The sequence below is a fragment of the Paenibacillus sp. O199 genome (assembly GCF_001636635.1).
Lineage (GTDB): Bacteria > Bacillota > Bacilli > Paenibacillales > Paenibacillaceae > Paenibacillus > Paenibacillus marchantiae.
Window position 1 is genome coordinate 304,798 of record NZ_LGRP01000005.1, and the last position, 57,671, is coordinate 362,468.

Below are 57,671 nucleotides of genomic sequence, written 5' to 3' on the forward strand. Positions count from 1 at the left end.
CCAAATCAAACTCCGAGCCATTAGTGTGGCTCTGTATCTATGGGGTCGCGCTTCGCTTGGGCGACTCTCCCCACTAAATGCATGGCTGGCCTTTTTTCTCGGGCCAGCTCTTGGTGCACCGTGGACGCTTCGGGGGTGGAAGGGCCTTGTCGCTCTCTTGTCCTCCGATTTCTTTTTCCCACCGCTCTTGGCGGTTGAAATCGGATGCCAAAGTCGCTCCTTCGGCTCCTTCCTCCCCCTTCGCTGCTTGTGCACCTTGAAAGCAACAGCTTCGCTCTAACCGCGCTCGCTGAATCAAATCCAAACTCCGAGCCATCGGTGTGGCTCTGTATCTATGGGGTCGCCCGCTTCGCTCAGGCGACTCTCCCCACTAAATGCATGGCTGGCCGTATTTTCTCGGCCAGCTCCAATTCCAAACTTCGAGCCATATCTACGGCTCTCTATTTCTCCGCTGCGCTAATCTGCTTACCCCAGACGGCAATGCCGTGGTCGTTCAGGCCGGTAACTACAAGCGCAGACTGGCTTCGCTCCCAGTCCCAGGATGGGAGCAGCTTCAGCTCTTCTGTGGAAGCTCCGCCCCACGGGCTTTCTTTCCACTCCAACGTCAGTGTTTGTTTGCCGTCAAACGTCCATTTGCCTGAACCGTTTTCGCTTTTCAATTTGCCGTTGGCTTGCAAGGTGTAAGGTACTGCCTGCACCTGTCCGTCCACCGACGGGTCAACAGCTAGGCCTTCCCACTCCCCGGCGATCATCGACTTCGGAATGTCCTGTGCGTACTCACCTGCATAACGTTCCGGTGACACAACAGGCCAGCCGTCCTTGGTCCACAGCATTTTACGTACATGCAGATACGGCCAGTTTTTATCGGTCTCACCTCTCGCATGATGCACGATATAATAATCGTCTCCATCCTTAAGGACGGAGTTATGTCCAGGTGCAACCCAGCCCTCACCTTCGGTGAAGCGATAGCCACCCAGAATTTTGGTTCCGACTTCGTATTGAGGCAGATGCTCTGTATCCAGCATGTTCATGCCATTTACATCCGTGTAGGGGCCTGTAATCGAATCAGCACGGGCTACACGCACGTTATAATCTTCGAATAAAGAATCATACGAGACGAATAAATAATACTTTTTGAACTCCGGGTTATACACAATATATGGCCCCTCCACCGCACCTTCTTCCGTAGCACGATCACGGGCGGCAATGCGTGTACCATACCCCTCTTCCTTGAACTTTCCGGTTTCCGGATCGAGAGGTGCAATGTATATCCCGTCAAAAAAGGAACCGTAGACCATCCACGAATTGCCTTCGGCATCCAATACCGGATTGGCATCGATGGCATTTAACTTATCCTTTTCGTTCTCGGATGTTTTAACAACCAACCCTTCATCTGTCCAAGGACCCTCTGGGGACGAGGATGTCTGAAAACCAATAGCCGAACGCGTACTACCAAAAGATGAAGCCGAATAATACATCCGGTAGGTGTCACCAACCTGAATCACATCCGGTGCCCACAGATTTACTGCCCCAGTCCAATCGAGGGCTTCCTTCGGAATACCCGGCAAAGCCTGACCTACCCATGACCAGTTGATCAGATCATCCGATTTGCGTACCATGACGCCGGGTTTCGCTTCTCCTGCTACACGAACATCGGTCGAATAAACGTAATATCCCTGATCTGTTTTGATAATGGCCGGATCATGCGCATTGTTCACCGTCCAACGGGATTCGTCGTCCAGAATGGAGGTGTCATACAATTGGGTATCTTGGGGAGCCTCAGGAAAGACCGGCGGGGACACCGCTTCCCCTGCTCCTTCTCCAGAACAGCCTGTAGCCCCAACCAACAACAGCAGCAACATCGAAGCAACAACTCCTTTTCCTGAATTCATCCACCCGCGGAATGTTCTCCGCAGATTCATCCTTTCACTCCAGAGATTGCTACCGATTCAATAATCTGTTTCTGGAAGATCAGGAAGATGATCAATACCGGCAACAGCGCAACAATGGACGCTGCCATAATTAGCGGGTAATCCGTCTGGATCGCATATGTGGCATTGAAGTTTGCTATAACGAGCTGCAAGGTCTGTTTTTCAGGTGAATTCAGATAAATAATTGGTGCTAGATAATCGTTCCAGATGCCCATGAACCAGAGAATCAGTTGAGCTGCAATCGCCGGTTTAATGAGCGGAAACGTAATGCTCGAGTACAGTCGGAAATAGGAGCTGCCATCAATTTTCGCTGCTTCAATAATGGCATCAGGCACACTAAGCAGGTATTGACGAAGGAAGAAGATCATGACGACGTTACCAAATAATCCTGGAACAATAAGCGGCAGCAGTGTGTCCACCCAGCCCAGCTTCGAGAACATGATGAATTGCGGAATCATGACTGTCGGATACGGAATCATCATCGATGCGAGCAAAGCTAGAAACAGTTTGTTTTTATGCGGAAATCTCAATTTGGCAAAAGCAAAGGCAGCGATACTTGACGTAAAGGTCCCGACAACGGTAACACTGACCGCCACGATCAAGCTGTTTTTGACCCCGCTGAGTAACGGACCTGCTTCCCAAATTTCCTTATACTTTCCGAATTGGAACACTTCAGGTATCCACACGGGCGGAAGCGCGAACACATCCTGCTTCTCCTTCACTGAAGTGGACAACATCCAGATCAGTGGTGCAATCATCGCAATAGCACCAAGCGCCAAAACGATAAAAATGATAGAGTTTGTTAATTTCCTCTTTTGACTGTAAGACATCTCCGGTTCACTCCTTTCCTAGACCATTAATCCCCATCATAGGCTGATTTTTCGTTCATTTTGAATTGCACCAAGGTAATGACAAAAATGAAAATACCAAGAATCATGGCCATCGCAGAGGCATAACCCATTTGCAGGTTGCTGAATGCTTTCTGCCAGATGTAGAAGACAATGGATGCGGATGAATATTCAGGACCACCCGTCGGGGTCATAATGTTCATTTCGGTGAAGATTTGGGAACCACCAATAATGTTTGTAACAACGAGGAAAAAGGTAACCGGCTTCACCATGGGCCAGGTGATGTTGCGGAAGATCTGGAACCCGTTTGCTCCATCCAACTCAGCCGCTTCGTAATATGTACGTGATACACTTTGCAGTGCAGCCAGATACAATAACATCGTATAACCTAGACCTTTCCACACCGTCATAATAATCAGGGCCGGTTTAACTGTGTCTTTGTTTGCGAGCCAGTTAGGGCCTTCAATACCGAATAGATCCAGGAATTGGTTCACTAATCCGTAATCCCCGTTGTACGCCCAGTTCCACATGATGGACACCGCTGCGAGGGAAGAAATGACCGGAATATAATAGATTACACGGAACGTCGTTGTGCCGGGGATTTTACGATTCAGACCCATCGCCAGCAGCAATGCGAGCAACAAACCAATCGGGATACCCAGCATCAGATAAAAGGTGTTGAACATCGCTTTGTAAAACAAATCATCCGTGAGCAAATCCTTAAAATTGGCTAAACCAATAAAGTTCATCTGTCCCAAGCCATCCCAATCCGTAAACGAACCGTACAAGGAATAAAGGAAAGGGAACAGAACAAAGATCAGCAAACCAAGAACCGGAGGCAAAATAAACAAATATCCGTACAGCCTCTCTTTGCGATACAAACTAGATTTTGTAATCACTGCGCTCACCCCTGTTTCTAATATCAGCATGTTGCATGAATCGATGGATGCCTGCTTGATCAATTCATGCAACATGCCCGTATGGAATCCAAAAATGATGCCAGCAGCGTTAATAGCAGGCTGCTGGCACCGGCTTTTTTTGAAAACGGAATCTACTACTCATCCATTTGGCGTAGGCTGATTCTCTCTAGAACCTATGTTTCAATCTTTCCAGCCACATTTTTTCAGCATTTTATAAAATGCTTATTTCTGAGATTTCTTCTCTTGTTCTACTGCTTTGTCTAACAGCTTTTGCATTTTCGGCTGCTGCTGTTTCACATAGTCTGCGGCTGTAATTTTGCCATCCAATACCGGCTGAATGTCAGTGAAGAACAGGTCATACCATTCCGCATTGTACGTGTAGTTCCCTGGAAGAGAACGGCCATAATCTTCTACGATATCAATGAATTCCTGTTTATTGGCTGGTTTCGTTGAAGTATCTTTGGCCCATTCGTCAGCCATGTCGAGAAGATTCGGAATTTGCACTTTGGCATCAACCAACTGCTGCATGCCTTCTTTGGAAGCTGTGAGATAATTCACCAACTCTGCGGCTTCTTCTGGATGTTTCGTTTTGGCCGATACACCGATACCCAGTGAACCGATCCACGTTGCGGATTTACCCGTAGAGCCCGCAGGGAAAGGCAGCAAATCATATTCGAAAGGCAGTTTCTCGAATGTACTCATATCCCACGGACCTACTGGGAAGAAAGCCATTTCTCCTTTCATCCAGCGTTGGTACGTATCCAATGTTTGCGCTTCCTCAATAGAAGGCGTGATTTTGTATTTATTTTGCATGTCCGCAAAGAATTGCAGTGCTTCCGCGAATTTCGGATCATCAATGGTTACCTTTGTTTTGCTATCATCCAACCAGTCTGCACCATTGCTCCATACGAAGGACTGCAGCGCCCATTGTACGTTGAAGCCTGTACCAAATACGTCCGGTTTACCGTCTCCATTCGTATCCTTAGTCGCTTGTTGGTTGACCTTGATGAATTCTTCCCATGTGTAAGGCTTGTCCTTATCAGGGAATGGGATGCCCTCTTTTTCAAATAATGTCTTGTTATAACCGAGTGCAAACGGACCCAGATCTTTCGGCATTCCGTAGATATCGCCCTGACCTGCCATTTTGCCATCATAGCGATACAAGTCCAAACCATATTTCCAGATGTTATTCAGATCTACATCCGCATTATTTTCAACGTAAGGTGTCAGATTCATCAACACATTGCTGTTCACATAGGCTTTAATATCGCCAGGGTTAAAATAGAACACGTCCGGCAAACTGTTGCCTGTAATGGCAGCTCTCAATTTGGTTGCGTATTGATCCGCAGCTGTAACGATAATTTTAACTTTGACACCTGGATGCTCTTCTTCGAATTTCTTAACAACGGCTTGATATGCCTTCTGTTCATCCGTGCCGCCCCGGAACATAAATGTCAATTCCTTGTCCCCGCTTGAACCGCTGCTTCCTCCGCAACCCGCAAACACGAGTGCACTTACCAGCATTAGAAGCATAAGTGTGACTAAACTCTTTTTCTTTACCATCTGAACCCCTCCTGATCTGGATTTGTAACCGTATTCAATTAGGTGAAATAAGATTTCTGTTGTTAAATTTATCAAATCCAGATCACTTTAGTCAATACTTTATTAAAACATTTTATATTTATTTAAAACAAATCAGTACGTTGGCCATCCGCTGGAATCCCACAGCAAGTCGTTGATTAGTAATTTCGGATTGCCGTTATCGTCAGCATCGTAAGCGTGGCGCGCAATCACATTACCGTTATACACATCCTGACCGCCCGGTCCTTTCCACTTGGCATTCCCCGAATCCAATATGGTTCCGCCGCCATTCAACATGTTCACACCGTTTTTGTCCACATACGGACCTGTAATACTCGTTGAACGTCCATAGACCATTTTGTACGTGCTATTCACGCCCTGGCAGCAGGAATCAATCGAGGCAAACAAGTAATAATAACCATTACGGTATACAATACTTGGTGCTTCGATGGCCCCGCCATTATTCGGACGCGCCGCAATGGAGGAGATGCTTCCAGTCGGTTTCATCGTGGTTTTGTCGAGCTTCACAATCTTCAGACCGCTCCAGAAAGAACCGAAAGCAAGCCACGGGTTGCCTGAAGCATCGATGACCAGATTCGGATCAATAGCGTTATAATCGTTGGCGGTTGTGGTTTGAAGCACAAACCCCTCATCCTTCCACTGGCCTGCTCCAATGCTGGTTGCAGACGCAAGCCCGATCGCCGATCTGTTGGAGCCAAAGGTAGAGATAGAGTAATAAAGCCACACTTTTCCGTTATACTGCTCAACGTCAGGTGCCCATACATCCAGACCACTCTGTCCCGGAACGGCAGAGGCCCACCAGGATGGCTTGCTCAGAAAAATCTGCGGAACGCGGTACCATGAGGACCCGTTATCCGATTTCAGTACCTGAATGCCAGCACCGGTTGAAAAGGTATACCATGAGCTGCCTTCTTTGATGATGGATGGATCGTGGACGGCAATATCGCCGGTCAGATTCCAAAATGCCGCGAATGCCCTGGACTGGCCCGCCAATAGCAAAACAAGTACAAGCAGTGCAGGTAATGCCCAACGTTTCTTCCTGAATCCTGTCATTCCTTTGAACTTTTCCAAACCGAATTCCACCTCTCCTGATCAAATAGTTAATTTGGTTCATGAAGTATTAAATCAATTTAGGTATACTAGGATTATAAAAGCGGTTACATTACATTTCAATGGTATATTTCAAATATATATGAAATGATTTAAGTTATTTTCTAAAGTAAATATTCAACATTTTATGAATAATACGCTCATTTATGCTATGTATACAAGGGATTCGGCTTTCTTTTCTCGCCCTTCCCTTCCATCCGGTAATCATTTATAATTATCTAAAACAAACCATATAAATGTGCAGAAGCCTGGATTAGAAGGGCTTTGTTCAGAACGTGGAAAGGAAAACCACCTATGATTTATATTAAAGATCTGATGTCTGGCGTTAATATTTTCAAGGCACTCAGTTCGGAAATCCGAATCCAGATTATTGAGTTGCTTGCCAAGAACCAGAGTCTTAACCTCAATGATCTCGCAACCAAACTGGGGCTCAGCAATGGCGCCATTACAATGCATATTAAGAAATTGGAAGAAAGCGGCCTGATTGAGATCAATACTGCGGTTGGCAAACATGGAATTCAGAAGATTTGTTATCTCAATGAGGAAAAACTAATGGTAGACCTGCGTTCACAGGAGATTTTTAACCGATACGAGGTTGAAATTCAGGTAGGTCATTATAGCGATTATCAGGCAGCTCCTACATGTGGTCTCGCCACCCGAGACAGCATCGTCGGTGAGTTCGATGATCCGCGTTACTTTGCTGATCCGCTCCGTATTGATGCGGAGATGATTTGGCTGGCCGAAGGTTATCTGGAATATCGCATACCCAACTACCTTAAGCCTAACCAGACGTTCAGCGAAATCCAGTTGTCCATGGAATTGGGTTCAGAAGCACCAGGTTTTTGCGATAACTACCCTTCGGATATTTATTTCTACGTCAACGGCATCGAGATTGGCTGTTGGACGAGTCCAGGAGATTTTGGCAATACCCGAGGTACGTTCAATCCAGACTGGTGGCCACCGCATCTGAATCAATACGGGATGCTGAAGCTGATCCGCATCACCCAAGAGGGCAGCTATATTGATGGATGCCGCATCTCCGATGTTACTCTGGACCAGATTGGCCTGGATTACAAAAGCGATATCCACTTTCGAATCGCTGTAACGGACGGACCAGTGAACAAACGGGGATTGACGATCTTCGGTAAAAATTTCGGCAATTACGGCCAGAACCTGCTTGCGCGTGTACTCTATAATGTGCAAGAGGAATAGATCAACGAATAGACATTGTCATCATAAAACAAAGCATTAAAACAGCCGTCAGTTGAGAAACTGACGGCTATATTCATTTCTTTCACCCAATCTCGCCAAGATGTTCTTCAGGAAGGGTGCTTACCTTGAGGTAAGTACATGTACTAAAAGTGCGTACTTACATCTCGGCAATACTCCCTTTATACTCAAGAAACATTATAGCTTAGGGAGGAAGAATTCATTTTGAAAACACTTGTCATCGTAGCACATCCCAACCTGGAAACGTCGGTCATTAACAAACGATGGATAGAAGAACTCCAACAATATCCGGAAAAATATACGATACATGAACTATATAAAGTTTACCCTGATGGACGTATTGATGTGCAGCAAGAACAGCAGCTTATTGAAGCTCATGACCATCTGGTCCTGCAATTTCCGTTCTATTGGTTTAGCAGCCCACCTCTCCTTAAACAATGGCTGGATGAAGTTTTTACGTATGGCTGGGCTTATGGCTCCAAGGGCGACAAATTGCAGCAACGCAAAGTCGCCTTGGCCGTATCTGCCGGAATCAAAGAGGCAGATTACACGGAAGAGGGCAAATATCGCTATACCCTTGGACAACTATTATCTCCTTTTGAGACGACCTTCTATTACTGCGATGCCGATTACCGACCATTCTTTGCCTTCTATGGTGCAGAACACGAGCCTGCGGCAAATGAATTGGAACAAAACGCACAAAACTATTTACGTTTCATGGATAACCTATAATACTCACTCCAAGCAGATCAAAAAAGCAGTATCTCCGATTCAGGAAGATACTGCTTTTTTGATTTTTTAATCTCACAACCTGATCGTTAGCCTTGCATTAACCCCGGGGCAGACACCATATTGGCTTCTCCCCAATCACACATCATATCTAACAGTGGCATTATTGATTGTCCTCGTTCCGACAATGAATATTCAACTTTGGGTGGAATTTGGGGATATTCTTTGCGTAGAATCAGATCATGTTCCTCCAGCTCCTTAAGCATGACGCTCAATGTTTTGTGGGAAATGGTACCAATGCTTCGCTTCAATTCATTATGTCGCATCACCTTGTTTTCAGACAGCCAATACAGAATAACCATTTTATATTTACCGTTTACCAGGGACAGCGTATATCCAAAGCCGGTATCTTTTAGCGCCACGCCAGTTGGAACACAGGTTTCTCTCATACTCACCCCTCCTTCTTTCGTTCATCACACCACTGCGGATTATTATAGAGATTGCCTGTACGTTTTGGGAGACATGCCATACGCCTTTGTGAACTGCCGGGTAAAATAATTGCTATCGTTAAACCCGCATTCATTAGAAAATTGGCTTTAAACTAATTCAAATAGGCGTTACTCAACAATTCGCCCTCCATAGTTCATGTTGGGATGAATGTCTATATCATGCTACTCCATGGCCGAAAAATCAAGGTTTGCTGATCCTTGGATCGATATAATTCCTCATGTACTGAAGCAAATGAACCTCTCATAAAAAAAGCCCTTCCATAGCTTTACACCTGTTATTCTCACCGAGTTCCTCTTCTTTCATGTGACTTTCTTCCTGTTTGCTCTGAAACTTAGAAAAGATTCATTGATTTATTAGAGAAGTTCTCCTAATATTTTTAGTAGGAACACCCAGCGGCTCGGCATCATGGTAATACTTCACTGTCTTTATGAGAGCGCTATCGCTGCAGCTCTAAAGAAAAACGGGAGGTTGCAGATATGAAATGGAATCACTTCAAGTCCAAGCTTCTGCTTAAGTACACACTATCCTATATCTCCATTTTCCTTATACCTCTTGTTATTTTAACTATTATTATTTATCACAATGCTGTGGACACGCTCCGTTCAGAGATTGAACAGACCAATGTCAATCAGTTGACCCAAGCAAAAACGGTCATTGATGACCGCATGAAGGAATTACAGGACATCGCATTTCGTATCGCCTATGATGAGCAGCTAACCCGTTATTGGACTCACCATCCCTACTATAGCCGGGAATCAATTGCTGCCTTGGTCAAATACAAAGCCACCAGTTCCATTATCGATGAGCTATTCCTGTTCTTCCGCGGAGATGATAGCATCTACTCGTCTCAGGGCTCTGAGAACCTGGATGTATTCACGGGCCGCTACAAATTTAATACATGGAACAAAACGGACATGATCCGGGATTTGAATAACGTTCAGTTCCCCACGATACGACCAGCCGAACAAGTCGTTCAAGGAACCAAAGTACCCAATTCCATGCTGGCCTACCTTGTACCGATTGCACCTAACAATACGCCCGCCCACGGGACTGTCATGTACCTGATTCACGAGTCCAATCTGACGGGATTGATTGATTCCATTCTCAGCGACTACCATGGTATGACTTATATTTTCGATAATTATGGGCAGGTGTTGGCCGCCAATTATAAGGGGGAGACCATTACCGAACAGGAAGTCAAAGCTCTGTTTGAACTTGAGCCGGGAACACACAGCCTCTCCTTAAATCAAGAACCGCATTCGGTTGTATCCGTCAAATCAGACGCGGGCTGGACTTATGTAACCGCTATGCCAAGCAATCAATTTTTTAGCCGAATTGTCCATATTCGTACCTTTGTTGTTCTTGTTTTCTCCTTCATGGTGGTGATGGGCACCTTCCTCGCCATTTTGTTGGCCCGAAGACAATACCATCCGATATCAGACTTGATGGAGTTCATTCGTTTAAAAAATAATCCTGAACCTTCCACAACCAGCAACGAGTTGGAATGGATCAAGAAAACGCTGCATGATTACAGCCAGCGTGTGGACCTTCAGGAGCCCTACGCTCGTAATCATATTCTGCTTATGCTACTGAAGCATGGTCATACCGGAGAGCTCCCTTCTGAGTTTACGGATAATCTCGGCATACGCTTTAACCGATCCCATTATTTTGTTATGACCTTGGGATTGGAAATGCACGATCTTCCCCGCGGAGATTATCCCGAACAGCGTACTGTTATGCAGCTGATCAACGATATGGAACTGCCGGAGTTGTCTGCTTTTGCTTACGGCGTGGAGCTTCCACAGCCAGACCAAGTAGCCCTCATCGTCGGATTTGATGCCGAAGTCGGGCATGAATCCAGCTTGAATGCTCGTATGGAGTCTATTGTTGAATCACTACAATCGATGGTGGCAGAGCACGTCGGAGTTGCTCCCGCGATCGGGATCGGTAACAGCTATAGTTCTCCATTGCAGCTGAACCAATCCTATATCGAGGCATCAACTGCGCTGGAAGCATCCATGCTGCACGGACAGGGCAGCAGTACCTTCTTCAACGCCCTTTCCGGCTCTAGTGAACAGGATTCTTCCTTCTGGGTACCTAAGGATGTGCTGCTGAAACTAGTTCAGAGCTTGAAACAGGGCAGTTACGATGTGGCGGTACAGATGGTATCAACTGCGTTGAATACCCTGAAATCCGAAATGCCGTCTGTACCATTGCTGCGCTGCATCTGCTTCGATATTCTGAATACGATGCTCAAAACGGCCTCGGAACTTGGCATTCATCACGTGGTTAATCAACTTCCAAGGATCACTTCCTACGACTCGTTAGAGGATTTGGAGAAAAAACTGACAGGACTTGCTGCCGAGATCTGTGCTCATGTCGAGGCGAAGAGCGAGACGGAAGAAAGCTCCCTGATGGATGAAATCGTTGCTTATATTGATGCCAATTACTCCGATTATGACCTCAGCCTGGGTACGATTTCATCGAAATTCACGATCTCTTCATCGTATTTCAGCCGTTCCTTCAAAGAGAAGATCGGCATGAACTTTACCCAATATATCTGGCAGAAACGGATGGATGAGGTTATCCGACTGCTGCTGCATACGACCGACCCGTTAAAAGATATTATCACTCGCGTCGGTTATCTGGACACACCGAACTTCATCCGTAAATTCAAGAAAGAGACGGGTTATACCCCAGGGCAGTACCGCAAAATGCACCGTCCCAATGACTCCTCCGATTCCCCGGAAGATGACGACGAAGAATGTCTTGGATAATGGATGGATTCGTAAAATAAATAGAAACCTCCCAGAACCTTTTGGTTCGGGGAGGTTTTTGTATGTTTTTGGCTCATATAGGCAAGCCGATCCTTGCAACCAACTCTCTTCTTCTATTTCCCTACCGGAACATCTTGAAGCCCTTGATGTATTGCACCCAGCAGACGATGGGTCGGATCACAGCCGTATTCCCAGAACATAATGCCGGCCAGGCCCTGATCCTTCACGTAATCGCATTTGCACTGAATCGATTCTTCATCATCATAAGATATTAGGCTCGACCCATTAAAGAGAAACGGTGCACAGGCTTCCTCATCCCAATAACGGACGTAACCATTCTTGTTGATGTACTTCGCTTCCAGTTCGGCAAATGCCGGACCATAGCCGCCTGTGCTACCAGCCATTTGGTGAAGACCGTGGTTTCGGTTAGGAACCTCAGTCCAGATCCGTGAGTAGAACGCAGCGCCGATAACGATCTTCTCCTTCGGAACGCCGGCACGGATGAACAGGTTCACGGAAGCATCAGTACTAATTCGGAACAGATCTCCGGTTGGCGTATACAGATTCGTATGATGTCCGGTCAGAACCTGAAAACCGCCGCGCATATCATAGGTCATCAACTGCACAAAGTCCAGGTACTGCTGCACCTCAGCCATCTCTGTACCGTCGACGTAGTATTGATCAGCCCCTGCCGCAATGGTGAGCAGATAATGACGGCCATCCTCGGAGCCCTTGGCATCCAGTGTTTCCCGGATCGTCTTGAGAAGTAAGGTGAAATTCCTTTTGTCATCACGACTGGATGCGATACCGGCTTCACCGTAAGAAGGATACTCCCAGTCCAAATCGATCCCGTCAAAAGGGTACTCCTCCAGCACCCTAACCGCTGATGCGGCCATGCTGTCCCTCCCCGCTTGGGTTGAGGCGGCTTCAGAGAAACCACCAGCGCTCCATCCGCCAACGGACAGCAGCACCGTTAGATTCGGATGCTTCCGCTTAATATTACGGATAACCTCTCCGTTTTTTAAATGCTCGGTGGTGATTTCATCATTCTTGACATGTCCAAAGGCTACATTCAGATGGGTCAACTTCAACAGATCCTCATCCGTCATGTCGGGAAGAACAGAATCGACGACATAACCAGCAGCAATATATTTCGTCATCCTCTTCACTCCGATCCATTCAATGATTGAAATATCGCAGCAGCAATCTGCAGAGCTTCCTTGCCTGTACCGATCTTGTACCCAGAGGCCGAGTATCGGATTTGATCCTGATTATCCAGCACGAACAGATGCGGATAGCCCGCTTCGTGAGCGGCTGGTTTCGAGATGAAACCAGACAAGGACGCATAGCTGGAATCCCGGACAAAAATCGTACGTATCGGCAGCTTCGGATAAGCCCCAGAGTCAAAGGAGGCGTTCCATTCTGTATCTCCGATTACCAGCACGATTGGCACGCCTAGCTTATCCAACGGCTCAGCCAGCTCACACAGCTCACGAATCAGATGTTTGGTCGGTTCACGTTCTGGTTCAATCCAAGCAGCAATGGCCCCCTCAGCTCCCAAAAGATCCTTCAGTACCACCTCTGAACCATCCAGACGAGTCAGCTCATTGCCGGTTGCCAGTTTGCCCAGCACAGGGATGTCTACCACCGTCTCGCGATAAGTCAGTGCTACCTCTGTGGTGTCTCCGGCGCGAACGGTGCAGTAGATGAAGCGGACTCTTACCGTTCCATCTTTCAGACGGATACCGGTCGTTAAGCGATAAGCTCCCGGTTCAACCTCAAATGGATCGCTATAAACATCGGTGTGACCATATGGATAAATCAGCGTTTTGTACACACCATCCTCCAGACGGGCCAACGAGAAATTCTCCGCATAGGATGCTGACGGCGCATCCTCCCGAGCCTCAGAATCCTTGAGAAGTTGCAGCATTCCCCAGCTTGAGCTCTCCTGATTTCGAGAAGAAGTTAGACTTAACACCGCATCCTCCCAGCCTTTGTCACTAAGATACTGCGGTTTCTGCTCGCTCGGATGCAATCGGGCCGGAATGCCCAAACTGCGGCACACAGCGACAAATAGTATATCGAGCGACAGTGGATCTCCCTTCATCAGGCTGTACGTACCTACAGGGTTTCCCTTGCCTTTCAGGTTAGGGAGATCCTCATAATACGAATAGCTCTGTTCCAGATTGAATACAAGCTTTGAAGGATCTTCCCTGAACGCCGCTGCTTCTTCCTCGGAATAAGCATTCTGGAATACGGATCGATAAGGCACCATCATTTCATAGGAGACTCTTGGGCACAGGATGTACTTCACAAACGTCTCTTCTGCCCATTGTCCACGCTGCGAGAGTGAACCTATAAGATGATCGTCCAGTGTCGGCCGAAAAGTGTCGATCAAATCTTTTTCGTTCATCGACTCCAGCAACTGTAGTGGCCACTCGCCAAATTCACCGGAACGCCCCTCTAGGAAAGCAGCGATTTCGCGGCTGTTGCCCCGTGCCTTCTGTAGAATATCCCGTACGCGCTCCGGAGGCAGTCCAGTTGTATGAGCCAATGCAAATGCATCTTCCTCACTCAGGAATGTATCCTCATATCCACTCCGAATCTTCGTACCTTCTTCCAGGCGGCGGTTGTGATTCAGGATCTTCTCTTCTGGTAACGAAGCCACTACTTCTCCCTCCCCTTCCGGAGGAGGAACCATATCAAAATCCAAGATCCCTGATGGCTGCTCTAACGAATTCAACACGAGCTCAACATGAGCGCTGTCCTGAGCTTTGAATAGAATTTCACCCCACTTGCCACCACTAACCGCACGAATCACTAGGTCGCCATGACCTGTCTTAAAGGAAGCTTCTCCTTGTGCGTCCGTCTTGATTTCGGCGATCGGATAAAATTCAGCACTATTGTATACCTCAAAGCGGACACTCGCTTCAGACACGGGCGCACCCTGCTCATTTATCACCTTCACGCAGATGGTATGCGCTGGCGCATAGTTCTCCAGTAAATTGATCTCCGTATATCCCTTCTCGGAGAGTGTTATATCCTCCGGTCCCGGATAGTCGGCAAATATTCTCGTATTAATCAGCATGGCCCTGCGGGCTGGTGGACTGAACCATCCTTGATTCAATCCGGCTTCCGGTTCGCATGCCCCAATGTAATACCATTGGCCGTCCGCCCAGGCTTCTACCCAAGCATGATTGCTGTCACAGTGAGCCCAGCGTGGTGTGTAGACCTGACGGGCAGGTATGCCGATGCTACGAAGAGCGGCTACCGCCAGCGTGGATTCTTCTCCACAGCGGCCGCGGGCATTTCGAATCATCGTCAGTGGCGATATCGTTCGCAGATCACTGCCAATATAAGTCGCTTTTTCATGACACCAGTAATTGGTCTCCAAAATGGCATCCGCCATGGATAACTTCGCTGTCCGGTCGGCCAACTCGTCAAAGATAATGCCACGGAAATCTTCAATATTCTCTGTATTGATTCGATAGGGAAGCACAAAATGCAGAAACAGATGATCTGGTACACGCTCCCCCCAAGGCACACGCTTGCGAATGTCCAGTGCCCGACGCACATGACTGAGGAACAGTTCCCCATCATAATCAGCCAGGTCGTTCACTGGCATGTAGGCATACACATATTTCAAAGCCCATGCCTCTTCTTCAGTTAATGGCTGCTGAAACACATGAAACAGTTTATCTTTGCGGGTATCTGCAAAGTTTAACTTCTCCTGGAACTTCTGCTCGATCCGCTCCAAGGACTGTGCATCCATTGAGAACACCAAGGTTTGGCTGGTCATCGCTAGCTCACTCCTTCCACAGCTTTCCGTCTTCCCGAATACAGATTAAGGTAGTGCCATCCGAGGAAGGCGTACTAATCTGGAATAGGCTACGGGTCGTTTCAATTACAGGTTGGCAAATCAACGATTCCTCACCCATAAGTAACTTCACATCTTGTGTAAATTCACCATGGGCTTCAAAATAATTGCGTTCACGGTAATAGAGTCTGCGAAGCTCCCATTTAATTCGTTCATCTTCTGGCAGCTCAAAGGGCTGATCCGTTCCGTCATCCGAAAATACGACATATCCCCATAGCTCCGGATAATGCATGTTGATAATACCCATGGGCGACCAGACCCAGTTGTCCTCCGGATAAGGTTTGCCTGTATCCGGATTCAGCACTTTGCGGTACTCACCATCCTGCACCTCAGTCTGCCATTCCACCCGTGAGAAGTTGACACGCCAGAACTCACCCGGTGCTGGCGGACGGTTACCTTCGGCACATTCCTTTAGGCTGGTCCAGGGAATCGCGACCTCGACGCTCCATTTTCGGTTATCGGCGCCAGGTGTGTTCAGCTCCCCATCGATATGTACGGCTGTCTTAAGACCGCTGATATCCCAACCGTTGACCGGAGGTCCACCATCCCGATATGGCTTCACCAATAACAGGTCCCATACTGTATTCAGCGCATTGATCTCGAACTCATAATATTGATGGGTATCCCCGTCGGGATCGATAAAAATCTCAAAATCATTGTCATAGAAAATAACAGAATCCCGCTCGGTCAACGTAGCCCATATCTGATCTTCAATAAGTTCGGCAGCAAAGTAGAAATAGTCGTCATCCCACAGCATTTTTACCCGAGTCTGTTTTCCGGGTTTCGGACGAAGATCCCCTTCGATATCAACGAAATCCTCCGTCCAATCGGCCGCACCCCAGAATGCCTTATCTACGCGTCCGTCCAGTATCAGCGGTTCCTGCGCACGCTTGCATATATAATGTTTGGGAGCATACTCAATCTTCGGCTCAGGTACTCCACTTTGGTTCATATCGCTCTCTCTCCGCTTCATGAGGGAGGGCATGCATCTATAGGTGCATGCCCTCCCGTAATGTTAGTTATGAGTAACAACGGCTCCTGAACCGCCGTACATTTCCAGTTCCTCGTCGAATTCGAGCTTAAGAACCGTCACCTGCTCATGTGTGTCCTCCGGGGTCATTTTGATCCACGTTGTGCCCGGGATATTGAACCAAGGCACGCCCCCATGAATCTCATGGTTAAGTTCTTTGCCCGAATGCAGCACAGTAATCTTCTTGATCTTATTGCATAGTCCCTTGATGCATACATTCTCTTTTGGATCGTCATAAACAAACAGATACAATGCCTTTCTATCCTCGGATACGGTGCTTCCCCCCAGATAATAGCGAGGCATAATACCTTCACCCGTTCCAAAGACGGCCTCTTCATGGGTTCGGATCCATTCTCCCAGCCCAAGCAGAATATCCTCCTGCCTCTTATCAATGGTGCCATCCTCGCGCGGACCGATATCCAGCAGCATATTGCCCCCCATTGAAATACAATCACAGAACATCCGAATGATCTGATTTAACGATTTGTATTTATGGTCTGTTGGCACATAGCCCCATGATGTGTTGATGGTGGTGCAGAACTCCCACGGTCCCTCTGGTCTTGTAATCGGAATGCCTTGCTCTGGCGTCTTATAATCCCCATAACCTTGAAGGCGGGAGTTGATGATGACATCCGGGTTAAAAGATTGCAGGTAATGCTTGAACTCCGGCAGATTCCACTGCTCGGCGCTTCGTTCCCAGTCCCCATCGAACCACAGCAGATCCACCTTTCCGTAATTCGTCATGATCTCTTGCAGCTGTTGGTTATTAAACTCAAGGAATTTCTCCCATTTCTCCTGATCCTGAACACCATCTACAGGACTTGAATGCCGATTGACATTGCTGAGATCCTCTGGTACCTTTCCACCTTCAAACACGCTAGGATAATCCGGGTGCGACCAATCAATCAGCGAAAAGTACATCCCTAGATGTATGCCTTTCTCCCGAATTGCTTCCGCATATTCCCTCACGAGATCCCGATTCGCTGGTGTCTGCTTAACGACATTGAGGTCACTATACTGCGTATCCCACAGAGCAACACCATCATGATGCTTCGTTGTCAGCACGGCGTATCGGGCTCCGGATTTCTCAATCAAGTCTGCCCACTTCTCCGCATTAAACTTCGATGCCGTAAAGCCGTCCAGCTGCTTCATGTACTCTTCGTAAGAGATCCTTCCATTATAGAAGGACCACGATTCCGAAACCCCGTCCACAGCATAGATGCCATAGTGGATGAATATTCCCAGCTTGGCCTCTTCAAACCATTTCTGCATCCTTGTTCACACCTCTTTCTGGAGTCCTTGTTCTTATTGGCCTGTGTTCCAGCGATCGTAGGCCCCTTGATACAGTTCAACGATACGGTCGCTGCCCATTTTTTTGATCTGCGCAATATACTTATCCCAGTTCTCAAGCGGCTCTTGGCCTGTTACGAACTTCGCTTCCATCTGCTTGACGTACGTATCCAGATCAGATAATAAAGCGGTCGCTTCGCTTTGCTCTTCATTTGTTAAATAAACGTTAGGGAATGGTGATTTTCCGATAGGCACCAACTTCTCTTGATTCTGCTGGTCAAGCCATTCATCAAATTCGGTGCGAAGACCTTTCGCTATATCCGGATCATTAATACCCGGTGTCAAAATGCCATAGTTCGGCGTGATTTTACCGCGATATTCCTCACGATCCCCGCCGCCAGGAACAGGCAGCCACTCTTTTACGAGATTTTCCTTGTCTTTGAATTTCCACAGCAGACCTTCAGGACCTTGATTGAACAGGGTCGCCCCATCATAGCTGTACATATAATCGATCCAACGCATAGTTGCCTCAGGGGACGGGTTGCTGCTAGTAATAGCAAAGGTACCACGTGCCGATATGCCTGGGTGTTTACCGTATACAGGTGAGTCTGCGATCTCACTCTTCACCGGTGTCATCAGCGGATGTTTTGTGTTAGGCTCGCCGCCGAGTGTGAAGTATGGATGGTAGTCATTGAACAGCGCAAGCTTGTTGCTTTCGCCTTTTGCTTTTTTCTGATCGCCGGTTTGGGAGAAGGTCTCATGATCCAGCAAATCTTCTTTCCACAAGCGGTTCATGAACGTCAGATAACCTTTGTAGCCTTCTTCTTGGTAAGGATAGTGAACTTTTCCGTCCTTATCCGCATAGATTCCTTCGTTGTACATTCCCCAGAATCCGAAGAAGTACATACGGAGATCATCCAGTTTTACAGAAGTAAGCGGAATTTCATCTTGTTGTCCGTTGCCGTTAGGGTCTTCTTCCTTAACACGCTTCAGGTACGTATATAATTCTTCCGTAGTCTTAGGTTCCTCTACATTAAGTGCTTTTAGGAATTCCCCGTTATACCACATCGGGCCTCTGTACCATACGGCAGCCGTATCAATAAATGGCAGTGCATACATATGTCCGTCAGGCGTTGTAAATGATTTGCGAACATCCGGGTTTTCGTCGAGAATCTTCTTAATATTGGGGGCGTAGCCCTCATCAATGTATTTTTCCAGTGGGATCAGAATGCCTTGAGTTCCATAAGTAACCTGCTCAGCTGGCTTGAGATCCGCAGCATAGAACATATCCGGTAAATCGCCGCTTGCGAATACCAGGTTCTTCTTTGTTTCAAAGCTGTCGATCGGCGAAAGCTGGTACTCCAGCTTGATGCCTGACAATTTCTCCATCTCTTGCAGGACTGGCATCGTGTTCCAGTCGGCAACGCCCGCATCCTGGGACATGACCTTTAACGTAAGTGGTTTGTCCACAATCGGGAATCCTTCTTTTTTGACCCCTTCGACATTTGAAGTCGCAGAACCTCCATCTTCATTGGAACCACAAGCTGCAAGCAATGCTGCGGATAGGGTAAGGCAGAGTACAATGGATGAAGCCTTGCGAAGCTTTTTCATGACGACAACTCCCCTTTTTTTAGTGTGGATTATGGTTTAAGATCATCCCTTGACGGAACCGATCATAACACCCTGTACAAAGTAACGCTGAAGGAATGGATAAATCGCAATCACAGGTAAGGTTGAAACAATAATGACGGCATATTTGACCAACGCAGCAATTTCCGCTTTGGAATTCATCGCCGTTGCTGAAGAGGTATCGATAGCTCCACCGCCCTGTGCTGCCATCTCCTGAAGTACCAGGATTTGGCGAAGAAAGAGCTGCAGCGGATACTTCGAGGAATCATTTAAATAGATCATGGCACTGAAATAGCTGTTCCAGTGTCCGACTCCGTAGAAGAGCGCCATCACGGCAATGATCGGCATGGAGAGCGGAAGCACAATCCGGATGAACAACCGGGTGTTGGTACACCCGTCGATATGGGCCGCCTCCTGCAGCTCCTTGGGAATGGTCGATTGGAAAAACGTACGGCATACGATAATATTCCAGATAGATGCAGCTCCTGGCAGAATAAGCGCCCACATGCTGTTCACCATACCAAGATCCTTAATCAGCAGGTAGCTCGGGACAAGCCCTCCACTGAAAAACATCGTTACCATAAACATCGCCATGAAGAATCCACGTCCCACAAAATCAGAGCGACTGAGCGCGTAGGCTGCCGGAAGAGTGACCATCAGGTTGACGAGTGTACCTACGACGGTATAGATGATCGTATTTTTGTACCCAATCCAGATGTTGGTGTTCTCAAATACGCGAGCATACCCTTCAAACGTAATTCCTTTGGGTAGCAGCCACATCTCACCGGAGCTTACAAATTTGGGATCGCTGATTGAGGCGCTAATGATGTATAACAGCGGGTAAAGCACAATGACGAGCGCTATCGTCAGATAGATGTAGTTGCACCATAAGAACACTTTATCGCTTCTGCTTTCCTTAACCGCGGTTGACATGTGTTTTCCCCTCCTTTTACCACAAACTGTTTTCACTGGTGCGACGTGCAATTTGGTTCACCGTAATCAGCAGAATCGCATTAACTACCGAGTTGAACAATCCTACAGCTGTGGAGAAACTGTACTGTGCATCGACCAGACCGGACCGATAGACAAATGTCGAGATAACATCGGATGAACCCATGTTCAACGGATTTTGCAGCAGCAAGATTTTCTCGAATCCGACGCCCAAAATACTGCCCATATTCAGAATTAACAAAATGGTGATCGTAGGGATGATCGCTGGAATGTTAATATGCAGAATCCGTTTGAACCGACTCGCACCATCCACCACGGCAGCTTCATGCAGTTGAGGGTCCACACCCGAGAGAGCTGCGAGGTATATAATGGTACCCCAGCCTGCACTCTGCCAGACACCTGAGAGTACGTACACCGTCTTGAACCACGCAGGGTCCGTCAGAAATTGAGGGGCCTGAAATCCAAGAGCCTCCACCAAATTGACAATCATGCCTGACGAAGGTGACAAGAAGGTAATGATCATACCCGACATGACTACGACCGAAATAAAATGTGGTGCATACGTGACCGTCTGTACGGTACGTTTGAAGAAGGAGTCCTTTACTTCATTGAAGGCTAACGCCAGAATGATCGGCAGCGGAAAACCTATAGCAAGCTCATACAAGCTGATACTGAGGGTATTCCATAACAAATCCCAGAAATAATACGAATTAAAGAACCGGATAAAATGATCGAAACCAACCCACGGGCTTCCCGTAACACCAAGCGTCGGGATAAAGTTTTTGAATGCGATTTGTATGCCGTACATCGGCCCGTAATGAAAAATCAGAAAGTATAGAAATGCTGGCGCGATAAACAGATACAACTCCCAGTTTCGAATCATCCTTCTCCATAATTTATTTTTCTTGCGGTTCGGAATCGTGTACACCGATAGGTTTTGCGACAAGGCGGACTTCCCTTCTGGCTGCATCAGTTGTTTCCTCCTTTTCTAAATGAAAATCCGTCCGTTTTGTAAGAAGAGCGAAACACTCCTGTTCAAATGTAAGGAATGAGTCCCGGACCACATTTCTATCATGCGAGGCCCTTGTTTCCCTCGCAAATTGGTAACGCTTACATACTGAGTTTATGGATCATTTCCGAATTCGTAAATATGCTATTTCGATCTTCACTCTTAAAAACACGGAAAGTACTGTTAAAACAGGGGTTTACGCTTTTGGTTCCAGCTTGTCATTGTCATTTTGGAGACATAAAACATGTGGAATTTGACCCATTTCCCTCTTGAAGTTGTCGTTTGGAGTAGCTTCACATGAACTTGAGAGATGTCCGATCTGAATGAAAGTTGAGAAACAGACCTTAAAGTCAAAACCCACATATGTTTAGGAAAGAGCTATTCCATGTGTGTAGGTCGAATTCTGGATTCACATCGGTCATACAGGTCGCAAGGTCTTAGCATGCATAGCGCATTACCATCTTGAATGTAATAGAAGTTCCTCTTCATTGCTACTGTGTTTCGACCTCCTCCTCATGCATTTGACCTTCTAATGTCTTTCGGTCTGCTCTTGTAATGGGTGAGGCGCACCTTTTCTCTCTTGATGCTTAGGAAAAGTAAAAAGGATAGATTTAATTCAACCACATAAATGTAATATTATCTATCACACATTTACCACCTGCATCAAGCTCCCTTATGGCTTGGCTTTATTCTATGAGTTTCTTCCCTTCTCCGTAAATATGTCGTTTTCACCCTTGGCTACAAGGCACATAAACGTAGATAAACACTGGGTATATCCAGTCATATATGTTGAATTTGCACATGACATGGAGATCTTGAATGAATGATAATTTCCGGATCAGGCCAGAAAAATAGCCGCTCCGTTAACACGAAGCGGCTTTATCGCTTATATAGATATTGATTTACATTTTATAAACGACACCTTCAATGTTATTTAACATCACATTAATTACCTTAATTCCACTTTTTGAATTACTTGCGAGTTACAAAATGTAACATATATAAATAGAATCAATACTTTTCAGTCGGACTAATCAAGATTCGGACTGGAAGACAGCCGCTCTCCCTACGCAAGCTTTTTCATATCGATCGTCGGTTTCAGAAAAAATAAAAAAAAAGCGCGCTCCGATCTCAGATCGGAGCACGCTGGCAAGGCTTGATTATTTTCCAGAAGGCTGTGCTTCTGCAGTGTATCCTGTTGGTATGTCTGTCTCTGCGGTTACATCGGTAATAACCATTGGATACATCATGTCCGGGTCAGGTTGGATAATCGTATACAGCACGATGGCACGTCCATCCTTCTCCAGTTTCACATCTTCAATCTTCAACCCATAACCAGGATGAGGCATTTGCGCGGTCAGTTTGACTTTTACAGTCTTGTCATCCACTTTGGTTGATGTCACGGTAGGCACAATCCCCTGTTGGCCTTCGCCTGGATTCGTTGGAGTCGGTTCTGTCGATCCGCCATTGCCGTGCTTATCTACAAATTCAAGTGCATTGAAGATCATGCTTGCAGCCTCCATACGGGTAAGCGACTGATCTGGACGGAAGTTTCCGTCCTTATCCAGTTCAATGATGTCCATGTTCAGCAGGTTCTGGACCGCAGATTTGGCGTCCTTACCGATTTTATTTTCGTCCTTAATATCATTATACAGCATGATCACCGGATATTCTCCGGTTGTGTTAATCCCTTCAAGGAGCAAAATGGCAAACTGCTCACGCGTCATTTTGGCCTGTGGATTCAACTCCACCGGAATGGACAGACCATTCTGTGTTGCAGCCTGAACCGCATCGGCGTACCAGGTCGTTGGACTAATTTTATTTTGTGCCGAAGCGGCAGCGTATTCATTTTTCAGACCAAAAGCGTTCACAATCAGTTGAACACCCTGTGGCTCGGACAATGCGAGATCCGGACGAAATAGATCCGCCGTTACTCCATTAACAACACCCTTGGAATGTAACGAGTCCACAATCGTTTTTTGTCCTTCATCTTTTACATCCGAAAATGCAAGTACCGATGCACCTCCTGCCGTCAAAGACACGCAGAGCGCAAGCGTTGCAGCCAATCCTTTTTTATGTTTCATTTCTTGGCACCTCCATATTTAGTAAACCCAATTTTTGACCTCTTCAATCCTACAGACGGCAGCCCCCCCTGAAATGTTTCAGTAAAATCGACATCTGGTGAATAAATGATGGAAATACTGCATATATCCCTTACCCTACGGGCGCCGATCTGCTTTCTTTCCATTATGCTTGCTTGCTTCGTTGACATCCTTACCGTTTAGCGCAAAAATAAGAATAGAGAATTCTAGCGAATAACGGATAAACTGCAAACCGGATCGCATAAAGTAAGAGGGCACGACGCGCTATTATCAGGTGTCGGCCCTTTTCTTGACTCCGATTCCAAACCGACTTTCACCCTGAACAAAGGAGAACAAATCTTATGTCCAAGAAAGGATTACTACGAGGCTATGTCATTGCCAACTGGCCCGTATATCTGTTCGCTGTACTACTGATTATTGCCTCCAATGTGGGTCAGGCGTCCTTACCCCGAATTCTGGGCAGTTTCACGGATCAACTCATGCAGAACACACTTCAGATGAATACGGTCATCCGGTACAGTCTTTCGCTTTTGGCTATTGCCATCGCTTATAATCTGTTATTCGGTACCGGACAATTCATGATCATGAAGCTTGGACGCCGCTTCGAATTCATGACACGCGAGCGCATTTTCGGCAAGTTTTCCGAACTTAGCGAGTACTATTTTTCCAAACAGGGAAATGGGAAACTGCTCAGTTACGTCATGAATGATGTTACCTCTGTACGTGAAGCCATCTCCAACGGCGTCACCATGATGACCAATGCAACATTTCTATTATTATCTTGCATCGTGATGATGCTGCTCAGCGGAATCCCGATGAAACTTATTCTGATCAGTATTGTGCCTTTGCTGGCCATTCCCTTTCTGGTCGTTTTTTTCGGTCCGCGAATTCGCAAGCGCTCTCGTGATGTGCAGGATGCCCTTGCAACGATGACGGAATCCGCAGAGGAACAGCTTGGTGGTATTCGTGTAACCAAAACATTTGCCATTGAAGACAGCGCCCGTGAACGATTTGGGTTCACAGTAGATGCAATCAAAAGCAAGCAGCTGCGGCTTGTTCGTCTGTCCTCTCTATTTCAGGCCTTGCTACCGCTACTGGGTGCCATTTCATTGGTTGTCTCCCTGCTTGTCGGCGGAATTTTGACGATGCAGAATTCCATTACACTCGGAAGTTTTGTCGCATTGACGTTATATTTGCGGATCATCATGGGACCGCTTCAACAAATCGGTAATGTGATCAATACTATGCAGCGTTCTGGAGCATCACTTGAGCGGGTAAATGATCTGTTGACGGAAGTGCCTGACGTGCGCGAGCTTCCCAATGCGACAAGTCTCCAAGCCGTGAACGACATTACGATTGAGAATCTATCTTTCTCCTATCCCGGCAGTTCATCCGCTGCGCTCAAAAACATCAGTCTGAATATCCAGGCAGGACGAACCGTGGGTATTGTGGGTAAAACAGGTTCTGGTAAAAGTACCTTTGTGAAGCTATTGCTGCGTACATATGAGCCGCCTGAAGGCACAATCCGCATTAACGGCACCGACATCCGGCAGCTGTCGCTGGAAAGTCTGCGATCCCGTATTGCCTACGTACCGCAGGATGGATTCCTGTTCAGTACAACCATTCGGGACAACATCGCTTTTAGTGACCGCGAGGTTCCGCTGGACACCGTAGAGCACAGTGCACGACAAGCGATGATATACGAGAACATTATCCGGTTCCCTGATCGGTTCGATACCCTGCTGGGCGAACGTGGACTCACGTTGTCTGGCGGTCAGCGTCAGCGTACCAGTCTGGCGAGGGGGTTGATCAAAAAAGCGCAGGTGCTCATTCTAGATGACAGTATGAGTGCTGTGGATGCCGTCACCGAAAGTGGCATTCTACGCAGCCTGCGTGAGATTGGTAAAGGAAAAACAACGCTGATTATCTCCCACCGGATCAGTGCAGTCCGTCATGCCGACGAAATTATCGTTCTGGATGAAGGTCGAATCGCTGAACAGGGAACACATGCAGGGCTGATGGCCGCAAAAGGGTTATATGCTGCAACCTATCGTTTGCAGGAGGAGGGATTACATCATGACTGACCGTAACGCTGAAGTTCGTTCAGATGCGGGAGCCCAAGCACAACCGTCAGGCCATGGGTCCGGTTCCGACGCAGGCGCAGACCAGAATAAGCGGACTTCCTTCAAAGCGATGATGTCCTACGCCCACCCCCATAAATGGGCCTTTGCAGGTATCTTTTTCTGTTCGCTGCTGGGTATTTCCGCCGATCTGCTTCAGCCTTATCTGGTGAAGATCGCGATCGATGATCATCTGGCAATTGGTCAGACTAGTGTAGGCTTTCTTGTCCAGCTGGCAGCCATCTTTTTGGGGCTGGCTGTAATCAGCTTTATTTTTACCTATGTACAAAACAACCTGCTGCAACATGTCGGTCAGAACATCGTCTCTCGCATTCGTAAGGACCTGTTCAAGCATATCTCCAAAATGTCGATGTCTTTCTTCGATCGCTTCCATATCGGCAGTCTGGTGACGAATGTATCCAGTGATACGGAAACGATCAGCAGTTTCTTCACTCAAGTACTGCTAAGTCTCATCCGGGATGGCATGATGCTGGTGCTAATTATCGTCTTTATGTTCCAGCTCGATCCGGTACTCGCAGGGTACTCTCTCATCGTGCTGCCTGTGATCGCCATCGTTGCTGTATTATTTCGGAGCCAACTACGCAGGGCTTATCAGAATGCCCGAACTCGTCTCTCCCGTTTGATTGCATTCACGGCAGAGAACCTGTCCGGCATGTTTTTGATCCAGGCGTTCCATCAGGAAGAAGAGCAGAAGAAAAGATTCACGGAACAGAACCAACTTCACCTGAAGGCCAATATCACACAAGCCCGTTCGAATGTCATATTCAACCGGACGTTTGATATCCTTGGCAATGCGGCGCTCGTTATGATGGTCTGGCTTGGAGGACGTGCCGTGCTGGGTGAATCATTGCAGGTGGGTGTGCTCTATGCGTTTATCAGTTACATCCGCCAGTTCTTCCAGCCGATTAACCAGATCACCATGCAGTGGAACACATTCCAATCAACCACCGTATCCATGGATCGGATCTGGAACATTCTGAGTACCCGTCCGGAAGTCGCTGACCCCAAACCCGGGACTGCCTCCACACTTGAACCACGGAGTGTGATGGGACAGATTGATTTTAATAATGTATCGTTCGGTTATCGGGCAGATCGCCCCCTGATTCAGCATATGAATCTGCATCTCTATCCAGGTGAAATGGTGGGCATTGTAGGCACTACAGGAGCTGGCAAAAGTACGTTGATCTCCCTGCTCAATCGCTTTTACGATGTGAATCAGGGCAGCATTGAAATTGATGGCATAGACATTCGCCATTTCCCGCAGGCCAATCTTCATCGGATCGTTGGTCTGATCCAGCAGGAACCATTCCTTTTCTCGGGCTCCATCATTGACAATGTACGAATGTTCCGCGAGGATATTACTAGAGAGCAGGCTATTCAGGCCTGCCGATTCGTCGGAGCACATGCCATGATTTCACGTTTGCCACAAGGGTATGATACACGTCTTTCCGAACGCGGAAGCGGTCTGTCCGCCGGAGAACGTCAACTGATATCGTTTGCCCGAATCGTGGTCTTTCAGCCCCGTGTGCTTATCCTGGATGAAGCAACCGCGAATCTGGATTCGCATACCGAACAATTGGTACAACAGGCGCTGGAATCCGTCTCTCAGGGAAGAACAACAATTGTTATTGCGCATCGTCTCTCTACGGTCATGCATGCAGATCGGATTCTCGTTATGGAGAATGGTGAAATTGTCGAAGAAGGCTCACATCAGAAGTTGATTGATGCTGAAGGGGTATATGCTGATCTTTACACCCATGCTCGTGAAGCCGGTAATGATTCAGCTATTTCTGGATAGCTCATCGAACCAAATGGGGTTAAATAAACGTTGAACGTGCCGCTCTGCGATGCAGGCGGCATGTTTGATATATTTTCTGGGAAATGATGTTAAGGAGGCGTATTTATGAAACCTGAATTATATAAACTATCAGAGTCGAAGCTGGAGCATCGACAGATTGGCTATCGCCGTTTCACGGCTGTATGGAAAGGAGCAATATGTCTTCTGTTCTTGCTATTATGTGTCACCCTGTTATGGATCATCTATGAAGATCACGCTGAACAACTGGAGACATTATATTATTCCATCGCAGCCATTCTTGGCATGTGGTTTATCGGGCCCGTATTTTTTATGTTTCTGTCCCGGGCAATCGCAAGTTCCCCTGTGTTATTATCCTGGAATGATGAAGGGCTTCGTATCCTTAAACGGACCATTCCCTGGAATGAGATTCGTAAAATTGAGATTGGCTCTCCCGCCTTCAACAAATGGATATTGTCTGCTTCCCCCATGATTGCCCTGTATTTGAAAGACGGCACCCGGCGTCATATCCAGACCGATCATTTGCTAACCAAAAAAGAGCTCAGTCGAGCAGTTGGTCTTCTGCAGGAGACGCTGCGTGAGAAACAGCAACAGGACATCTGAAATTCAGCTCACATCATTCCGACTTTTCTATACCAACAGACAGGTTCATTCTATAATTTCCATACGGCAAAATGGCTTCCAGCAAACTGCCAAGCTGCTCCATTGTTCCTGTGCGTACGATCATCAAATAGCAGCCCTCTCCGCTGACACGGTGAACCTCCACGATGTCTTCACGTGCAGCCATAAATTCACGGAAGGCGGCATGTCGGTCGCCGGAATTCAGAAAAATAGGCTTTTCAGTATGCGTATATCTGTATCATCAATCGTCTCATTCATCTATTTTGCAATCCTTTCAACTTGAAATTAAAGTGGCCTGTTTTCTTTCAGTGTGTTATTTACGCCCATAAACGGGTTGTATAACATATAGGATAATAACATTAATTCCCGAAGGAGTGCAGGTTCAATGAAAATTCAATTGATTCGTAATGCTACATTATGGTTGGAATATGGGGGTCTGAATATACTGGTTGATCCCATGTTGATGGATAAAGAAGTGATGCCCGCTTTCCCGAACACGCCCAATGAATTACGCAATCCTAGAGTCTCTTTACCCGAGACGGAAACGGATTATGTGAATCCCGATCTGGTGATCGTTACGCATACCCACCCCGATCACTGGGATGAAGCAGCAGCGAAGCAGCTACGCAAGGATGTACCTCTGCTATGCCAACCAGGAGATGAGGCCGTGTTCACTGGAGCCGGATTTACCAACGTTACCGCCGTGGATGAGAAACATGAGTATCATTCTGTACGTTTTGTCCGCACCTCAGGACAACACGGAACTGGAGAAATCGGCGAACGTATGGGCAAAGTGTCTGGTTTTGTATTGGAAGCTGACGAAGAACCTGTCTCCTATATCGCCGGGGATACCATCTGGTGTGAAGAACCCGCCGAAGCCATTCGTCAATATCGACCTGAGGTAATTGTGGTGAATGCTGGCGGTGCCCGCTTCCTGCAAGGAGATCCGATAACGATGGACGGGCCTGACGTAGCTGCCGTGAAACACCATGCGCCGGATGCTCATGTCATCGCTGTGCATATGGATGCCATTAACCATTGCATGATGTCCCGCGTGGACCTCGCCAGTTATCTGGCATCCGAACAATTGGATGGACAGGTGCTCATTCCACGCGACGGCGAGAGCTTTGTATTCGGACCGGATACTGAGTTGAAATAAAGTTCATTGATACGGTGAGTGACTTTTAACAAACGGAGTATACTCTAGTAATTCTCTCCATGGAACACGAAAAAAGCTGGATGCGATTCGTTCGCATCCAGCTTTTATTTGCGTTTATAGTTGAGGAAAACAGCGATCCGAAGATAGTTGTGCCATCGGAGTGCTCTGTATCTCTGTGAAAGCCAGAATAATTCCCTCGTCTCATTTCACCTATTATTGAACTTTCAATCGGATTACATTCCACGATGCTTTGGCCAGGCTTGCCGTGATCAGTGTATCTGACACTTCTGCATCACCACGATTATGCGGAGCAACGCGATTCGACTGTGCTGCGGTATTGGCTGCTTTTAGATCATCACTTTCCAGCACAATATGCTCAATCAAGCGGCACTTCCCAAAGCTGCGCAGATCCACTTCAAGCGGCAGTGATTCTTCCAGATGACGGTTTACGGCAAAAACAGTCACTTCACCCTGCTCTTCGTTATACACCGCAATGCCCTCCAGATAAGGAACATCCGTAATTTGTTTGGTGTCATACTTCGGAGACTGGATCAACGGTACAAGTGCAGTTCCACGTCCAAACACGGAAGCATGCATGAACGGATAGAAGATCGTCTGTCTCCATGCAGCACCACCATTATCCGTCATGATTGGAGCTATAACGTTGACGAGCTGCGCCAGACATGCCATTTTAACTCGGTCCGCATGTTTCAGCATGCTGATCAGCATACATCCCACAAGCAGTGCATCTTCATGGTTGTATACGTCCTCCAACTGTGGCGGAGCAATCTGCCACGGGTCCAGCTTCTTGTCACTTTCATTGGAGTGGTACCAGACATTCCATTCATCAAAGGACAGGAACATCGTCTTCTTGCTGCGCTTCTTCGCTTTGATATAATCACAGGTCGCTTTTACCGTCTCAATAAAACGATCCATCTCAAGGGAACGCGCAAGGAATGTTGGCGTATCCTGTTCAGCATTACCGTAATACTGGTGGAGCGACAGATATTCAACATGATCATACGTATGATCCAGCACCGTTGCTTCCCATTCCGGAAAGGATGGCATACCCAGGGATGAACTTCCGCAAGCGACCAGCTCAATCGTTGGATCTGTCCACTTCATCACTTTTGCCGCTTCAAGTGCAATCCGTCCATACTCTTCTGCTGTTTTGTGACCAATCTGCCACGGACCGTCCATTTCATTGCCAAGACACCAGGTTTTGATGGCATGAGGCTCTTTGTATCCATGTTTAATACGCAAATCACTATAGTAGGAACCTTCAGGATGATTGCTGTACTCCACGATGTTGCGGGCTGCGTCTACACCCCTTGTTCCCAAGTTGACGGCCATCATCACTTCCGAATTCGCCTGTTTGGACCAATCCACAAATTCGTTGAACCCGAATTCATTGGTCTCGATAGTTCTCCAGGCTAGTTCAAGTCTGCGTTTGCGTTCAGACACAGGCCCAACCGAATCCTCCCAATTGTAACCGGATACAAAATTACCGCCAGGATACCGCACAATCGGAACCTGTAGCTCCTTAACCATCTCGAGCACATCTCCACGGAATCCCGCTTCATTCGCTGTAGGATGACCCGGCTCATATATTCCACCGTATACGGCACGTCCCAGATGTTCAATAAACGAACCGTATAAACGTTTATCAACTACGCCAATTGTGAAATCCTTGTCTACCGTCATTTTTGCTTTTTCCATCGTGAAGTTCAGCTCCCTAAGATTAATATAAAAATTAATTGATAATCTATGGATCAACGTTCATATTTATATTAAAATCGATTATGGCACCAATTTCAACCTGAATTTTGCAAAATGTTATTCTTTTGACTGGATTTATGTTTAACTTAATTCTATAAATCAAAAATGGAGGAACAGATGTGATCAGAGCAAATACCGATGCAGAATGGCTGCCCCTATACGAGGCACTCGCGAGTGAAGTCCGTCTGCAGATTATCAGGCTTGTCGCGGAGACCCCAATGAACGTGAAGGACATTGCCGCATCCCTCGGCCTGAGCAGCGCAATTGTAACCATGCATGTTCGCAAGCTACAGGATGTGGGCATTATTCAGTCCAAAATGATTCGCAAGGATGGCGGCACGCACAAAATGAACAGCCTGGCAGTCGACTGGATTGGCATCTCTATGCCACAGGAAACGGGCACCATCCGCAAGCTTCATGAAGTGGCAATCCCTGTCGGGCATTACACCCATTTTGATGTGTATCCAACTTGTGGTCTGGCTACATCCAATCAGGTCATTGGACAGTATGATGATCCACGCTATTTTCTAGATCCCGAACGCATGCATGCCCATATTCTCTGGTTTGGACGCGGATTCGTGGAATACAAAATTCCAAACTATATCTTGTCAGGTCAACAGATCAGTGCCATTGAATTGTCACTTGAGATAGGTTCAGAAGCTCCTTCGGTCAACCCAAACTGGCCTTCGGATATTACCTTCATGCTCAACGGAATTCGACTCGGTGAATGGACAAGTCCTGGAGATTCCGGAAATGGAAGAGGCGTGTTCACCCCGGAATGGTGGAGCGACAGTGTCAATCAATACGGCATGCTCAAGGTGCTGCGGATCACCCATGAGGGCACATTTATTGATGGACAGCATATGTCCGAAATTACGCTTGCGGATATCCCCGTGGAACGCAATCAGTGGACATTGCGTCTCTCCGTGGAGGAAGATGCGCAGCATGTGGGTGGGCTAACATTGTATGGTCAAGGATTCGGCAACTACGATCAGGATATTCTGTTTCGTCTGTACTACCAGGACTAATAAACAACAAAAAGAACCTTCCATCCCCCGTATAGAGCAGAGATGGAAGGTTCTATATATGGTCATTATTTAATAAGTATGCTGGAACTTAAAGTGCACTTCCACCAAACAAGAAACGGTACTCCCAATGTTTTCCGGAGATATCACTAATCGTTACACCGCCGCCAGCGTTGGAATAGGTGTGCAGTATTTTGCCGTCACCCAGATAAATTCCCGTGTGGGTAATCGTAGCAGTAGATTTGTTCACACTAGAATACGATGAAGCCGAGCTGCCTTTGTAGGACATAAAGTACATCAGGTCACCACGCTTCAGATTTTTCCAATTCGTCTGAACGGTACCATTGGCTTTCACATAAGCACCTTGTTTACGCGAATCGGATGGAAGCTTGATTCCGAGCGCATCAATAAATGCCTGGCGGACAAAGCTTGAACAATCGAACGTAGCCGTACTGTTACGACTTGCGCCAAACTCATAAGGCGTCCCCCAATATTTCATACCGGCAGCAATCACTTTCTCCACCGAAGCACTGCCTGTAACTGAACCAGACCCACTAGTACTGCCACTTCCTGTTGTCGTGTTGCCTTTCACAGCTTGTGTATATTTTGAAGAAGAAGATATGTATCCTGTCCGGTTACCGGAGTCCGTAACTTTATACCAGCCTGATCCGGATTTTTGCACTACCGTGACAGTCTCTCCTTTTGGCACCAAACGAACAATGCTTGCGGAAGAAGATGGCGATGTACGCAAATTAACTCCCCAGATGACTTTAACTTTTGAATTATCAACTGCCGCTGCTGATGCAGGTGTCGTTAATGCTCCTGTTGTCAGACTTCCCATCAGCATCGTTGCTGTTACACTTGCAGTAATGATCTTGCTTTTCCAGTTCATGATGTCGTGTTCCCCCTGATGTTACAGAATTTTAACCTGGCCTCATTCGCCGGGCTTGCCCCATTGTAAAACGGGCTGTCCATAACGATCATCAGTCCAAAGTCCTGTATTCGATCAGGCAGGCTTGAGCACTAAGAATCAGGGAAACCTCTCACACCAGTTGGCTAAAACTGCCGCAAATCTCTTCTTTTTCAAAGGTTAAATTATTGTAACTATTTGCTACGCTTCGTTTTACGCAGAAAAGAGGCCTAAACCGCGCATCACTTAGGACATGCGTCATATGACCTATATTTTAATATTTAAATTCTATATTTGGTAAACATTACTATGGTTCATTTCCCGATTATGAGCACCTGTAATCCTAAAATCATCTTACAAAAAGCCGGAGATCTCTCCCCGGCTGTACTCTGTCTCAATATGAATCGACTATGGCTCAATACCCCAAGCGTTGACTCCACTAATATAAGCGGTCACTTTGTTCCAGGCGCTAAAGGCCGTTTTGGAAGCATCAAAAGAATAGTCGTTGGTCTGATCAAAATTCGTCCAGTTGTTCTTCGAGAAGCGCCCCTGGATAATTCCCGTCTCTGCTCCGGCAGCCAGACTGCCTGCCCCGGATTTAAATCCAATCTCCAGATACGTATCCGCTGCCCCTTTAGCCGGATCTACCGTCACAAAGTGAGCTTCAACGTTGGCGCTGCCAATCTGAGCGTAATCACACCAGAAACTCAGATCGGATGCACTATCCTTCGTAAAGTAATACCGCACCTTCACCTGGCTCAGATCCACTGCTGTCGTGCCTGTGTTCTTGATATTGAACTGCGGGGTCACCGCATTGCCTGACGTCCCTGAACCACCATTGCGGTATTGTACTTCAAGTGCACCTGTTGTTACAGGAGGCGCTGTTGGTGTCACCGTCACTACGTTGGACAAGGTCTGCCCGCTTGCATTTACTGCCACCACTCGGTAATTGTATGCGGTACCGTTCACTGCCGTGGCATCCGTGTAAGTCAGCGCCGTCAGACCTGTAGCCAGATCGGCGTAGGTTCCACCTGCAACCGAGCGTTGTACCTTGTAACTTGCAGCTCCGGTCGATGCGGTCCATGTCAGCACAGCCTGATTATTGCCTGCCGTTCCCGTAAGGGTTAACACTCCCGGTATAGAGGTTCCCGCTTGCGGTGTTGCAGAGGCCTGAGCAGAAGGTGCAGATTCACCCGCCGTATTCACTGCGGTCACCACATAATAGTACGTTTTTCCATTGGTCAGTGCTGTATCTGTGAAGGTCGAACCGGTAACACCCGTTGCTACGGAAGTATACGGGCCACCGCTCACCTCTGCACGTTTTACCGTGTAAGAAGCGGCACCAGTGGATGCGGTCCAGTTCAGAGCAACCTGCTCACTGCCTGCTGCAGCTGTCAGACCCGCCGGAGCTGCTGGCACTTGGACCACTGGGCCTCCTGTGTTACCAAGGAGACGATCATATTCGCCATACGCGGTAGCCATATCCACCTGTGACCAGAAACGGTGATACGTAAAGGTTGGTGCGCCATTTTCCCATTTTTTCGTTGTTGGATTATAAGACGTTTTGTACAGATTATCCAGATAAGCCCATGCCGGATCTTGCTTGATGGCTGGACGCAGGTCAGAGTAACCAATGTATACGCCATTACCACCTTTGGCCGGGTCAGAAGGTACGCCGGCTGTACCCGGTATCGTGTTCCCCTGCCCGAAGGTTCCCGTCCAGTTTGCCGGAATATAGATCTCTTTGGCAAAGAAGCGGAAGTAGTCTTTACGGACTTCTTCAGTCACGATCCCCACACCATCATTGTAATCCCACGCCGTATTCAATAGTTTCTCAGCCATATCTTTGGCTTCCTGGCCTTTGGCACTGAGTACGCCGCCTTCGGCTTGAGTCCCCGCAGCAAAGAACGTCAGGGCTTTGATATAGCTCCCCAGTACGCCTGTATCCTGAGCAGGATCTTTGGTTACCACATGGAAATTCGGATTTTGCGTAAAGGCACTGAACCCATTCCATTTATCCGGTTGCCCCTGCCATTCCTGGCTGCCTGGAATCCAGAATTCGCCCGGTGCAGGTGTAGTAGCAACCTGTGCATTGGTACCTCCAAGTATCCGTTGACCTGCCGCATTCAGATAATATCCTTGTGCATCCGTCACCGGACGCTCATCGACGAATACATAATCCTTGGCCCAGTCGACCCACTTGGTAATGACTTTTTTGGCCATCTGGAAGTTCTCAGAACTGAGGTCCCCGCTCTCAGCAAGAATGTAATACATCTCAGCTACACGCTCCAGCGACCAAGCCTGGAAACCAAACCACGTGTTGGAGTCGGGGTCCCGATATACAGGAGCTTCCTGATAAGCCATGTCATAGAACGTACTGGTTCCAGCAGGATAAGCTTTGTAGGAGCCATCAAAACTGTTCGTCGCTCCACCTCCAATTGCCCCTTCGTGAGACTGTAACCAGGTGTAGAACTCCAATTGGCGCTTCAGCGATGCATTCCAATCTGCCTTGGCAGTTGTCGATTTTGGAATCAGGCCACCTGCCGGATCAGACAAGGCATACGCTGCCACCGGATTCTGGTAAGCCTGGTGCGTATGACTGGCTCCAATCCGCCAAGCCCAGTTCCCACCCTCGCCAAGACCGCCGCCCCATGAGGTATACCATGCCATCAGATACATATTAGAGTCTTTGCCTGTACCGGCAGTTGGTGTGCCGTTCTTGGCACTTCCGATCTTCTGGAAGTACTTGTCGTGCATCCCATAGCGCAGATAGTCGCCCATCTTCTTCGCTTTGTCCAGATACGTTGTATTGGTGTAGCCCATCTCCTTCGCCCAATACAGTACCTGCACCGCACGTGCGTCAGCATCCGTTGCGTTGGTATAACGCCACTGGGCAGCCGGTGTCTGAGTCTCCTTGGTAAACAGGCTCATGAAACCTTCGCCCGTTTTGCCAAACGTTTTATTGTCCTGGGATGGGTGTGGAATGGCTTCCCATACAGACTCCTGCTCTCCACGCTGGAATGTATTCACGTAAGCCGCTGTATGATTCGGATTCAGCAGGTTACCATACCCGTACCAGTTATCCACATCCAGCAGCCAGTGCATCAGGTACGTCTGATTGTTGCCGTAGGAAGATTTCAGCTCGGCATCAAGTGGGTCTTTTCCGGCCGCATATTGACCGTTAATGGCAGAAGGATATTGATCCGGAAATGGTTTTTCCGCTGCATAGGTGGCCGGGCTGTTCGGATTGTAATAACTCATCGTAGGCTGCTCTTCCTTGCCGTCACCTTCATTGACAGGGATGATGTATTTCTCCATGCTGTCCCAAGCCGCTTCCAGTTTGGACCAATCTCCCGTATAGTGACCATACATCGTTTCCAGCCAGAGCCAGTAACTGTATGCCTCGGATGTCGTCATGTGCCCATAATCCGGTGCCTCGCTCATCAGCGTTTCAATGGAATGATAGGGAATGCCCTCTGGAGAAAAATAACCGTTCGCCGGATCTTTCAGCTGATCATACAATTGCAAAAATCGAGCTTCATTTATTCCGTCCGCCTGAGCATCAATGTTCTGCTCTTCGGCATAAACCGTTTGGGGACCTGCCCACAAACCGGTGTACCCGGACAGCATAACGGTCCCTGCTAGCATGGCAGACAAACTTTTTTTCGCAGCTGATTTCAACATGTATATACCTCCCTGGAATGGTGAAATTCAATTTGAATTACCGTGGGTCTGCCCATGCTGTTGAACTCCCTGTTAGGTTATGGCTCAATGCCCCAGACTTTCTCACCTCCCTGAAACCCAGTTACTTGATTCCATGCGGTAAAAGCAGTCTTGGTTGCATCATAGGAATAGTCGTTGCTCTGATCGAAATTGCTCCAATTGTTCTTGGAAAAGCGCCCCTGAATCACACCCGTCTCCGCTCCAGCAGCCAGGCTGCCAGCCCCGGATTTGAAGCTGATCTCCAGATACGTATCCGCTGTGCCCGTTGTCGGAGTCAGCGTGACAAATTTGCCTTCAATATTAGCCGTGCCGATCTGAGCATAATCACACCAGAAGGTCAGATCCCCTGCACCGTCCTTGGTAAAATAATACCGGAGCTTCACGGTACTCAGATCAATCGCCTGAGTGCCTGTGTTTTTTAGATTAAACTGCGGAGTCACTGCATTGCCGGAAGTACCTGACCCTCCATTACGATATTGCACCTCAAGCGTGCCCGTCGTTACCGGAGGCGCACTCGGTGTCACCGTCACGATATTGGACAACGTCTGTCCGCTCGCATTCACGGCGGCGATTCGATAACTGTACGCCGTTCCATTTACCGCTGTTGCATCGATATAATTCAATACTGCCAATCCAGTTGCCACATCGGCATATGCGCCGCCCACAACGGAGCGCTGTACCTTATAAGTCACTGCTCCCGTTGCTGCCGTCCAGGTCAGAATCGACTGGGCGTTGCCAGCCGTACCGCTTAACGTCAGTTCGCCAGGCAACGATGTTCCAGCTTGCGGCGTGGCAGAGGCTTGTGCAGACCCGGGCGATTCTCCGGCTGAATTAACAGCCGTCACCACATAATAATAGGTCTTTCCGTTCGTAAGCCCCGTATTCGTGTATGTCAATCCATGTACATCTGTCGCTACAGAAGTATATGGACCCCCATTCACCTCGGCACGCTTCACGGTGTACGATTCTGCCCCAGGTGATGCTACCCAGTTCAGGATGACCTGAGCATTCCCTGATATAGCCTGCACGCCAGAAGGTGCAACAGGAGTGACAACCGGTGTAACACCAGGTTCCTGACCGTATATCCGTATTCCCGCATCGTAGACTGGTAGATATACGCTCTTCGCCACATTACCTGTGCCCAAGCCCTGGAATGAATGATCATTATTCGCATTCCAGGCGCCTTGCGGGCCGGTAATGCGGAACTGGACCTCTTTGCGATAATGTCCTTCCCCGCCTGGATATATCTTGGTTCCAGTAAAGTCCGCCGTAACAGCATAGATTCGTTTCGCTGCATCAACCACAATCGGTTGGGATACGGTAGCACCCTCGGCGTATGCGGTTGTAACCTTGACATCAGATACGGTATATCCTGCAGCGTAAACTTCACTTAGATCCAGAAAATAGCGAAAAGATAACTTATCCCCCATCCGCGCAGGCCAGCCGGAACGATTATTTAGTTGAGCCTTGATTTCCGCGTAATTGGGACCGGATGCCTTCACGGCAGCTTCGACAAAGAACTCATCTGTCTTCACTTCCGGAGCCGGAAAATTCGCGATGGGCTGATCATTCTGGCCGAATAACAGATTCATCTTGGCTAACGCGCCTGTAAAGCCTGCATTGTAATCGGTTGCCACCTCATTGCTGACATAGTCGCCAATGGAATCGGTATAGGCATCCGTTGCATCCGGTCCACCAACCATCGCTCCGTACAACGTGTGACGGTGCTCTGAAGGTGTATTTTCATTGTTCGTCCATGAACTGTGAGAGGTCCGGTGATGAGGATGCTTAGGCGGATTCTGACCATAACCGACCACATAACTGCTCTGGCGTGGATTATCCCCCAGAATGTAGTTCATTTGAGAGACGGCAAAGTCCTGATACCTTGCTTTCTTCACTGGATCACTGACCCAGTCGGAGTATACAAAAGCAATAAAAGATGCATTTGCTGCATATCGGAGCGATCCCCATGTATCAAGCCAGGCAAGCCCACCCGGTGTATACTTGATTCTTTGTCCATTCGTGCCTACAGACCAATAATCCAGATTGCGCTCCGTGGATTGAATGAACCGCGTCGCTTCTGGCATGTTCAAACTCGACGTAATGCGGGCCAGCAGAATCTGGGCTCCGTAGTGTTTGTCATCCCAGCCTTGGGTCCAAGTATAGGCCCAGTTCCCGTTCTGTCCATCTGCCTGCCACAGATTCGCTATAGCAATCGCCTTGGACAAGTAAGCGCTATCATTTGTCGCCATATATAACCATGTTGCAGCCCAGGCGAGTTCATCATAGTAACCTGTCCATGAATTGTAGAACGATTGGGCATCTGTAATGCAATCCGAATATTTGCCTCGATACGTATCCGCGAAGCTGTACAGTTCCTTGGCATGTTGAAGTAGTTTGTTGGCATAAGCCGGGTCACTGTCCCGGAACACAATGGATGAAGAAGCGAGTGCCGCTGCAGTTTCTCCCGCAAGTTCACTTCCCGGACAGGATGCATCGATCTTATAAGCAGGACGGTTCATCTGCATCACTTCAGCCGGTCCCCACCAGGCGTGGTCTGTATTGCCCGCTCCGACCTGTCCCCATAATTCATTTGGTTTCGTATGCGCTTTCACAAAATAGTCTGTGGCCCATCTCAAGTTATCCTTAATCTGCTCCAGTTGCCCTGCCTGCTCGTATCCCTCGCGGTATTCCACAACAGACCAAGCTAACATCGTAGCCGAATAGGCCATCGGCAGACCAAATTTCACATGATCTCCAGCATCGTACCACCCTCCGGTCAAATCAACCCCAACATCCGCTCCGTCATTTAATCCGGAATCACCACGCCATTCCACCCGATTGTCTTCCGGCAATTTCCCTGAACGCTGAGTTTCATAGAAATAAACCGCCTTTTGTAATGCCTCCGCATAGTTATGATTTCCGGCAGCCGCATCTGCCTTACCACTCCATGCCTGTATGGATGTACTCCCTGCCAGTAGCCCTACCGATAACGCGAGGATAGCGATTCGTCTCCACCAGCTTCCCTTCATCTTCAACCATTCATCTCCTTTTGCAATAGTCGTCTCGTAATTTTCCAATTACACTGATGTAATGACCCGCTCCTTTCTATGGTGTGACTCCATGTATTTCCACCATTAATTACCATTATATCCTTTTGCTCCAGTTGCAATATCAGCGCTGGTGACTTCTGAAATAACATTGTTGTGACATGTTTGGGTAGTGATATGACAAAAAAGACTGCCCCTCATATCGCTTGAACGCAATATGAGAAACAGTCCTGATATTTTGAATAACCCGTGCTACAGGTTGCATGATGATCCATGGTACTATCCAGTCTGAACACCCTACTTTTGGATCGTTTACACTCTGAATTTGTTGATTTGCTCCTGCAACTCTTCAGCCATTTTGGACAAAGAGCCTGCTGACGAAGCAATCTCTTCCATCGAAGCCAGCTGCTGCTGGGTTGCGGCAGATACATTATGTACCCCGCCTGCTGCTTCTCCCGCAATGTTAGAGATCTGATCCACATACCCTACAACTTCATTCGTACTTGCTGACATTTCCTCGGAACCTGCCGATACTTCCTGGATTTCACCAGCAACCTTGTTCACTACATTCGAAATTTGTTCAAATGCTTGTCCCGCGGCTGTTACAATCTCAATTCCGGCTTCCGTTTCATTGCTGTTCACTTTCACAGCCTGCACGGCATGATCTGTATCCTTCTGAATCAATTGGACAAGATCCGTAATCCGTTGTGCGGATGTAGAAGACTCCTCTGCGAGCTTCCGCACTTCTCCAGCTACGACTGCGAAACCACGTCCGTGCTCGCCTGCGCGTGCCGCTTCAATCGCTGCATTTAATGCAAGAAGGTTGGTTTGACGGGCAATATTATTAATAACCTCGGTAATGGTACCAATCTCTGCGGAACGTTCTCCCAGCCCTGTAACCAGTTCTGTCAGTGATGCAATGGAATTGCGAACAGATCCCATCTGTTCAACAGCCTGCTGAATAATCATATTTCCTTCGGCAGACTGATTCGCTGCATCAACGGCAGATACGGATACACTTTGAGCAAGCTCAGCAATCTGTTCCGAACCAAGAGCCATTTCATTCATCGCCTGCGAAGAACGTTTCACCATATCTACTTGATCCGATGTACCTACAGCCAATTCCTCAACCGTCTCGGAAATCTGTTCCGACGCCTTGGTATTCTGCTCAGCACTCGCGAGAAGTTCTTCCGAGGAAGCGGCTACCTGTTCGGATGTCATCGATACGGATTGAATCATCTCCCGCAGGTTGCCAGTCATCACATTGAAGGAGTCGGCCAGCGTTCCCAGCTCATCCTTGTTCTTAAGAACAATCTTCTCACTGGTCAGATCCCCATCTGCAATCAACATCGCTGCTGCATTCATCTTCTGTATTGGACGTGAGATGATGCTTGCAATGAAGAAGGCAATAAACATAGCAACCAGGAAAGCAACAATAGTGACTCCCAAAATAATATTAAATGCTTGTTTAGCAGACTCAACCGATGCATTCGTTGCTGCATCCGACAATGAGTTCCCCATCGTGATTAATTGAGCAATGGTATCATTCGCTGTATACCATAATGGATAGGCCTCTGAATGCAATCTGCTGGCTTCTTCGTAATTGTTAGCCATGCCCAATTTCATAAATTCCGGCATTTTCGCCAAATACGCCTCATAGTTCGTGCTAAATGTATTGTACATTCCCACTGCTTCGGTATTGCCTGCGATAAGTGAAACCAGTTCCTTGCGCTCAATCGCAATCTTGGCTTGGAGCTGTTCCAACACTTCATTCATCTTGGTGATTTCAGTTGGATTCGTTTCGACAATTATGGCAAGAGCAAGCCGTTCAACGTCGGAAACATCACCATTCATCATCCCGAGCAGGCTCACACTGGGCATCCACATCTTGTCGATCTCATCGGCCTTTTTGGACATATCATGAATTTGGGTTAACGCATAAATGCTTACAAAAGCCAGTAAAGCCACTACCATTAGAAATCCAGTCAGTAATTTCATTCGAATTGTTAATCTCAATTTCCCCTTCACGTTTCCCCGTACGTCTTTCATGTTCCCCACTCCTCAACTAATACATATTTATAGTATATCGACACGTATCGTCATGAATTGTAGATATCGGAATTCAATTTTTGTAAATTTCAGTTAACTTCGAAATAAACACAAAAAAAGCCTTAAGTCTTTGGCTCACCAAAAACTTAAGGCTCTCGTATCCGATACTTCTCTTCTGATCCCTATTATATTCAACTGTTTCTAACGGAAAATCCGCCGATGAATGTTAATGAAGAAATCGGGAATCGACTTGGTATAATTACGCGTAGCGATCAAGATCACACTGACCAGGCTACCTAGAATGAATCCGCCCAGAATATCTCCAGGATAATGTACACCTACATAGACACGCGACACTCCTGTCAGCACAGCAAGTAACAGCATCCACATACCGAAGCGACGCCCGATAAAAAACGAAGCTGCAGCGAGCGCGAATACAAAGGAAGCATGTTTACTTGGAAATGATGGATCTGGTACATGCGGAACCAGTTGATGCACCGTGCCTTCCATGAACGGCCTTGGATGACCTACCACAGGTGAAATTCCCCATTTTGCCAAAACAAGTGCTACGATTGAAGCTACACACGCATAAAACACAATTCGTTGCTTCGACGGATTGCCAAGAAACCACACAATCACAAGAAGCCCTATCATAACCCAAACCGCATATTCAGCTGATGTAATCATAAACCAGTCCAGAAACGGAATTCGGTCTGCAAACTGGTTAATCCAATTAAATACAGATTGATTCATAACAGTCGTTTAATACCTCCATTACACAAAACACGATTATTTTTTACATAATAAATATACACTAACTATTTGTCAAATATGTCGCCTAGTAACCGAACTTTCGAAATCAAAGAGGACATTTCTCTTACTTTTTGTTAAACTAGTTTGGGTTACATAATAGTTCATTCATAGAAAGGTGAAGATTATGCTTAAGAAATGGTTATGGGGGACATCCCTAACCCTGGCACTTGCCATAACCGGTGTCATTGTATATTACGGATACTCGATCGTTCATTTTGCCAATAGCATCTCAACCGCTTCCGAGACTTCCACTTCTGAAACAAACCAAAATACGGACAATCCAACCACCCCTGTTCCTAAATGGGAAGGGAAGGAACGAGTTAACATTTTGCTGCTTGGAGGTGACACCAGGGGGGATGATGCTGGCCGTTCAGATTCGGTCATGGTCGCTTCCATTGATCCGGTATCCAAGAAAGCCCATCTCTTCTCTGTTCTGCGCGATACATATGTTGATATTCCGGGACACGGAAAGAGCAGACTCAACGCGGCCTTCTCATACGGCGGAGCGGAATTAACCAAACAAACGGTCGGTGACTTGCTCGGCATCCCTATCCAGCACTACGTGTATACCGATTTTATAGGATTCATGGCGCTGGTTGATGCTGTAGACGGGATCGATATTGATGTGGAGAAAGACATGTATTATACCAGCAAAGCAGATAAACATATGTACGATATTGATCTCAAAAAAGGACTTCAGCATATGGACGGTAAGACCGCCCTTCAATATGTGCGATTCCGGCATGATGCCACATCAGACTTTACGCGTACCGAGCGGCAGCGGATTTTTATGACTGAGCTGGCTAAGAAGATGCAAAGCACTACGTCACTCTTCAAGATTCCTGAAATATTGGAAGCTGTCGCTCCATATATCGAGACAGACCTCAGTCCAACACAGATGTTAAAATTAGCTTCGCTCGGATTCGATATTAACGTAAATGAAATCGATAAACAGCAGATCCCTCCTAACAAGTTGCTAACCAATGAACTTGCAGGTTCTGCCCAAGTACTCGGTGTGAATAAACCGAAACTCCAAGCATACATTCAGAATTTGTTTGAGGAAGATGCGAAATCCTCAGAGGATGAATCAACAAAAGTACCAGACTTAAACTAAATGGAATGGAAACAAAATGAGGCAGGTATCGCAATGATACTCCGATTAAAAAGATGGCTGCCGCCATCTTTTTTTTGTACCTATTTTCCCCATTTAATGCAGCCTTAATGTTCAACAGGTACCCTTAAATGATGAATTCCGGTTACACGAAGGAGGAATACACGTGAATAAACCGCGAATCGTGGAATGGACTCAACTGCGCGGCCTTGCATTTCTCGCCATTGTGATGCAGCATAACATCGCAGAATATATATATCGCGCCGATATTGAACAACCCGATTCCATCATGCTGACCATGATTTATCATCTGACTCGTTTTGGTACGCCGACATTTGTCTTTCTGTCCGGTGTAATGCTGTTCTATCATCATAGTCACACCAAACCGGATTACCCCCGTTTTATCCGTAAGCGGTTTGGAGATATCTATGTGCCCTTTGTGGTATGGACGTTCATCTATTGGTTATTTGTCCGGATATTCACCCCTGAGTTCTGGATTTCGGGTATGCCAGACTTCCGGAGTTTTGTTCGTGAACTATTCCTCCCCCAGACGGGATATCATCTGTGGTTTGTGATTATGGTGTTTCAGTTCTATATTCTGTTTCCCCTGTTTCTTGCGGGAGCCAAGTTCATTCAGAAACGTATTGAAAAAGTTACACGCTTCACCCCGATGCAATCCGTCATCACGCTGATTCTCATTGGGATGGCATTATACACTTTACTTATGAAATGGTCCTACTACGATATGGGCGGGTGGACAGCTTCCTTACCCCAACCCTGGTCGGGTTTGCTGCAATATCGCTCTTATTCATGGGTTATGTACTGGTTTTACTTTTTGCTGGGGGCAGTCTGTGCCTGGTCAGTGGATAGTTGGAGAAGTTGGACTGCAAAGGTATTGCCCTGGATGGTCTGTCTGTTTATCGGCATGTACATCTGGCTTGGATATGATGTGCTGCGGGGATCAAGCGATGTCGTTAATCTGAATATCTCAACCTATCTGAAGCCCACGACATTCATCATCATCATGGCTCAGATGTTCATGTTCTATGGGTTCCTTGTACTGCTGCGAGGCAAAGATTCACCATTTCAGCGTCTCCTGACGTGGATTGGCCGATATTCCTTTGGTGGCTATCTGGTTCATGCACTGGTTATCTATTGCATTGCGTATATTACCCGGCCACTTACACTAACCGGATGGCATCTACCTATAACATTGCTTTCGTTTCTTGTCACCGTAGCAACGTCCCTTGCAATCAGTTGGGGACTTTCCCAACTTCCTGGTTCTCGCTTCACCATAGGATTACAACGGAAGAAACGCCTAAGTCCCCGTTTGCATGATACTATTTCTGCGAGCAGAACAAGTTCACCGGAGCGCAATCCGTCAGCTAGCGCAAACCGCAGTCCGGAAACCAGCTAATTCTAGTTGAATATTGAAAAAGCGTCTCCCTTCGTGGAAGACGCTCTTTGTCACTTCACTTCTGTGGAAGCGGATCGACCGGGTACAGGTTCGTGAGGACCAGGAGCTTGATGTGCAATGCCCTTCTGATTAACGAACCTTTTCAGGTCACCCGTCAACTGCTCCTTCAGCTTGTCTACCAGTTGCGTTTCACTGATGCCTTTTGCCTGAGCAATCTCAGCCAGTGATTTCCCGCTTTGAAGCTGCTGATGGAGTTGCTCCGGGGTGATGCCGATAAAGCGTGCAATAGCCCCCTTGTCCATCATCGGACGTCTGTTGCCATGGTGAGCGAACTCTCGTCTTAATTCCCGCAGTGGTGTGTTAATTACCTTCTTCAGCTTGGTATCCATTCCTGCTTTGGCTGCTGCTGCCTGCTCTTTCGTGAGACAGCCTTCTTCGGCTGCTTTATCCAATCGCTGAGAGAGCGAAGGCTTCAGCTTCTCCAACAATTGATTTTCACTAAGTCCCTTGCGTTCCTTGGCAATCTGAGTCAACGTTTTGCCAAGCTCCATCTGTTCCTTTAAATCACGGAGCCCAATACCGAGGAGGTCCGCGGTTTCTCCAATCATAAACAGGCCATGACCTGCTTGCATGCATGGCTTGGTCTGGTTTGAGGAGGAAGATGGTGTCGCCACATGATCCTCAACAGATCCATTTGGATCAGCGGATGCCGTATAGCCGGTTGATGCTGTTATAAATACGGCTGCCAGTCCGGCTGCCATCCATTTTTTCCATCTGTATTTCATTTCTCTTCTTCCTTTCATATGTCAAAATCCTGTGCTCTCTTAGTTTGAGCCTAACTTCCGCTTTTTTATGCCATAAAAATACAAAATGTCATTGTTTTTTTCACAATTCATCACAAAACCTCCTATTTTTTTCAATTCATTTCCGGTATACTGAAAGTAACTTCATGATCTAGTCGAATAGTCCTTATTACTTTATTTTGGGAAGGGCGTAACCAAACGATGCGGAGAGAATGGTTTGATCCGTTTAGATCCGATGTGGAGGTGGTGTTCGCTGCAGCAGAGCAGCTGGTACAGAAATATCCTGAACCAATGTCAGAACATGCACTAGAACAACTTCATTTGGTCAATCCTTTGTTACGAGATTCGGGTCACAGTTACATTGGCTACATTATTCCATTGTGGATGCAACTCTCGGATGGTCTACCTCCAGAGAAGGCACACAAACTGAGTACTGCTTGTCTCCTGCATATGCTATATTTTCTGAATCAGGATGAAGTTATGGACGAACAGCCAGAAGATGTGACACTGAAATTATCACTGGGTAATCTTTACTACGTGGATGCGATCTGTGCCTATTCAGAGCTATTCAGCCTTTCTTCCCCGTTCTGGACGTATTTCAGACAGTATGTGGAGGATTGGGCCATGAGCGTCACCGGTGAGAACTCCATCGATTATTTCAAGAGAAGCCCGCTATTAATCGCCCAAAAAGCTGCCCCACTTCTGCTTGGAGCTGCTGGCTCACTGCTTCTTTTGGAACAGGAGCATCGTATCACTCCGGTATGTTCTGCCGTCAATATTGCACTGATGACTCTCCAGATGACAGATGACTTCACAGACACCAAACAAGATGCTGTGCATGGAAATTACAACAGCTTCCTCTCCCACATATCCGCAGCACTGGAACATAATTACCCGGCTCATCCTGTAAGCGAATGTGTACATGATAATGTATACAATACTCAATTGATGAACTCCTATGTAGACATTGCTCAGCAATATAACATCAGACTAACATCTTCTAACTCGGGAATTTCGCATCTCGAAGCGTTTAATTCTTACTTATGCGGCATTCTGGGACAAACTGTTCAGGACATTGAACAACACAAAAAAGTGCTTCTTCAAGGCGGGTTTCATTACTGGATCAGCGAGAAACAACATTTGTCCTAACCACAAAAGAAGAGCTGGTACAGTTGAATTTTAAATATGAAGGGAATGTTGACGATGATGGTATCAGAGAAAACGTTGCACGAGGATATTATTGAAAAGGCCTGGACCGATGAGCACTTCAGACAACAACTGCACTCCAACCCAAAGCAAGCGCTTCGCGAAGCATTTGGCATTGATATTCCTGAACACATTCAAGTCCGTACCGTTGAAGAACAACAGAACGACTACGTTCTCGTAATTCCTCCCAATCCAGCCAAAGTGGATTATGACGTAAATTGCGGACCGTGGAGAAGCTAAACGGATTAGATTGAATATGTAATTGAACGGCACAAGGGGTAGCGAACAAAAAAGCCATCGTACACTTCTACCGCTCGTCATTCGACGAACGCGGCAAAAGATACAACGGCTTCTGTTCCTACCCCTTTTGTGCTTGTAAAACTGATCTGCCCATGCATGGCTTCAACGATTCGGAAGGTCACCATCATGCCAAGGCCTGTCCCCTTAATTTTGTTCGAGAAATAAGGCTCCCCAAGCCGGACCAGCGCTTCCTCATCCATGCCCTCACCATTATCCCTAACATGTACCTTGATAACCCCATCCTGAGCATAGGCCCAAATATCAATCTGACCCTGTCCTTGCAGCGCTTCTATACTATTCTTAATAATATTAATAAAAGCCTGTTTGAACTTGGAAGAGTTCCCTCTAATCCATAGATCTGGCGGAATGTCAGTTGTTATTTTACCGCCTTCCAGATTAGCCATCGGTACAAGAATACCTTCAATATGATTAAATTCATCCGCGATATTGAGAGAGACAATATGATCGAACTCCGGTTTGGCAAACGTTAGGAAGTCGGTAATAATGCCGGAAGCCCGATCAAGCTCCTCCAAAGCAATCCGCACATATCCCTTGTTTTTGTTGTCTTCCTGCTCTGTCATGAGCTGAAGGAAACCTCGTGTCACCTGCAACGGATTACGAACCTCATGAGCAACTGACGCCGCCAGTTCACTAATGATTTCCATTTTCTCGGATCGCTGCAATTCATTATTGAACAATTCCAACTCTTTCGAGTATTCAAGCACTTTGGTATGTTTTTCAGCAAATCGGCTTCCCAGTATGGCAATAAGTGAGATAATAAAAGCAACCATGGACCATTTCCACCATATCAGATGATATGTTCCATTACGCTGGTAATACCACAGTAGTTCAGCAACACTGATTAAGGCAAATGTGCCGAATCCCGTAGCAAGCAAAAGAGCTTCCCGGCTCCGTTGAAGCGCTTTGGAGATGGTGCCGATCATTAAGATGCTCAACAGGATTACGAGAACGAATCCAATCACGTTCTGAACCAACAAACTATAGAGCATGTCCCATTGACCGCCTGAAATAAAATCAATCATCAGAGCAGCCACAGCAACTACAGAATAGATGAATTGGAATTTTCTTAGTTTGGTAAAGATGCCATAACGACCTGGTCCGATAATTTGTTCAAAAAAATAACAGAGTGCAGGCATGCCCATCAGCATAGCCAGGTCAAACAATACGGAATACAGATTACCGTAAACCTGGTAGAACGTATATAAAAACTGTGAATAGGTGATAATCATCGTTCCGATTGAACCCATCACGATACATAGCGAAATCCACAACCCTTTATGGAATTTGCCCAGGAAAAAAGTGCAACTCAGCATCGTTAGAGCCGTGAACACAAAGGTCGCTCCCAATATCACATCAAGCAGTCCATTGTGAATGTACTTTTCCTGTAATGTAGCATAAGGCCCAACCTGAACCGTTCCGTAGATGCCAAGTCTGCCTTTTTCATTCTCTGACCATACGTAAAGTTTTCCACCTGAATTCTCACTTGATAAGGGTAACAACACAGCGTTGTTATCATAATTGTAATGATAATTCTCATATACCCTACGATCGTCCAAGTAGATTACAATGTGGTTCCCTTTAATATTCTCAAAACGGATTGCTGAGCTATCTTCGTTTATTTTAGGAATGGTCACACGAGTCCACATGGAACCCGAAGGAGCTTCTACGCTGCTGTATTCCAGCTTTTCAGCACCTTGCTTCTCCCAGATTTCCTCCGTACCTTGAACCTCACTGATGAATCCCTGATCGTGTACGTTCCCCCATTTTACTTCCCATCCCGTAATGGATACAGGTTTGTCAACTTCTCCTGCAGTCGCTGAGACGAAATCATGCGGCAAGCAGAGAATATTCAACATACTTATCCATAAGATGATGATAGCTTTGGGCACATTTTTCATTCACAGCACCTCAAAGTTCTTATTTTCTCTATCCCCAAGTTCTCTCATTTATCATTCGCCACAGTTTGACGTGTCACCTTCTTGTAGGAAAATGAAAATTCACATTTTAGTAGATTTATAGTTTTATTTCCATTTATTTGATAGATTCCGAGTGTTTTCTCCATTATCCGCGCAGATCTTCGAACTGGTTCTCAATCATTTCGCGCTCTTTCTGTTCAATCTTCGTACGATATTCCAACCACTGCTCTGTTTCCTCATCGTCATAGATCGTCCATATATCCGAGAAAAGATAGTCCCGCAACTGGACAATCTGTCCTGACCATATCCCGCCTACCCAGAACAGCCCGTCCGGACGACGAATAACGGTACGGGAAAACCCGGGCGTAGACGCTTTTTGCCCGATTCGGATTTGAGTGATCATATTCCCCAGCGTAAACCAATCCAATTGGAATCCCTCCCTCATATATCCATGTTTCATCATATCATAGGCCAAAGATGAAAAGCTGTAAAACTGATCTCTGCGATTCAATCGTCCCTTCCGGGTGTAATGTTCCTCAAAGCAAATACTTACCAATGAGGAGTGATTCAAATGAATGAGCCACACAGAACGGTAGAGGTAGAACATAAGGATGTCCAACACAAATCGGATTCAAGTATGGTCGCTTCCACGTTTATCAAGTATGCGGCTTATATCATTATTTTCTTTGGATTTCTGTACTTTCTGGTCAAATATGTATTTCCTAAATTTTAAAGCATATACGTTGAATCTGTAATCCGTACATTATTCACTTTCAGCTTATATTTATATTTTGGGAACACAAGGGAATCATAATGGGTGCGAGATTACAACGTTAGCCCTTTGGGTAACTACGAAATAAGAACCTTTCTTTTCAAGATAACTGCACAATCAAAAAAAACAACCAATAAATATAATCCACTGAGAGGGAGTGCTACTTATGTCAGACAGACCGATTAGCAATGAAGAGAGTGAACGTTACTACGACCGTTATCAGAGGTCCCGTGATATTCCACTGGAAACCGAAGTCCCTGAAGGTGACATAGACACTTTTGATGAAGTTACGGGAAAACGTATCGATACTGATAATACAGTGTATCCGCCCCTTGTAGCGGCTACGGAAGAACCGGAATTGGAGTCACGGACAGCGGAGCCTGCACTCGAATCCGTACCTGATGCTGATCTTATTCAACCGAATAGTCCGGTTGATCCTGCGGCACCCGACCCCAACGCTCTTCACGGGACGGACCTGCTAAACGGCGCTGGGGCAGATGCGAAACCGGAGAACGATATTCCACCACGGCGCTAATCCTCTTGTCACAGCCTGAATTAGGAGGTGCAGACACGATGAAGGATAATCACAAGCGACAAGTACATGAGCCCGATAATCTGGTAACCGAGCGGGATATTGATCCGAATTTTGGATTGTTCACGGAAGATTCCTTTCCCGAAGCCCTAGCAGATGAGGATCAGCTTGATGCTGTTGAACATGCCGTTCCGAAGGAGAACGTTGAAGGCGTTGAAGGTCCACGAAAAGATTCATCCTTGGATGAATAGGAACGCATTACCGATTCATTAAGAATATAGGAAGCCTCTTGCCCAAGAGGTTTCTTTTTGCTTTAATTTCGTAATAACAATGACTTTATCCTGAAAAAGAGATGGCTACCGTCTTCGTACGGTGCCATCCCTCTCTCTGCTATCCAATTAGCCATTTCACGTTTTAACATTTTTTGATTACTTCGCCAAAGGTTTGCCCGCTCCCGGCAACTTCTCCTCCAGTCGGGACCATTTCGCCACAATGGCGGTAATCAGCAGCGCCACTCCATTGATGATAAAAATCCAACGAATCGGCAACCAGCCACCCAGAACACCACCGATTATCGGCCCCGCCATCGTACCGATCTGGGAAGCCGACTGATTCAGGCTGAATGCTCTTCCCCGGAAGCCAGGTTCTGTCACTTGCACAATCATTGCATTAATCGCCGGGAACACCGCAGCAAAGAACAATCCATACACAAAACGCAAGATGCCGAATCCAATATAACCTGTAGTGAAAAACTGCAGCAGGTTACCAATCGCCCCTCCAACGAGGCCAATGATCAGTACTTTCCCATATCCGATTCGCGAACCGATCTTACCCCAGCGCGGTGCCATAATAACCGTAGCCACACCAACCGCAGAGAAAATAATGCCCGAGCTGAGAGAAGCACGATCGGGCTGAATGCCCATTTCCATCACGTATACCGTCAATAACGGCTCCAGAATCATCACGGAGAAGGTACATATGCCCATCATGCCAAGCACCGTAATAAACAATTTATTGGCCCTGGCTTCACGAATGTCATCCATCACATGAGAACGTGCCTTGTTCCGGTTGAAGTTCTCTTCTTTGACCCAGAAGGTTGCGATCAACGCCGAGACCAATACTACGATGCTGGAAAATAAAAATGCATTCCGGTTGCCATAATAGTGGCTTACCACCCCACCAATTAATGGGCCGATTATACCTCCTGTTGCCCCGGCTGTTGACATGATACCAAGTGCATACCCTGTCTTCTCTTCCGGTGTATTGGTACCGACAAGTGCAATCGCCGCCGGAACAAACCCCGCGAGCAATCCCTGAAACAAACGAACCACGATTAATGAATAGGGGTCCTGCACAAAATAATTGATCAAATACAAAACCGCAAGGCTGTATCCCGACCGGATCAGCATTGGCTTGCGCCCGTATTTGTCAGCCAGTGATCCCCAGAAGGGAGACACCAGCGCACTTGCCAGAAATGTGATGCCAAAGGCAAGCCCTGACCAGAACTCCAGGTGATCACGAACGCCCAGATCGCCACTCAGAAACAAAGGCAGAAATGGGATGGAGATCGAATAAGCGGTGCTGCAAAAAAACACACCAATCCACAAAATCACCAGATTACGCTTCCACGAGAAGTCCATATACCCGCACGCCCTTTCCGTTACTGACGCCGGGACTGCCGTGTATTGGAGAGGACGGAACAGACCCGTACGTCCCTGACTGCGGAAGCATTTTCCTTATTTTACACCTCTGTAAGCATTTACACCATCCCTTATCACCCATAATATCCTGCCTTGCATTGCCATCTTGTCCGCAAAAACGGTATGATAGTTGAGGGATTATCCGAAAATAATTCTGACTAAATATATTATGCAGAGATGCAAGGGGGAACGTTCTCATGTCTTTTCGGTGGAAAAAAACAACAGCTGTGTCGCTGGTTCTAGCGATGTTGCTTATCGTCATTAGTGGTTGTGGGCGCCCTGCAAGCAGCGCGACGGAAACACCGGCTCCAGTGGAGCCTACTGGTCCCAATCCTGTAGCCACAATTGAAATGTCAGATGGTCAGAAAATCGTCATCGAGCTCTATCCGGAGATTGCACCAAATACGGTGAACAATTTTATCTCATTGGCGAATAAAGGTTTCTATGACGGTTTGAACTTTCACCGTGTTATCCCAGGCTTTATGATTCAAGGTGGTGATCCAAACGGCGATGGTTCGGGCGGCCCAGGTTATGCGATCAAAGGAGAATTTACATCCAATGGTCATAAAAACCACCTTAATCACACGCGTGGGGTTATCTCCATGGCGCGGACAAATGATTTGGACTCCGCAGGCTCCCAGTTTTTCATCATGTTAGCGGATGCTGATTACCTGGATAACGCTTATGCTACCTTTGGCAAAGTGACAGAAGGCATGGACGTCGTTGACGGGATTGCGGCTCAACAAATAGGCGAACAAGACAAACCAGTTACCGATCAGGTAATGAAAAAAGTCACTGTCGACACTCAAGGAGTAGAATATCCTGAACCGGTAAAAATGCCTTAACCTTACCTTTGGAACGGATTTTAGTTACCCATCTTAATTCACAACCTGTAAGACAAACAAAAGCTCTGTCCTGCGTATTCACGCAAGGCAGAGCTTTATTCAATGTTAGCGTTTACATAAATGACTTTATAAAAAATGCCCTCTTCCGGCACAACTCTATATGCAGCAGCTCTGCAACCCGCTGATCTCAATACATCCATCCCATCAAACGCAACCAACCGATGATCGCAATCCATAGCGGACAGCTGAAAGCAACACCCCATGCAAGCCCTTTCAGTAAACTACGGTTTACTTCCACGAACAACGACTCCTTTCTCCAGGGAATAGTCGCAGTATCGGTAATAATATATGAATTTATACCCGTTTTCATTCGTCACGTAACCCCCTATTTCCTGCTTTTGTCCCTCAGTTTCATGGAATGGGTTTGGTGAACCTGATATAATATGTTTACTGAACGAGAATGGAAGCTGATTCATGTTTTTGAGAGGAGATTATTCTATGGCAAAATCCAAAAAACACACCCCTGCTCCCAAAGCAGCACAGGATAAACCGACCACACTAAAGGATCTGCTGAGCAGTGATGTGTTAGAGAAACTGAAAGCTCAGGCGGATGAAGCCAAGGCTGCCGAGGCAGACCGCAAAGAGCAGGAACGCCTGCAGGCGGAAGAAGCTCGTAAAGCGGAACAGAAGCGAAAAGATAATGATTTTGAGTACCTGTTGAATAACAGTTCGCTGGACTGGAAGAAACACAAGTAATTTTTGCAGCAATAAGATCATCATGATATCTAAATGATAGAAACAGGGCCGTTGAACGGTCCTGTTTTTTTGTATCGTGCATATGATTCATCACTCTTTAGTCGGGTATGTAGAGATAGAGAGTTACTGATAATCCATACGATACGGAGGGATAAGGATGACTGAACAACGTTTGCAAGGGAAAGTTGCAATTGTAACCGGAGGTGGCTCAGGAATTGGTCAGGCAACAGCCATTCGTTTCGCTGAGCATGGGGCCAAAGTGTTCATGCTGGACCGGACCCCGGAGAATGCTGAGAAAACCAAACAGACGATTGAGAATGCAGGCGGAGAAGGCCACGTCATTGAATGTGATATATCCAAACCGGACAACGTGCAGAAAGCAATCAATCAGGTAGCGGAGCAAGCTGGACAGCTTGATATTGTATTTGCCAATGCGGGCATCAACGGCACGATGGCTCCCATTGAAACGATGGAACCTGAGGACTGGGATCAGACGATGGGCATCAATATGCGCGGCACGTTCGCAACTGTGAAGTACGCCATACCCCATTTGAAAGACCGCGGAGGAAGCATTATTATTACGAGTTCCATCAACGGTAACCGTGTATTCTCTGGCATAGGGTTCTCTGCATACGCTTCCAGTAAAGCAGGTCAGACAGCTTTTACAAAGATGGCAGCATTGGAACTGGCTCGTTACAAGATTCGTGTCAACGCCGTCTGCCCAGGAGCCATAGACACGAACATCGATGACAACACCTATCCTTCGGACGATCTGAAAGAAGTACAGATCCCGGTTGAATTTCCCGAAGGTCATGAACATCCACTCAAAGGTGAACCCGGAACGTCGAAGCAAGTCGCCAATCTGGTGCTCTTCCTCGCTTCCGATGAATCTTCCCATGTGACGGGCACCCGGATCTATGTGGATGGAGCGGAATCTTTGCTCCGTGGATAAGGATTAGAAACATGTTCCATGTGGAGTTAACAGCCAAACATCCCGCAAACGATCTGGATATCCAGACCGCTGCGGGATGTTTAGTTTGAAATATATCTTTATAGAAGAACGAAGAACAGCTCCCGCTGCCTACTATCGGTATCGGATGACCTTTAACTAGAGCGCTGAACTCTTTCCTCTCTTCACTCGATTATTCAGCCGCTCCGGAATGGCAAAGAGTAGGACGTACATTAGGGAGAACATGACTAACGCCAATACCTCTTCCCCAAGAATGTACAAGGGATAGGGGCCCAACATGTCGAGCACTGAAGGCGTATTCGGTTTGTGTCTCAGGAACATATAATTGGCTCCAAGCAGGACATCCACACCATATACGACCAACGCAGCCACGTTCACGTATATCATCGAACCCAACACAGATCTCCAGCTTGGACGAAGCTGTTCCACCCAAGTCATATAGAGCAACGCCCCAATAATACAAGCGTGAGCAGTAAAAAATTGAATGAAACGAAAATGTGCAAAACCATAACCGAGATTAGGAGTTACAATTGCCATCAATGCCCCTGCGATTCCTGCGAATAACAATGCAGAATGCAGCAGTCGGCTGCGTGTCAATAATAGCAGCGCAGATAACAATAGTGACAGACTGCATAACTCCAGCGGCAATGAAGTCTGTAGACTCCACACATCCCCATATACATACCAGAGCTGAAGCACAATTTCACAGCCCAACATGACACATGCCAGAGCGATCCGAAAGGTACGGCGTGTGTTCGTTGCCCAGGACCGCAGCCAATTCCGCAACAGAAACATCAATAGAACCAGTGCGGCAATCACACCGATCGCCCATAGGTGGGAACTGGAAAACAGCATAAACGGTTTTGCATCATAAGGGTCTAGCCACTGAGGATAAGCCATGTTCCTCTTCTCTCCTTCTCATTACACAAACACAGTTTATCTCTTTAATGTTAACTTTTTCATTTTGTCATTGAATGAATGCACTGTCCAGATGGAATTCTAAATTAGGATTGTATTTTAAATATCTTTATGTTAAGATAAATCCAACAACAAAACACACAAAAAGTTAGTAACTTTCTTAACGGAAATATTATAAACAATAAATTAGCCACCAGGAGGAATTTATAATGCAAATCAAAGGACTTCACCATGTATCTGCACTGACCGCACACGCCGCTGAGAATTATCGGTTCTACACCAACGTCATGGGTTTGCGATTGATCAAAAAAACAGTCAATCAGGATGATGTTTCGGTCTATCACCTCTTCTATGGAGATGAAAAAGGGAATCCGGGTACCGAACTTACCTTCTTTGAGATTCCGATGGCCGGACAGACACGCGAAGGCGTGAACAGTATCTCAGCAACATCACTTCGTGTTCCTAGCGATGCAGCCCTGACGTACTGGCAACAGCGTTTTGACGAATTCGATGTTCCTCATGGAGAAATCACTGAACGCGGTGGGCGTGCCACTCTCTCGTTTACGGACTTTGAAGGACAACGTCTGATTCTGGTTTCTGATGAACACAATACAGGTGTTGCAGGGGGCAAACCTTGGGAACAAAGCCCTGTACCTGTCGAGTATGGCATTGTAGGCTTAGGCCCAGTCCATCTTACCGTTAGAGACGCGTCCCTTACGGCTCCAGTTCTTACTGAACTGCTCGGCTTCCGTCAAAAAGGAACCTATCCTGCTTTTGTCGCAGGCCAACCCGATGTACTCGTCTTCGAATCCGGTGAAGGTGGAAATGGCTCTGAGGTGCATGTCGAAGAACGAAATGACCTTGCCCAAGAACGCCCTGGACGAGGCAGCGTGCACCATGTTGCCTTCCGCGTCGATAATGAAGAAGAACTGAAACAATGGGTAGAACGGGTTCATAATTTCCGATTCCCGAATTCCGGTTTCGTAGACCGTTTCTACTTCCGCTCCCTGTACTTCCGTGAAGCCAATGGCATTCTGTTCGAGCTGGCAACCGATGGTCCCGGCTTCGACACGGATGAAGAATTGGCTCATCTTGGAGAGTCCCTGGCATTGCCTCCATTCCTTGAAGGTCGCCGTGCAGAGATTGAAGCGAATCTCAAACCGCTCGATACAGCAATTCGCTAACCTGATCATACGTCCCAAAAGAACAAAAAAACGATTATCACTATGCCAATCCGGAACAACCATCCGGCTGATGCATAGGCGATAATCGTTTTTAATATCTCGTTTATTTTTTGGTTAAATATGAGGTCGTCAACGGAACAAACAGGGAGGCACCCGGGTCCTCATCAACGATTTCAACAAAGATGGCATCCGTGTCTGCAACATCCACGTCTACCCCAACCAATCCGTCTTCAGGAGCAAGCGATACCGTCTTGAGCGTTGTATTGTTTTCGTCCATAATCTCAAGCTTCTGTGAACCGCCAAGAACAGCAAAATCGAGATGAAGCTTGGCATACTTTTTCTGGGTCATAACTTGGAAGCTCTTGCCTTGCTTGGCTGTGTCGGTATGCAGGTAAACATCTTTGTAATCTTTGCCTTTGTACGCCGTTTCGGCCGGATCTTTGGTATGCCAGTCCGAGGTGCCCAAGGCTGCAGTTCCCAGCGAACTTAATGTCAGCTTGCCGGTTTCGGATGGCGGTGCAGATCCATTACTGCTGCCAATGTTAACGGATGATGTTGCGCTGTCATACGTAATTTCTGTACCGAGCAG

General features: G+C 47.0%; 48 protein-coding genes and 1 pseudogene (1 of these 49 running past the window's edge). 20 read left to right on the top strand and 29 right to left on the bottom strand.

Going from position 1 to position 57,671, the window contains the following annotated elements:
- Window positions 1–280 (top strand): hypothetical protein (locus A6049_RS33735; RefSeq protein ID WP_205412006.1); only part of this gene is annotated, 280 nt, incomplete at its 5' end.
- Between the two features lie 160 nt (window positions 281–440).
- Here A6049_RS33735 and A6049_RS10495 read toward each other — a convergent pair.
- The 5 genes from A6049_RS10495 to abnA all read right to left on the bottom strand — a co-directional run bounded on the left by A6049_RS10495 (window position 441) and on the right by abnA (window position 6,354).
- Window positions 441–1,862 carry an arabinan endo-1,5-alpha-L-arabinosidase gene (locus A6049_RS10495; protein WP_063564647.1) on the bottom strand — a complete coding sequence of 474 codons (1,422 nt, stop codon included), beginning with the start codon at window positions 1,860–1,862 and terminating at the stop codon, window positions 441–443.
- Window positions 1,863–1,918: 56 nt separating this feature from the next.
- Window positions 1,919–2,761: a carbohydrate ABC transporter permease gene (locus A6049_RS10500; protein ID WP_063564576.1), complete on the bottom strand. Its 843-nt coding sequence runs from the start codon at window positions 2,759–2,761 to the stop codon at window positions 1,919–1,921.
- A 26-nt stretch (window positions 2,762–2,787) separates the two neighbouring features.
- Window positions 2,788–3,678: a carbohydrate ABC transporter permease gene (locus A6049_RS10505; RefSeq protein ID WP_062324023.1), complete on the bottom strand. Its 891-nt coding sequence runs from the start codon at window positions 3,676–3,678 to the stop codon at window positions 2,788–2,790.
- Between the two features lie 243 nt (window positions 3,679–3,921).
- A complete protein-coding gene (locus A6049_RS10510) occupies window positions 3,922–5,262 on the bottom strand; it encodes an ABC transporter substrate-binding protein (RefSeq protein WP_063564577.1) in 1,341 nt (446 codons plus the stop codon).
- Window positions 5,263–5,394: 132 nt separating this feature from the next.
- On the bottom strand, window positions 5,395–6,354 hold the full coding sequence (gene abnA / locus A6049_RS10515) for an arabinan endo-1,5-alpha-L-arabinosidase AbnA (RefSeq protein ID WP_095206046.1): 960 nt from the start codon (window positions 6,352–6,354) through the stop codon (window positions 5,395–5,397).
- Between the two features lie 351 nt (window positions 6,355–6,705).
- Here abnA and A6049_RS10520 point away from each other — a divergent pair, with 351 nt between their 5' ends.
- On the top strand, window positions 6,706–7,623 hold the full coding sequence (locus tag A6049_RS10520) for an ArsR/SmtB family transcription factor (RefSeq protein WP_063564578.1): 918 nt from the start codon (window positions 6,706–6,708) through the stop codon (window positions 7,621–7,623).
- Window positions 7,624–7,845: 222 nt separating this feature from the next.
- Window positions 7,846–8,373, top strand: coding sequence for an NAD(P)H-dependent oxidoreductase (locus A6049_RS10525; protein WP_205412007.1), 528 nt, complete (start codon window positions 7,846–7,848; stop codon window positions 8,371–8,373).
- Window positions 8,374–8,459: 86 nt separating this feature from the next.
- Here the strand turns inward: A6049_RS10525 and A6049_RS10530 are convergent, their stop codons facing one another.
- Complete coding sequence (locus tag A6049_RS10530; protein ID WP_063564580.1) at window positions 8,460–8,819, bottom strand: winged helix-turn-helix transcriptional regulator; 360 nt, start codon at window positions 8,817–8,819, stop codon at window positions 8,460–8,462.
- Window positions 8,820–8,861: 42 nt separating this feature from the next.
- Window positions 8,862–8,951, bottom strand: a pseudogene (locus tag A6049_RS32580) (helix-turn-helix domain-containing protein); the annotation flags it as partial.
- A 405-nt stretch (window positions 8,952–9,356) separates the two neighbouring features.
- Here A6049_RS32580 and A6049_RS10535 point away from each other — a divergent pair.
- Window positions 9,357–11,657, top strand: coding sequence for a helix-turn-helix domain-containing protein (locus A6049_RS10535; protein ID WP_063564581.1), 2,301 nt, complete (start codon window positions 9,357–9,359; stop codon window positions 11,655–11,657).
- Window positions 11,658–11,770: 113 nt separating this feature from the next.
- Here A6049_RS10535 and A6049_RS10540 read toward each other — a convergent pair whose 3' ends face one another.
- The 8 genes from A6049_RS10540 to A6049_RS10575 form a co-directional block, all read right to left on the bottom strand.
- On the bottom strand, window positions 11,771–12,817 hold the full coding sequence (locus A6049_RS10540; RefSeq protein WP_063564582.1) for a glycoside hydrolase family 18 protein: 1,047 nt from the start codon (window positions 12,815–12,817) through the stop codon (window positions 11,771–11,773).
- A 5-nt stretch (window positions 12,818–12,822) separates the two neighbouring features.
- The gene (locus A6049_RS10545) at window positions 12,823–15,456 is read right to left on the bottom strand and encodes a transglutaminase domain-containing protein (RefSeq protein ID WP_063564583.1); all 2,634 of its coding nucleotides are present in this window, start codon (window positions 15,454–15,456) and stop codon (window positions 12,823–12,825) included.
- Between the two features lie 7 nt (window positions 15,457–15,463).
- Complete coding sequence (locus tag A6049_RS10550; RefSeq protein WP_063564584.1) at window positions 15,464–16,486, bottom strand: carbohydrate-binding family 9-like protein; 1,023 nt, start codon at window positions 16,484–16,486, stop codon at window positions 15,464–15,466.
- A gap of 63 nt (window positions 16,487–16,549) precedes the next feature.
- Window positions 16,550–17,836 carry an alpha-L-fucosidase gene (locus tag A6049_RS10555; protein WP_063564585.1) on the bottom strand — a complete coding sequence of 429 codons (1,287 nt, stop codon included), beginning with the start codon at window positions 17,834–17,836 and terminating at the stop codon, window positions 16,550–16,552.
- A gap of 33 nt (window positions 17,837–17,869) precedes the next feature.
- Window positions 17,870–19,465, bottom strand: coding sequence for an extracellular solute-binding protein (locus A6049_RS10560; RefSeq protein WP_063564586.1), 1,596 nt, complete (start codon window positions 19,463–19,465; stop codon window positions 17,870–17,872).
- 42 nt (window positions 19,466–19,507) lie between these two features.
- The gene (locus A6049_RS10565) at window positions 19,508–20,416 is read right to left on the bottom strand and encodes a carbohydrate ABC transporter permease (protein ID WP_063564587.1); all 909 of its coding nucleotides are present in this window, start codon (window positions 20,414–20,416) and stop codon (window positions 19,508–19,510) included.
- 16 nt (window positions 20,417–20,432) lie between these two features.
- A complete protein-coding gene (locus A6049_RS10570) occupies window positions 20,433–21,404 on the bottom strand; it encodes an ABC transporter permease (RefSeq protein ID WP_063564588.1) in 972 nt (323 codons plus the stop codon).
- Window positions 21,405–22,603: 1,199 nt separating this feature from the next.
- On the bottom strand, window positions 22,604–23,527 hold the full coding sequence (locus tag A6049_RS10575) for an S-layer homology domain-containing protein (RefSeq protein WP_063564589.1): 924 nt from the start codon (window positions 23,525–23,527) through the stop codon (window positions 22,604–22,606).
- A gap of 359 nt (window positions 23,528–23,886) precedes the next feature.
- Here A6049_RS10575 and A6049_RS10580 point away from each other — a divergent pair, with 359 nt between their 5' ends.
- The 3 genes from A6049_RS10580 (at window position 23,887) to A6049_RS10590 (ending at window position 28,105) form a co-directional block, all read left to right on the top strand.
- Window positions 23,887–25,629, top strand: a complete 1,743-nt coding sequence (locus tag A6049_RS10580) for an ABC transporter ATP-binding protein (RefSeq protein WP_063564590.1) — start codon at window positions 23,887–23,889, stop codon at window positions 25,627–25,629.
- Window positions 25,622–27,484, top strand: a complete 1,863-nt coding sequence (locus A6049_RS10585; RefSeq protein ID WP_481852576.1) for an ABC transporter ATP-binding protein — start codon at window positions 25,622–25,624, stop codon at window positions 27,482–27,484. Before A6049_RS10580 ends, A6049_RS10585 begins: the two co-directional genes overlap by 8 nt.
- Window positions 27,485–27,589: 105 nt before the next feature.
- Window positions 27,590–28,105 carry a hypothetical protein gene (locus A6049_RS10590; protein ID WP_063564591.1) on the top strand — a complete coding sequence of 172 codons (516 nt, stop codon included), beginning with the start codon at window positions 27,590–27,592 and terminating at the stop codon, window positions 28,103–28,105.
- 13 nt (window positions 28,106–28,118) lie between these two features.
- Here the strand turns inward: A6049_RS10590 and A6049_RS34385 are convergent, their stop codons facing one another.
- The gene (locus tag A6049_RS34385) at window positions 28,119–28,334 is read right to left on the bottom strand and encodes an Lrp/AsnC ligand binding domain-containing protein (protein WP_342671821.1); all 216 of its coding nucleotides are present in this window, start codon (window positions 28,332–28,334) and stop codon (window positions 28,119–28,121) included.
- A gap of 174 nt (window positions 28,335–28,508) precedes the next feature.
- Between A6049_RS34385 and A6049_RS10600 the strand changes: the two genes are divergently transcribed.
- Window positions 28,509–29,282, top strand: coding sequence for an MBL fold metallo-hydrolase (locus A6049_RS10600; protein ID WP_063564592.1), 774 nt, complete (start codon window positions 28,509–28,511; stop codon window positions 29,280–29,282).
- Window positions 29,283–29,495: 213 nt separating this feature from the next.
- On the opposite strand, the gene arfA is transcribed toward A6049_RS10600, so the two are convergent.
- On the bottom strand, window positions 29,496–31,001 hold the full coding sequence (gene arfA / locus A6049_RS10605) for an arabinosylfuranosidase ArfA (protein ID WP_063564593.1): 1,506 nt from the start codon (window positions 30,999–31,001) through the stop codon (window positions 29,496–29,498).
- Window positions 31,002–31,180: 179 nt separating this feature from the next.
- Between arfA and A6049_RS10610 the strand changes: the two genes are divergently transcribed.
- Window positions 31,181–32,089 carry an ArsR/SmtB family transcription factor gene (locus A6049_RS10610; protein ID WP_095206039.1) on the top strand — a complete coding sequence of 303 codons (909 nt, stop codon included), beginning with the start codon at window positions 31,181–31,183 and terminating at the stop codon, window positions 32,087–32,089.
- An 88-nt stretch (window positions 32,090–32,177) separates the two neighbouring features.
- On the opposite strand, the gene A6049_RS10615 is transcribed toward A6049_RS10610, so the two are convergent.
- The 5 genes from A6049_RS10615 to A6049_RS10635 all read right to left on the bottom strand — a co-directional run bounded on the left by A6049_RS10615 (window position 32,178) and on the right by A6049_RS10635 (window position 42,571).
- The gene (locus A6049_RS10615) at window positions 32,178–32,978 is read right to left on the bottom strand and encodes a C40 family peptidase (RefSeq protein WP_063564594.1); all 801 of its coding nucleotides are present in this window, start codon (window positions 32,976–32,978) and stop codon (window positions 32,178–32,180) included.
- Window positions 32,979–33,404: 426 nt separating this feature from the next.
- Window positions 33,405–36,680 carry a glycoside hydrolase family 48 protein gene (locus tag A6049_RS10620; protein ID WP_063564595.1) on the bottom strand — a complete coding sequence of 1,092 codons (3,276 nt, stop codon included), beginning with the start codon at window positions 36,678–36,680 and terminating at the stop codon, window positions 33,405–33,407.
- A 77-nt stretch (window positions 36,681–36,757) separates the two neighbouring features.
- A complete protein-coding gene (locus A6049_RS10625) occupies window positions 36,758–39,751 on the bottom strand; it encodes a glycoside hydrolase family 9 protein (protein WP_095206047.1) in 2,994 nt (997 codons plus the stop codon).
- A gap of 330 nt (window positions 39,752–40,081) precedes the next feature.
- Window positions 40,082–41,818 (bottom strand): methyl-accepting chemotaxis protein, encoded by a 1,737-nt coding sequence (locus tag A6049_RS10630; protein WP_240321367.1) that lies wholly within the window; start codon window positions 41,816–41,818, stop codon window positions 40,082–40,084.
- A gap of 201 nt (window positions 41,819–42,019) precedes the next feature.
- Entirely contained in the window at window positions 42,020–42,571 is a 552-nt protein-coding gene (locus A6049_RS10635) for an undecaprenyl-diphosphatase (RefSeq protein ID WP_063564596.1), read from the bottom strand.
- A 184-nt stretch (window positions 42,572–42,755) separates the two neighbouring features.
- Here A6049_RS10635 and A6049_RS10640 point away from each other — a divergent pair, with 184 nt between their 5' ends.
- On the top strand, window positions 42,756–43,745 hold the full coding sequence (locus tag A6049_RS10640; protein ID WP_063564597.1) for an LCP family protein: 990 nt from the start codon (window positions 42,756–42,758) through the stop codon (window positions 43,743–43,745).
- Between the two features lie 163 nt (window positions 43,746–43,908).
- A complete protein-coding gene (locus A6049_RS10645) occupies window positions 43,909–45,159 on the top strand; it encodes an acyltransferase (protein ID WP_063564598.1) in 1,251 nt (416 codons plus the stop codon).
- A 50-nt stretch (window positions 45,160–45,209) separates the two neighbouring features.
- Here the strand turns inward: A6049_RS10645 and A6049_RS10650 are convergent, their stop codons facing one another.
- Window positions 45,210–45,944 carry a hypothetical protein gene (locus tag A6049_RS10650; RefSeq protein WP_063564599.1) on the bottom strand — a complete coding sequence of 245 codons (735 nt, stop codon included), beginning with the start codon at window positions 45,942–45,944 and terminating at the stop codon, window positions 45,210–45,212.
- Window positions 45,945–46,163: 219 nt separating this feature from the next.
- Here A6049_RS10650 and A6049_RS10655 point away from each other — a divergent pair, with 219 nt between their 5' ends.
- Window positions 46,164–47,111, top strand: a complete 948-nt coding sequence (locus A6049_RS10655) for a hypothetical protein (protein WP_063564600.1) — start codon at window positions 46,164–46,166, stop codon at window positions 47,109–47,111.
- Between the two features lie 54 nt (window positions 47,112–47,165).
- Complete coding sequence (locus A6049_RS10660; RefSeq protein ID WP_090953016.1) at window positions 47,166–47,408, top strand: NHLP leader peptide family RiPP precursor; 243 nt, start codon at window positions 47,166–47,168, stop codon at window positions 47,406–47,408.
- A gap of 77 nt (window positions 47,409–47,485) precedes the next feature.
- Here A6049_RS10660 and A6049_RS10665 read toward each other — a convergent pair whose 3' ends face one another.
- Both A6049_RS10665 and A6049_RS10670 read right to left on the bottom strand, forming a co-directional pair.
- Window positions 47,486–49,387, bottom strand: a complete 1,902-nt coding sequence (locus A6049_RS10665; protein WP_063564601.1) for a sensor histidine kinase — start codon at window positions 49,385–49,387, stop codon at window positions 47,486–47,488.
- A 163-nt stretch (window positions 49,388–49,550) separates the two neighbouring features.
- Window positions 49,551–49,832: a hypothetical protein gene (locus tag A6049_RS10670; RefSeq protein ID WP_063564602.1), complete on the bottom strand. Its 282-nt coding sequence runs from the start codon at window positions 49,830–49,832 to the stop codon at window positions 49,551–49,553.
- Window positions 49,833–49,976: 144 nt separating this feature from the next.
- On the opposite strand from A6049_RS10670, the gene A6049_RS33605 reads away from it, so the two are divergent.
- From A6049_RS33605 to A6049_RS10680, 3 genes are all read left to right on the top strand, one after another.
- A complete protein-coding gene (locus tag A6049_RS33605) occupies window positions 49,977–50,138 on the top strand; it encodes a hypothetical protein (protein ID WP_017690239.1) in 162 nt (53 codons plus the stop codon).
- Between the two features lie 205 nt (window positions 50,139–50,343).
- Window positions 50,344–50,712, top strand: coding sequence for a hypothetical protein (locus A6049_RS10675; RefSeq protein WP_063564603.1), 369 nt, complete (start codon window positions 50,344–50,346; stop codon window positions 50,710–50,712).
- A 38-nt stretch (window positions 50,713–50,750) separates the two neighbouring features.
- Window positions 50,751–50,960, top strand: coding sequence for a hypothetical protein (locus tag A6049_RS10680; protein WP_063564604.1), 210 nt, complete (start codon window positions 50,751–50,753; stop codon window positions 50,958–50,960).
- Window positions 50,961–51,137: 177 nt separating this feature from the next.
- Here the strand turns inward: A6049_RS10680 and A6049_RS10685 are convergent, their stop codons facing one another.
- The gene (locus A6049_RS10685) at window positions 51,138–52,349 is read right to left on the bottom strand and encodes an MFS transporter (RefSeq protein WP_063564605.1); all 1,212 of its coding nucleotides are present in this window, start codon (window positions 52,347–52,349) and stop codon (window positions 51,138–51,140) included.
- Between the two features lie 257 nt (window positions 52,350–52,606).
- Here A6049_RS10685 and A6049_RS10690 point away from each other — a divergent pair, with 257 nt between their 5' ends.
- Window positions 52,607–53,254, top strand: a complete 648-nt coding sequence (locus tag A6049_RS10690) for a peptidylprolyl isomerase (protein WP_063564606.1) — start codon at window positions 52,607–52,609, stop codon at window positions 53,252–53,254.
- Between the two features lie 187 nt (window positions 53,255–53,441).
- Here A6049_RS10690 and A6049_RS10695 read toward each other — a convergent pair whose 3' ends face one another.
- A complete protein-coding gene (locus A6049_RS10695; protein ID WP_024632483.1) occupies window positions 53,442–53,624 on the bottom strand; it encodes a hypothetical protein in 183 nt (60 codons plus the stop codon).
- 128 nt (window positions 53,625–53,752) lie between these two features.
- On the opposite strand from A6049_RS10695, the gene A6049_RS10700 reads away from it, so the two are divergent.
- Both A6049_RS10700 and A6049_RS10705 read left to right on the top strand, forming a co-directional pair.
- The gene (locus A6049_RS10700) at window positions 53,753–54,010 is read left to right on the top strand and encodes a YqkE family protein (protein WP_063564607.1); all 258 of its coding nucleotides are present in this window, start codon (window positions 53,753–53,755) and stop codon (window positions 54,008–54,010) included.
- Between the two features lie 157 nt (window positions 54,011–54,167).
- On the top strand, window positions 54,168–54,962 hold the full coding sequence (locus A6049_RS10705) for an SDR family oxidoreductase (RefSeq protein ID WP_063564608.1): 795 nt from the start codon (window positions 54,168–54,170) through the stop codon (window positions 54,960–54,962).
- 156 nt (window positions 54,963–55,118) lie between these two features.
- Here the strand turns inward: A6049_RS10705 and A6049_RS10710 are convergent, their stop codons facing one another.
- Window positions 55,119–55,880 carry a YwaF family protein gene (locus A6049_RS10710; RefSeq protein WP_063564609.1) on the bottom strand — a complete coding sequence of 254 codons (762 nt, stop codon included), beginning with the start codon at window positions 55,878–55,880 and terminating at the stop codon, window positions 55,119–55,121.
- 227 nt (window positions 55,881–56,107) lie between these two features.
- Here A6049_RS10710 and A6049_RS10715 point away from each other — a divergent pair, with 227 nt between their 5' ends.
- A complete protein-coding gene (locus A6049_RS10715) occupies window positions 56,108–57,082 on the top strand; it encodes a ring-cleaving dioxygenase (protein ID WP_063564610.1) in 975 nt (324 codons plus the stop codon).
- A 103-nt stretch (window positions 57,083–57,185) separates the two neighbouring features.
- On the opposite strand, the gene A6049_RS10720 is transcribed toward A6049_RS10715, so the two are convergent.
- Window positions 57,186–57,671 carry the 3' portion of a stalk domain-containing protein gene (locus A6049_RS10720; protein ID WP_063564611.1) on the bottom strand. The gene runs 228 nt beyond the window's last position, so only the last 486 of its 714 coding nucleotides appear in the window; its start codon lies off the right edge, out of view; the stop codon is at window positions 57,186–57,188.

Bases quoted from the DNA above. Each gene is read 5' to 3' on its own strand.
- A6049_RS10495 (WP_063564647.1), bottom strand. From the start codon at position 1,862: ATGTTGCTGCTGTTGTTGGTTGGGGCTACAGGCTGTTCTGGAGAAGGA.
- A6049_RS10500 (WP_063564576.1), bottom strand. From the start codon at position 2,761: ATGTCTTACAGTCAAAAGAGGAAATTAACAAACTCTATCATTTTTATC.
- A6049_RS10510 (WP_063564577.1), bottom strand. From the start codon at position 5,262: ATGGTAAAGAAAAAGAGTTTAGTCACACTTATGCTTCTAATGCTGGTA.
- abnA (WP_095206046.1), bottom strand. From the start codon at position 6,354: ATGACAGGATTCAGGAAGAAACGTTGGGCATTACCTGCACTGCTTGTA.
- A6049_RS10520 (WP_063564578.1), top strand. From the start codon at position 6,706: ATGATTTATATTAAAGATCTGATGTCTGGCGTTAATATTTTCAAGGCA.
- A6049_RS10530 (WP_063564580.1), bottom strand. From the start codon at position 8,819: ATGAGAGAAACCTGTGTTCCAACTGGCGTGGCGCTAAAAGATACCGGC.
- A6049_RS10535 (WP_063564581.1), top strand. From the start codon at position 9,357: ATGAAATGGAATCACTTCAAGTCCAAGCTTCTGCTTAAGTACACACTA.
- A6049_RS10540 (WP_063564582.1), bottom strand. From the start codon at position 12,817: ATGACGAAATATATTGCTGCTGGTTATGTCGTCGATTCTGTTCTTCCC.
- A6049_RS10545 (WP_063564583.1), bottom strand. From the start codon at position 15,456: ATGACCAGCCAAACCTTGGTGTTCTCAATGGATGCACAGTCCTTGGAG.
- A6049_RS10550 (WP_063564584.1), bottom strand. From the start codon at position 16,486: ATGAACCAAAGTGGAGTACCTGAGCCGAAGATTGAGTATGCTCCCAAA.
- A6049_RS10555 (WP_063564585.1), bottom strand. From the start codon at position 17,836: ATGCAGAAATGGTTTGAAGAGGCCAAGCTGGGAATATTCATCCACTAT.
- A6049_RS10560 (WP_063564586.1), bottom strand. From the start codon at position 19,465: ATGAAAAAGCTTCGCAAGGCTTCATCCATTGTACTCTGCCTTACCCTA.
- A6049_RS10565 (WP_063564587.1), bottom strand. From the start codon at position 20,416: ATGTCAACCGCGGTTAAGGAAAGCAGAAGCGATAAAGTGTTCTTATGG.
- A6049_RS10570 (WP_063564588.1), bottom strand. From the start codon at position 21,404: ATGCAGCCAGAAGGGAAGTCCGCCTTGTCGCAAAACCTATCGGTGTAC.
- A6049_RS10575 (WP_063564589.1), bottom strand. From the start codon at position 23,527: ATGAAACATAAAAAAGGATTGGCTGCAACGCTTGCGCTCTGCGTGTCT.
- A6049_RS10580 (WP_063564590.1), top strand. From the start codon at position 23,887: ATGTCCAAGAAAGGATTACTACGAGGCTATGTCATTGCCAACTGGCCC.
- A6049_RS10585 (WP_481852576.1), top strand. From the start codon at position 25,622: ATGACTGACCGTAACGCTGAAGTTCGTTCAGATGCGGGAGCCCAAGCA.
- A6049_RS10590 (WP_063564591.1), top strand. From the start codon at position 27,590: ATGAAACCTGAATTATATAAACTATCAGAGTCGAAGCTGGAGCATCGA.
- A6049_RS10600 (WP_063564592.1), top strand. From the start codon at position 28,509: ATGAAAATTCAATTGATTCGTAATGCTACATTATGGTTGGAATATGGG.
- arfA (WP_063564593.1), bottom strand. From the start codon at position 31,001: ATGGAAAAAGCAAAAATGACGGTAGACAAGGATTTCACAATTGGCGTA.
- A6049_RS10615 (WP_063564594.1), bottom strand. From the start codon at position 32,978: ATGAACTGGAAAAGCAAGATCATTACTGCAAGTGTAACAGCAACGATG.
- A6049_RS10620 (WP_063564595.1), bottom strand. From the start codon at position 36,680: ATGTTGAAATCAGCTGCGAAAAAAAGTTTGTCTGCCATGCTAGCAGGG.
- A6049_RS10625 (WP_095206047.1), bottom strand. From the start codon at position 39,751: ATGAAGGGAAGCTGGTGGAGACGAATCGCTATCCTCGCGTTATCGGTA.
- A6049_RS10630 (WP_240321367.1), bottom strand. From the start codon at position 41,818: ATGAAAGACGTACGGGGAAACGTGAAGGGGAAATTGAGATTAACAATT.
- A6049_RS10635 (WP_063564596.1), bottom strand. From the start codon at position 42,571: ATGAATCAATCTGTATTTAATTGGATTAACCAGTTTGCAGACCGAATT.
- A6049_RS10640 (WP_063564597.1), top strand. From the start codon at position 42,756: ATGCTTAAGAAATGGTTATGGGGGACATCCCTAACCCTGGCACTTGCC.
- A6049_RS10650 (WP_063564599.1), bottom strand. From the start codon at position 45,944: ATGAAATACAGATGGAAAAAATGGATGGCAGCCGGACTGGCAGCCGTA.
- A6049_RS10655 (WP_063564600.1), top strand. From the start codon at position 46,164: ATGCGGAGAGAATGGTTTGATCCGTTTAGATCCGATGTGGAGGTGGTG.
- A6049_RS10660 (WP_090953016.1), top strand. From the start codon at position 47,166: ATGATGGTATCAGAGAAAACGTTGCACGAGGATATTATTGAAAAGGCC.
- A6049_RS10665 (WP_063564601.1), bottom strand. From the start codon at position 49,387: ATGAAAAATGTGCCCAAAGCTATCATCATCTTATGGATAAGTATGTTG.
- A6049_RS33605 (WP_017690239.1), top strand. From the start codon at position 49,977: ATGAATGAGCCACACAGAACGGTAGAGGTAGAACATAAGGATGTCCAA.
- A6049_RS10675 (WP_063564603.1), top strand. From the start codon at position 50,344: ATGTCAGACAGACCGATTAGCAATGAAGAGAGTGAACGTTACTACGAC.
- A6049_RS10680 (WP_063564604.1), top strand. From the start codon at position 50,751: ATGAAGGATAATCACAAGCGACAAGTACATGAGCCCGATAATCTGGTA.
- A6049_RS10685 (WP_063564605.1), bottom strand. From the start codon at position 52,349: ATGGACTTCTCGTGGAAGCGTAATCTGGTGATTTTGTGGATTGGTGTG.
- A6049_RS10690 (WP_063564606.1), top strand. From the start codon at position 52,607: ATGTCTTTTCGGTGGAAAAAAACAACAGCTGTGTCGCTGGTTCTAGCG.
- A6049_RS10695 (WP_024632483.1), bottom strand. From the start codon at position 53,624: ATGAAAACGGGTATAAATTCATATATTATTACCGATACTGCGACTATT.
- A6049_RS10700 (WP_063564607.1), top strand. From the start codon at position 53,753: ATGGCAAAATCCAAAAAACACACCCCTGCTCCCAAAGCAGCACAGGAT.
- A6049_RS10705 (WP_063564608.1), top strand. From the start codon at position 54,168: ATGACTGAACAACGTTTGCAAGGGAAAGTTGCAATTGTAACCGGAGGT.
- A6049_RS10710 (WP_063564609.1), bottom strand. From the start codon at position 55,880: ATGGCTTATCCTCAGTGGCTAGACCCTTATGATGCAAAACCGTTTATG.
- A6049_RS10715 (WP_063564610.1), top strand. From the start codon at position 56,108: ATGCAAATCAAAGGACTTCACCATGTATCTGCACTGACCGCACACGCC.